Below are 57,671 nucleotides of genomic sequence, written 5' to 3' on the forward strand. Positions count from 1 at the left end.
AATACTTTGTGTATGAATTAGTTGGCTAATTTTATACTATTTACTGAATGTTCCGTGATTTGTTCCGATATGATTTTATGTATTGATGTTGTTACGGGATTGATTGGTGATAGGTAGTGTGACGTGTTTTTTATTCATTGATTTCGGTCCATTTTAAAATGGCTTTTACTGGATAATGGTCAGAATATTTCACTTTATCGATATGTGTAGAAAGGGGTTGTAGTCCTTTTCCGTAAAGAATATGATCTATTCTGAACCAGAAGCCGTTGGCATGATAGGTAATTCCCGGCCCTAATCCGGTAGAAACGTACGAATCTTTTAGTTTCCCTCTGATTTTTCGATACGCATAAGATTGCGGGGTATCATTGAAGTCGCCGCATACAATGATGTTTGAGTCGGTTTTATGGATGATTCGTGCTATACTGTCGGCTTGTAGTGCCCGTTTGCGAAAAGCTGCCCCCATTTTTGTCATCAAGCGATCTTTAAATTCCGGAAACAGTTCTGTATCATCTATATGTTTCATCATATATGCGTAAAGCTCCCGGTCATTCGAAGTGAATTTGTTAGACTCCAGGTGATTATTTATCAAAGTCAAGATGCGTCCGTTAATTTTTATTTTATAAATGCATGATCCGTTGTAAGAACTGTCATATTTTATGTCTGTTATTTCTTGGAAAGGATATTTCGAGTAACAGGCAATTCCGGATTGTGAATAAGGCGTCTTATTTCCGGGTGTAAAATGTTTATATGGGTATTCCGAGAGGGCAGAATTAATTTGGTCTAAAGAAATCTGATTTTTGGAATTACCGAATGAGAATTCTTGCATGCAAATAATGTCGGCTTTTGTGTTCTGTATATAAGAGATAATCGAATTGGGAGAATCATCTGTATGTGGCGTATAGTTGTCGAAGTTATGTACGTTGTATGTCAATAATGTCAGTTTTTCCCCCTCTGTAACAGCTGCGTCCGATTCGATATGTATAGGGATATAATTCCATAGACTGTTCCAGCAGGCGATTAAAGCGATGATGGAGATTAAGGCGGAATGATGTCTTTGGATAGTCCAGAATAAAATAAATATAATGTTTGCTACCAATAATACGGGAAACGCCAATCCTAAATAAGAGGCGAAAATCATTTTATCCGGAGGAATAATATATGCATAGGCCGAAGCGACTAATGCTATGGCAAACAAAAAATTGATAAAAGATCCTACAGTCAAATAAGTAGCACGTAACCAGCCCATTCTGAACGTTTTATTTTTTGCTTGCATCGAATAGTTTTTTCTTTTCTTCGGTTGTCAGAGCACTGTATCCCGAACGTTTTATTTTATCGAGGATAGCATCGATATCTTCTGTCTCTTTTTGCTTACGGGTACGGTATTCCATATCGCTTTCGGGACGCCTGTATTTTATTTTAATTTTCGGACGGGGCTTAAACAGGACAACGATTTTGTCGATTAATGTATTAATGAATCTTGTTATGTCTTTTCCTTGTTTCCATCGATATGCGAAAATAAATCCGAGCATAGCTCCTCCGAGGTGAGCGATGTGTCCTCCTGCATTTTGGGATGTAATGCTGATCGCATCTAATAATACGGTAATTAATGCGATGTATTTCAATGAAACTGCTCCGAAAAAAAGCAATGATATTTTGAAGTCGGGAGCATAAACGGCTGTTGCAATGACAATGGCCAGAACTGCAGCCGAAGAACCCAATAAGACTCCATAAGTAGAAGAGAACCATGGAATCAGATTATATGCCAGCAGATATAGCCCTGCTCCGGAGAGTCCTCCCAATATGTAAAGTCCTCCCATTTGTTTTTCACTGAAGAAGTGCAGAAATAGCTGTCCGAACCAATATAGCCAAAGCATATTGAATAGGATGTGCAGCAAGTCGTATTGCAGAAACATGTAAGACACGAGCGTCCACGGACGCCATGCCAATATTGATAGGTTTGACGGAAGCTGTAAATAAGATAGCAGCGGATTTATATCTGTACCGGACAACGTTAAAACAACCCCTGTAAGGCGTACGATCAAAAATACTGCTATATTTATGAATATTAATTTTATAAGAAGTGATCCGGTATGATACTTTATTGCCAGATCTTTAAAAATATTGCCCATTTCCAATACCTTTTTTACGCCAATATTTTATAACAATATATCCGAATAACATTCCTCCAAGGTGGGCGAAGTGGGCAATATTGTCTCCGCTGAAATTGCTGATTCCGAAGAATAGTTCCACTGCACCGTAAAAGATGACAAAATATTTTGCCTTTATCGGAATAGGAATGAACATGATATATAGAGGGAGATTGGGAAATAACATTCCGAATGCCAGAAGAATTCCGAATACCGCACCCGAAGCTCCGATAGTGATTATTCCGTTTAGTATCATTCGGGTTTGTTCCCAGCCATAAGCAGAAACGGCCTGTGCAATTTCATTGTGCAGGCTGATGTACCATGTAAGTTCCTGTACGAGACCCGCTCCGAATCCTGTAATCATGTAGTAGGTGAGGAAACGTTTGCTACCCCATACCATTTCAAGAGTACGTCCGAACATGAATACCGAGAACATGTTGAAAAATACATGTCCTATCGATCCCGGATCGTGCATAAACATGTAAGTAACTAATTGCACGGCATTAAAATCTTTTGCTGTGAGATAATGTAGCCCTAAATATTCGACCAAGTTAATCCCGAATTTAGGCAAAACGATTGTTGCCAACCAAACCAAAAAGTTTATGATAATAAGGTTCTTAGTTACCGGAGGAAGTGCGCTGAAAAAATTTTGTCGTCCTTGAAACATAGAATTTTTTTATAATCGATTTTACTTGTAAGCTGCAAAAATAGAGATTATTTCCTGTTTTTTGTGTCCTAAAAGCTCCTGATTATATTTTTAATCGGATTATTTTACTTTTTTTATTTCTATTCTTTGTTATTTTGTTTTTAAATAATATATTTGCGTGACTATCAAACGGCTTTTGTCGTATAGTAAACCTATTAAAATACAGCTTTATGAACAAATCAGAATTAATTAACGCTATTGCTGAAGAAGCAGGCTTGGCTAAGACCGATGCGAAGAAAGCATTGGAAGCATTTATTTCTACAGTATCTAACGAATTGGCTAAAGGCGAAAAGATCGCTCTTATTGGATTCGGAACGTTCTCAATCAATGAAAAAGGTGAAAGAACAGGTATCAATCCTGCTACAAAACAGCAAATTACTATTCCTGCCAAGAAAGTGGTTAAGTTTAAAGCCGGTGCTGAATTGGCAGATAAAGTAAAATAATATTTTACTTCGAACTTAAAAAAAGAAGGGACTATCCGAAAATAAGGATTGTCCCTTTTTTGTGTTTTATCGTATGCCTGTTCATCGCAATAAAAGCATAGAATACGGTTTAAATTTTGTCTGATTCCTTGTTCAAAGGATATTGCTTCGAATGTTTTTGTGTGGTAAAATCATTAAGCATCCTATTTAAAGTATTATCTTTGTACCCGTTAAAGAATTCGATAGAAAAAAACGGATATAAATATGAAGATTGAGAATAAGATTGCCGAAGCTGTCATTTCTGCGCTGAAGGCTTTGTACGGGATCGAGCCGGAAATGTCGGCGATACAATTACAAAAAACGAAGAAAGAATTTGAAGGGCATTTGACTCTTGTCGTTTTTCCGTTTTTAAAGGCTTCTCATAAAAATCCTGAAGCGACTGCTACGGAAATCGGTGAATATCTGATTAAAAACGAACCGGCTGTCGCATCATTTAATGTGATTAAAGGGTTCTTGAACTTGGTGATTGATTCTACATGCTGGATAGAACAATTGAATGAAATAGCTTCTGATGCCCGGTATGGAATAAAAGAGCCGGAGCGGGACGCTCAATTGGTAATGATAGAATATTCTTCTCCTAATACAAATAAACCGTTACATTTGGGGCATGTACGTAATAATTTATTGGGTTACAGCATTTCTGAAATCTTGAAGGCAAACGGAAATAAAGTCGTGAAGACCAATATCGTAAATGATCGGGGGATTCATATTTGTAAATCGATGCTTGCCTGGGAAAAGTGGGGAAACGGTGTCACTCCCGAATCTTCCGGTAAAAAAGGAGATCATTTGATCGGAGATTTTTATGTGCTTTTTGATAAGCATTATAAGCAGGAAGTTGCCGAATTACAGGAAAAAGGAATGACGAAAGAAGAGGCTGAGGCTTCTTCCCCGCTTATGGCAGAAGCTCGGGAAATGCTTCGTAAGTGGGAAGCCGGAGATGAGCAGGTGCGTTCGGTATGGCGTATGATGAATGATTGGGTATATGCCGGATTTGATGAGACTTATCGGAAGATGGGCGTGGATTTTGATAAAATCTATTATGAATCGCAAACTTATCTGGAGGGAAAGGAAAAAGTTCTTGAAGGTTTGGAGAAAGGAATTATGTATCGGAAAGAGGATGGTTCGGTATGGGCTGATCTGACGGCTGAAGGACTTGATCATAAATTGCTTTTACGTGCCGACGGAACTTCTGTTTATATGACTCAGGATATAGGTACGGCCAAGCTCCGTTTTCAGGATTATCCCATCGATAAAATGGTATATGTTGTGGGGAATGAGCAGAATTATCATTTTCAGGTACTTTCTATTCTATTGGATAAGCTCGGTTTTAGCTGGGGTAAAGATCTTGTCCATTTTTCTTATGGAATGGTCGAATTGCCTGAAGGTAAGATGAAGTCGCGTGAAGGTACGGTCGTCGATGCCGATGATCTGATTGAAGAGATGGTGAATACAGCACGTGAGACTTCTTCAGAATTGGGTAAATTGGATGACTGTACGCCGGAGGAAGCAGATGCTATTTCGAATATGGTGGGTCTTGGAGCTCTTAAATATTTTATTTTGAAAGTCGATCCCCGTAAAAATATGACGTTTAATCCGAAAGAGTCTATCGACTTTAACGGAAATACAGGGCCGTTTATTCAATATACACATGCTCGTATATGTTCGGTACTGCGTAAGGCTGCCGAGTCGGGTATCGTTTTGCCGGAGACTGCAAATGAGAAAGTCGTCCTTTCTGATAAAGAAATATCCTTAATTCAGAATTTATCGGAATTTCCGGCTGTCGTTTCAGAGGCTGGCAGTCAGTTCAGCCCGGCTATTATAGCTAATTATATTTATGATCTCGTAAAAGAGTATAACCAATTCTATCATGATTTCTCAATCTTACGGGAAGAGAATACCGAGATTCGAGATTTCCGGCTTATTCTTTCCAGAAATGTAGCTAAAGTTATAAAAACCGGCATGAGTTTGTTAGGAATAAATGTTCCTGATCGTATGTAGAGAAATGAAGAAATAGAAGTGCCCCCTAAAAGTTTGACAAAAAGCTTTTAGGGGGCATTTCATATTGGTACGAACCGGTTCGGTTTATTTTTGAGGGTCTTGCTCACCTGTATTCGAGACTGTCATTCTATATTCCTTTGGGGTTGCGTGATATAGTTTTGCAAATTCCCGATAAAAATGAGCTTTATTTTTGAATCCGCAATCGGCCATGATTTCTTGTACGGTTTTGGATGTAGTTCTCAGCCGTTTCTCAGCTTCCTGCAAGCGAAAGCTACGTATAAAGTCAGCAGGAGTCTTATCTGTCAGTTTTTTTATCTTGCGGTATAGTTGCACTCTGCTTATTGCCAGATCTTGAGATAAAGAGTCTTGATTATAGGTCTCATTATCTAAATTTTGTGATAGATATTCGAAGGCCTTGTTCATGAATTCTTTATCTTGTTTGTCTATTAATTTCCCGTTGAATTGTTCGGCGTATGCAAGAGGAGATTCCATATAGTGTTTTACTATTTCTTTATTTCCGAGCATACGTTCTACTGCAGCTTGCAGATGAGCAGGATGAAAAGGCTTTCCTAAATACATGTCTGCTCCGTATTCAAGTCCCTGAATCTGACTTTCGACCGACATTTTGGATGATAATAGTATGACCGGGATGTGTTTGGTTGTAATGTCGTTTTTTATTTTTTGTAAAAATGTGAGTCCGTCCATAACCGGCATTAAAACGTCGCAAATAATGAGATCGGGCAGAAACTTGTTTATCTTGTCTAAAGCATCTTGTCCGTTTTCGGCTTCTATTACGGAATATGAATTTAGAGTTTCGATAATAAATTGCCTTATTTCTTCTTGGTCATCGATAACGAGGATGTTTTTTGTTTTCTTTTCAGATACATCGGAAGAAATCGAATATTGTTGTTGATGACTTTTTTCCTGAGTTTTTTTATCGACTTTATTGTCGGGCGAAATTGTTACGGTGAAAGTCGTATATTCATTTATTTTGCTATCTACGACGATATTTCCGTTCAGAAGCTTGACCAAATCTTGACACATGGCTAAGCCTATGCCATTACGGGTGTATATTCCCTTAGATAATTGATTCTCGAAATTATCGAGAACTTTGAACCTATTAAATATCAGAGGAATATGCTGGGCGTCTATTCCTGTACCGCTGTTGGTGCAAGAAAAACAGAGTTCATTCTTGGCGTTAACGAACAGTTTGATTTCTATTTTTCCGTTTTTTGGAGTATATTTAAATGCATTGGACATAAGATTGAAAATAACTTTCTCTAAAGCATCTCTGTCAACGATCCATGCCGGAATATCGGGACGAATGTCTAATTGGATGTTTATCCTTTTCTGGTCGGCGATATCAAGGAAATTGTCCAAAGTATATTTAATCAGTTCAGGAATATCTATCGGTTCGAAATGCAGAGTTAAATGTCCGGTTTCTGCTTTACGGAATTCCATTAGTTGTTGTATCTGATTTCGCATTCGTTCTGCATTCTTTTTGATTACGCTTAGGTAGTTCCGGTTCTTTTCACTTAGATCGGGAGTACTCATCATTTTTTCGCAAGGACCGTAAATTAGGGTTATAGAGTTCGAAAATTCATGAGCGATATTGGTGAAGAAACGAAGTTTTGCCTGATGAATTTCTTCTTTTTTTTGTGTTTCCAGTTTCTCCAATTCAAGATTGTGTTGCATTTTCAATCGATATTTCTGAAATCGGAAAATGAAATATGCCAATAATAGGATAAGAATCAGATAAACTGTATATGCATATCCGGATTTGTACCATGGCGGTGTAATTTTGAACGGAAATGAGAAGCAGTCCCTGTTCCACTGATTATCGCTATTTGTATAAGCAACGTTCAATTTGTAGTTTCCGGGAGATAGATTTGACAGGATGATGTTCCGGTTATTGCCAATATAGATCCAATTTGCCGGTTTCTCTCCATCTCGGGTTACTTTATAAGCCATCTCGCATTTGCTGTTCGTTATATAGTCTAAGATAGAAAAATGAAAACTCAGTGAATTTTGTTTATAACTGATAGGATGATCATTCTTTAAATTAAGTGGTTGATCGATATTGTCTATTTTAAATGAATTTAAATATAGTGGCGGATTATAATTGCTCATTCCGATTTGGTCGGGGTGAAATACACTGAACCCGTTTACTCCTCCGAAATAGAGTTCTTGTCCTTCCGAAAATGAAAGGTATGCTCCGTCGGAGAATTCGTTATCCTGTAACCCTTCGTTATAAAAATAGTGTACGAATTGTTCTTGTTCGGGATTCATTCTGGAAATGCCTTTGTTCGTACTGATCCATATATGATGGGTGCGGTCTTCTAAAATTCCGTGTATGTTACTATTTGCCAGTCCTTCTTTTTCTGTATATCGTTTGATCCGAACTTTTCCGTTTTCTTCCGTTAACAGGTTTAAACCGGCAGTCGTTCCCGCCCAAATTCTTTTTTTATTGTCTATATATAAGCATATTACGTCATTGCTGCTTATTGTGTTTATATCTGATTTATCGTTTTTATACGCAGTAAAATATTCCCTTTTTATGTTCATGCGATTTATCCCGCCTCCCCGCGTTGCAATCCAGAGGATAGAATCTCCCTCTATTGCGAGTGAGTATATGACGTTATTATTGATGCTGTTGTTGCTTTGAGAGTTATATTTATAGTGTTTGTAATTTTTTATCTCGTATTCTCCTTTTGGGGTGCGGAAAATCGTCATTTTGAACAGTCCGTTACCGCTTGTCCCTACCCATAAAGTTGAATCATCGGCTTGCAGTAATGCGTAAACGGAGCAAATTTGCCGTATATTGAATATTCTGTTCGATTTCAGACTTTTTATTTTTTTCTCTTGAAAAGAATAGTAATTTAAACCTTTATTGTCCGTTCCTATCCAGAAATCTTGATTCGGACCTTGCGCTAAGGAGAATACCGAGTTGTTTATGAGACCGTCGTCTGTTGTAAATTTACGGGCTTGTTGTAAAGTAGCCCCTAAATACGTAATGGAGATGACACCTCCGCCTTTCGTTCCTATCCAAAGTTTGTTTTCTGCATCTTTGTATATTGCCCTGACTGCGTAATTTCCGAGTTCGGGAATATTATTGCTTGTAAAAGTGTTGAAATAGTTTTGTGGGGGAAGAATACGGTAAATGCCTTGTGAATCAGTACCTACCCATAATATATCTTGTGTACCGGAATAGACTGATAAAACCGGAATACCACTTAATAGGATCGATTCTGTCTTGGTGTGTTTGTTATATTGAATTAATCCGGTATTTGTTGCAAACAGTATATTGCCCTCGTTTTCAAGGACTTCGTTCAATTCTCCATAAGGTTTTGATCCCCAATCAGAGAATTTTTCGGTTTGTATTGAGTAGTATCCTAATGTGTAATTTTCGTATTGAAACCATATTTTTTCTTTTTTGTCGTAGCAAAGATGCAAAAAGTCTGCAGGAGGAGTTATTTTTTGTTTCTCGGTAATTTTATCGGATTTGATTTTCAGACGGAAGATTTCATTTTTGTCATTTACAATCCATAGATTGTCTGAAGAATCGAAAAAAAGTTGTATTATATTGTTTTTGTCGATCTCGGGGATTGGGAACGGTTCAAAGTCTTCTGATTTCGTGTTGAATTTATATATACCGGACTTGTAAGAAGCGGCTAATATCAATCCTTCTGAATTGCGAGTTGCGAGAAAAGAGTGTTCTCTAAATGTCTCTTTATCTTTATATCCCAAATAATAAGGTTGGAATTTTTTTGTGGCGATGTTAAATCTGTTTATTCCGTAATCTGTCGTTATCCAAAGAATGTTTTTATTTTCTTCAAAAATTTGGCGTATTACAGGGTTTGTTATACTTGAAGAATCTTGACGGTTAGAACGATAATTTTCGAATTCAGCGCCGTTATATACATTTAGTCCATCCCATGTTCCTACCCAGATGAGTCCGTTTGAATCTTGAAAGATCGTTGTTATGGAACTGTTGGACAGGCCGTCGTTATTGCTTAGGCGAAGTATTCGAGATTCGTTTGCATATAGAATTTGTGTAAAGAAAACGATATATGCGATATTGAGTATTTTACGAAGCATGGGAATGTGATGTTATTTTGACGTTGTTGAATAAGAACATTTATATTGATTCATGTATAATATGCTTATGTAAAAGAACTTATAAGATTATATCTTAATAACGAAATGAAAGTAATAATATTCTCGGAGAATAGACGTGATAAAAAATCTTTTTTGTGTTTTCATGGCTTTATTTTAGATTTTATATATCCAGTATTTTGTGTTTTTTGAGACTGATTGTATCGATGAATTGCCGTATCGGTTTACCTGTTTTATTTGAAATGCAATTTCAGCTTTTTAGTGGAGACGAGAGTATCTTATTGTTTCAAAAAAGTATACAAACGTGACATATTTAAGAAAAAATCTATGTAGATACCTTTTTGAAATAATAAGATACCGGTAACGAGATACACCCATTTACATTTGCTTGTGAGTTCAGGTCGTTTGATAAGCCTGAAAAACACGAACGATGAAAATTTCATCACACTAAATATAATAAATTATGGATATAGCAAAGAGAAATCCTCAGAATCCGATTATGCGACCTAGCGATCTGAAGCCGGGAATTGAAGGTATGGAAATAGTATGTTTGTTGAATCCCGGGGTTTTCCGATATAATAATAAGATATGGCTGTTGCTTCGTGTTGCAGAGCGTCCTAAGCAAATCGAGAATAAAATCAGTTTCCCGATTTATAATAAAGACGGGAAAATAGAGATTCTCTCATTCGATAAGAATGATCCGTCTCTTGATGCTTCTGACCCGAGAGTAATCGGTTATCAGGGAAAGAATTATCTGACGACTCTCTCTTATCTTCGGTTTGTATGTAGTGAAGACGGAGTTCATTTTCATGAAGATCCTTCGTTCCCGCCTCTTTTCGGACGTGGCGACCTGGAAGCATTCGGAATCGAAGACTGTCGTGTTGCTACCATGGAAGATGGCTTCTTCTTGACTTTTACCGAAGTTTCTTCTGTTGCTGTCGGAGTCGGGTTGATCGAAACAAAAGATTTTAATAATTACATTCATCATGGTATGATTTTCCCTCCGCATAATAAAGATTGTGCTTTGTTCGAGGAAAAAATTAATGGAAAGTATTATGCTTTTCATCGTCCGAGTAGTCCGGAATTAGGAGGGAATTATATTTGGCTGGCCGAATCTCCGGACAGAAAACATTGGGGAAACCATAAATGTGTCGCTACCACACGTGAAGGGAAATGGGATTCTGCACGTGTAGGAGCCGGTGCTCCTCCTATCCGTACAGAAAGAGGTTGGCTCGAGATCTATCACGGTGCAACACATGACCATCGCTATTGTCTGGGAGCATTGCTTCTCGATCTGAATGATCCTTCAAAAGTCATTTCCCGTAGTGAAGAACCTATTATGGAACCTATTGCAGATTATGAACAAACCGGTTTTTTCGGGAATGTCGTTTTTACGAACGGACATTATGTTGATGGTGATACGGTTCATCTTTACTATGGAGCGAGTGATGAGGTAATTTGTGCTGCGACTTTGTCTGTAAAAGAAATATTGAATACTTTGAAATAAGAAGGATATTATGTTCGGAAAACTGACAAAAGAATACGAGGTATTCAAATCCGTACCTCATAATATGCAGGTCCTTCTCGGCACGAACATGCTTTATGCTCTTGTTCTGCCGATTGTAGAAATCTTTGTGGGTGCCTATATTATGAGGAATACTAATAGTCCGGCATACGTAGCTCTTTATCAATTGGCTATGTATGTGGGTATTGTATGTACATCGGTCGTAAACGGATTTTTGCTTAAGCATTTTAAGGTGAATATTTTGTATTGTATAGGCATACTGCTTAGCGGTATATCTATGGTGGGGATGATGGCGATTCATAGTTTGGGAATAACAGAATTGTCTGTAGCAGGATTTGTTATGGGGGCAGCTTCGGGATTTTTTTGGACAAATCGTTATCTGTTAGCTCTTAACTCGACTAAGGATGATAATCGGAATTATTTTTTCGGACTTGAGTCTTTTGCTTTTACAATCGCATCTATTATTGTCCCGTTAGGGGTAGGGGCACTTATAGCCGGTCTTTCAGGCCGTCATTTATTGGGAATCGACATCGATATAAATCTTTCTTATCGGATTGTGACCTTTTTGGCTATGGGTATTACAGTGATTGCTTGTTTTGTCTTATCTCGAGGGAACTTTGAAAATCCGACCCAGAAAACGTTTCTCTATTTCCGTTTTCATCCGCTATGGTACAAACTACTCTCTTGGGCAGCTTTGAAAGGCCTTGTTCAGGGATTTTTGGTAACAGCACCGGCCATTTTAGTGTTAAAACTTGTTGGAGAGGAAGGCTCTTTAGGTTTGATTCAGAGTATTAGCGGCGGTATTACTGCTATACTTGTTTATGTATTGGGCCGGGTTACAAAACCTAAGCACCGGAATATCGTATTCGGTACGGGATTGTTTATCTTTTTGATCGGTACGCTTTTTAACGGCATTCTTTTTTCTTCGACCGGTGTTATTATCTTTGTCCTTTGTAAGGTCGTTTTTCAACCGTTGCATGATTTAGCCTATTTCCCGATTATGATGAGAGTGATTGATGTTGTTTCAAAAAAAGAGCAACGCAATGAATATGCCTATATATTGAGCCATGAGTTCGGCTTGTTTGTCGGGAGGGCTTCAGGACTGATAATCTTTTTGTTTCTTGCTTTCGGAGTATCAGAAGATTTTGCGCTTAAGTATGCGCTTATTATCGTCGCATTGTTGCAATTATTGGCACTACCCTTAGGAAATCATATTATCAAACAATCAAATTTGCTGGAAAATGAAAATAAATAAATTTTTTCCTGCCTTATTCTTTGGAATTTTATTTGTATTTCCGGCATGTCGGGAAACAAATTTCGGAGATCCGGTAAAACAGGTTTCGATTAGTCGTATCGATCAGATGCCTAATCTCCCAGAGCCATATAAGATTCTGGACTGGAGAAAAAAAGCTCTTGATTTTGATGCTTATGTATTTAATTTCGATACACGCATTTGTGGAAATCCGGTTATTTGGCTTGACAGCGCTCAACGGAATATTCCTCAGACGACATTCGGACTTTATACGGCAGTGAATGATTCACGTCAAGGGCCGAAAAATAATAACGGAGAGTTTCATGAAAGTTTAAACTCTTTGGCTGCGTTGCTCGGTGGAGGATTGGTCGGAATAGACAAAACTTCTCAGAATGGGTATAATTATGTTAAAATGGTACAGAACTATTTTAATTCGGATAACGGATGGAATATCGTAATGAACAATACTTGCCCGGAAGTTGCGTTATTAGGAGGCGGATATGGTCGAGATTGGTGGTACGATGTCTTTCCGAATGTTCTTTATTATGCCGTGTGCGATGTCTTTCCGGGAGTCTCCGGAGCTGATTCGATCCAACATGTTATTGCGGAGCAGTTTTGTAAGGCCGATTCTGTGCTAAATGGGAATTATGATTATTCTTATTTTGATTATTCCCAAATGAAAGGGATGGTTAATAATATCCCGCTTCAGCAGGATGCCGCAGGAGGTCATGCTTATGTGCTGTATGCCGCCTATAAAAAGTTCGGAGATCCGCGCTATTTGCAGCATGCCAAGTCTGCATTAGAAGCATTACTCTCCCAGAAGGAGAGTCGGTTTTATGAAATTCTTTTACCTATGTCGGCTATTGTTGCTTCTCGGTTGAATGCAGAAGAGGGAACGCAATATGATGTAAAGAAAATACTGGACTGGACATTTGACGGATGTCAGAATCCTAATGGAAGATATGGTTGGGGTGTGATGGCCGGTCGCTGGGGAGATTATGATGTTTCGGGACTTCAAGGCAGTATTTTGGATGGAGGAGGATATGCCTTTTTTATGAATAGTGTAAAATTGACGTGGCCGTTAGTACCGATGGTCAAGTATGAACCTCAGTTTGCTACGGCTATCGGAAAATGGATGTTGAACAATGTAAATGCCTGCCGACTTTTTTATCCGGGAGAAATCGATGATGAACATCAGTGGTTACTGGAGATGAAGGGTCTTACTGATAATAATATTGCTTATGAAGGATTGAGGAAAACAGATTGTTACGGTAAAGAATCTTTGAAAGGTATCGAACCTGTCGCTTTAGGAGACGGGCCTAATTGGACTCCCGCTAATCCGGCGGAAAGCATGTTCAGCTTGTATAGTACCTCTCCGGTCGGTATTTTGGGAGCAATGGTTTCTGAAACTTCGGAATCCGGAATTTTACGCATAAATTGTAATACTACCGATTTTTATTCAGAACGTCCTTATCCTGTGTATCTCTATTACAATCCGCATGCTGGGAATAAAGTTATCGGTTATTATAGTGAGGAAAAAGTCGACCTGTTTGATATAGTTACCAAAAAGTACATAGCTCGTGGGAAGAGTGGATCTTTTGAGATCGAGTTACCGGCATTGAATGCCAGTGTAATTGTAGAGTTGCCTTCGGGGATGAAATTACGGTCGGTTGACGGTCGCATTGTTACCAAAGATAATCATGTCATTAGTTATAAATAATATACGTTAACATAAATCATAAAGCACAAGATGAAAAGAATTTTCTTATTGATGAGTTTATTTGCCTTTGTTTGTCTGGCAAATGCTCAGACCCAAAGCACGATTACCGGTAAGGTAAAGGATGCAGCTACGGGAGAATTTTTGATGGGTGTGAATGTTCGTGTGGACGGTACGACAACAGGAACGTCTACTGGCCTTGACGGAGATTATTCGATTAAGGTATCGGACAATGCAACTTTGATATTTTCATATATGGGGTATGAAACTCAGAAAATAAAACTTAACGGGCAGAAAGTTTTAAATGTAGCTTTGGGTGAAAAAACCGAATTGATGGATGAAGTTGTCGTAGTCGGTTACACTTCTATGAAAAGACGGGATGTATTAGGAGCTGTTTCTAAAATAGACAGTAAATCGATTAATGCACTTCCGGTTTCTTCGACAGCACAGGCTTTGCAAGGACGTATTGCAGGAGTACAGGTCTCGAATGCTACGGGAGCACCCGGAGCTGGGGTTTCAGTCCGAGTACGTGGTGTCGGGTCTATCAGTTCGAGTAATGATCCGTTGTATATTGTTGACGGTATTCCGGTTGAGGATGCATTAAATAGTATTTCTCCGGGAGATATTGAAAATATCTCGGTATTGAAAGATGCTTCTTCTGCTGCGATTTACGGTTCTCGTGCAAATAACGGAGTCGTGTTGATTACAACAAAAACCGGTAAAAAAGGAAAAGCTCAGATTACTTATCACGGACAATTCGGATTTCAAACACATGCCAACTTGATCGAGATGGCGAATACAGCGGAATATATCGACATTTATAATCAAGCGGTAGATGCCGACAATGCCGGATCTTCGATAAAACGGACACGCCTTGCCGGAGATTATTTGAATGGGCTGGCGGATGTGGATCATGTTGCGTCTATTTTCCAGACAGCGCCGATATATTCTCAGGAACTGAGCGTCAGCGGGGGAAATGACAAGACTAATTATATGATCTCCGGGACTTATTTTAATCAGGAAGGGATTATCAGAAACAGCGGTTATAACCGGGCGACTTTACGGGCGAATATTAATTCGGATGTGAAGAATTGGTTGAAGGTAGGATTTAATATGAGCGGTTCGTTAGGGAATACTCGTTCTGTATCAAGTTCCGGTGACGGGTACGGAAATAGCGAAGGAGGTAGTGTTGTCCGTTATGCCATGTTCAGGAATCCTGCTATTCCGATAAAAGACGGAGCGGGTCAATATATCGACAAGCCGAGCACTTATTTTGGTAATTCTATTTATGATACATTTTTCGGAGACGGGTATAATCCGGTTGCTTTAGCGGAAAATACCGACCGTAAAAAAACAGAAGAAGGTCTGTTCTCGAGAATTTATGCAACGTTCAAACTTCCTTTTAACTTGAGTTGGACAAATAATTTCGGTATTGACTATAAAAATTATAAATATAAAGTTTATAATGCTTCGTGGGGAGATGATAACCGCATCAATAATCCGAACAGTGTTACAGTAGATCATAGTCGGAATCTGGGATGGACATTTAATACTTTATTAAATTGGAATAAGACTTTTAATGAAGTTCATAATTTGTCTGTAATGGCCGGTTTCGAGGCTATAAGAAGTACCGGCGAGTCGATGAGTAATTCAGATCAAGATTTTCCGGTATGGAATAAGGATGTCCTTTATATCGGGGGAGGTACGGGAGAAAAAGTCAGTAAAGAATCGGAATATTCTTCTACTTTAGCCTCTTTCTTCGGACAGGCAAGTTATGATTATCGTTCGCGTTACTATGTTTCGGGAACGATTCGTAGAGACGGTTCTTCAAAGTTTGTGGGAGATAATCGTTGGGGTACTTTTTACTCTGCTTCTGCCGGATGGAATATCGAACAAGAAGCTTTTATGCAGGATGTAACGGTTATTAATAAGTTGAAACTTCGTGCGGGGTACGGATCTATCGGTAATCAAAATATCGGTAACTATGCTTATTCGGATATTTATTCGTCTAATTATAATTATCCTTTCGGAGGTACGTCTGTCAGCGGTTATGCTCAGACAAAACTCGGGAATCCGAATTTGAAATGGGAAACCAGTAACCAGTTCAATGTGGGACTTGATTTGGAATTGTTGAAGGGGTCTTTTGCTTTTTCGGTGGATTTTTATAATAAAATCACCAAAGATATGTTGGTGCAAGCTCCGTTGCCTCCTTCGATCGGGGATGCAGAGCCCTATTGGATCAATAACGGAAAAGTCTTGAACCGTGGAGTCGATCTTGAGTTTATGTATCGCAAAGATTATAAAGACGGAGGTTTTGATGTAACGTTGAATGCCGGATTCCTTAAGAACGAAGTGCTTGCGTTAAATGCTCCTATTGTCGGCGGTCGTGTAGATAATGGAATTTATGCTACGAAGACAGAAGTCGGTTATCCGATCGGGTCGTTTTTTATGTATGAGATGGATGGTATATTCCAAAATGAGGCAGAGATTCTGACTTCAGCTTATCAAGGGGCTAATATAAAACCCGGAGATGTAAAATTTGTCGATCAGGATAATAACGGTACTATCGATGAGAATGACCGGGTGCATGTGGGTAGTGCTATTCCTAAAATGACAATGGGACTTACGTTGAACGGATATTGGAAAGGTTTCGATTTGAATATTTTCTTTCAGGGGGCTTTCGGACAAAAGATATATAATCAGATATTGACGGATTCTGAAGGTTTTTATCGTGGTTTTAATGTTACTAAACGGTATTATGATAATCATTGGACCGGCGAGGGCTCTACAAATGAATATCCTCGTGCTTCATGGAGTGCGAAATCGAATAATGCCAGAGTTTCTACCCGTTTTCTGGAAGACGGTTCTTATATGCGTTTGAAGAATATTCAATTAGGGTACACTTTCAAAACCAATCATTGGGGGATAGACCGGCTGCGGCTTTACCTGTCGGCAACTAATCTGTTTACTATTACCAAGTACAGCGGATTCGATCCCGAAATGACTGTTAGTGCAAACTCTACCAGCGAAGGCGACCGGGCTGCCGGTATCGACTGGGGTACTTATCCTGCAGCCCGGACTTATACATTTGGAGTGAATTTAACCTTCTAAAACATGACACAGATGAAAAATATAATTATAGCGGCATTGGCAGTATGTACTTTTTCTGCCTGTGACGATTTTCTGGATGAGAAGTTAAAAGGAGATTTTAACTCTGATAATATTTTCTCGAATGCTACACAAGCCGAATTGGCTGTAAATGGTGTTTATAATGCGGCTACTTATTGCATAGATTTGTGGAAATTCGGAGATGTCGCATCTGATGACGCGGTAAAGGGTGGCAGCGATGGAGATCAGGCTGATCTTTCTTATATAGATGATTTTTCGGCAAATGCCGATAATGGTGTTCTTTCTGAATTTTGGCAGTCATCGTACGAAGTAATATCCCGTGCCAATAATGTAATTGCTTATGTCCCGAATATCGATATGGATGCGACTTTACGAGATCGATATGTTGCTGAGGCTAAATTTTTCAGAGCATTTGTATATTTCCATTTGGTGAATATTTATGGAGAAGTGCCGTTGAAGTTGCTTCCTCAAATCGATGATGCGTCTATTCATGTGGGGTTGAGTTCCGTATCTGCGATTTATAGTCAGATCGAAAAAGACCTTCGAGATGCATCAATTTTGCCGGTCTCTTATTCGACTTCGGATGCAGGACGGGTGACTCGGGGCGCAGCGTACGGATTATTGGCTAAAGCCCAACTTTATCAAAAAAAATATAGTGATGTTTTAACCACTATTCAATTGATCGAAAATTTGGATATTTATGATCTGGAACGTCCTTATTCCAATTTGTTCAAGTTAGGAGGTGAAGATAGCAAAGAGGTTCTGTTCGCTATTCGTTTTTTGAGCGGTCAGAATCCCGGATTGGGAAATTCTCTTAATCAGTGGTTAGCTCCGCAAAATGAATCGGGCTATTATTTCGATGCTCCGACCCAGAGTTATGTAGATGCGTTTGACGAAAAGCAAGTGAACGGAGAAGATGATCTTCGTTTGGACGCTTCGATCGGAAGAGATGGAAAGGATTGGTTTAATGGTGATGTTTTCAGTTCTTCATGGTCTCCTGCAACAGGTTATCTTGTAAAAAAACATAATCAGCCGTTGGATGAGGTCGGCAAAGGGACAAAAGGTGATGGAGGGTTGTCCTATATTTATTTGAGATATGCCGATATATTGCTCATGAAGGCCGAAGCTTTGAATGAAACACACCATCCTGATCTTGCGAAAATAGAGGTGGATAAGGTGCGTGATAGGGCCGGTCTGGCTGGGGTAAGTACAGTTACGGAATCGGCGATGCGTGAAGTAATCCGGAAAGAACGTCGTAAAGAGTTAGGTTTTGAATTTCACCGTTTTTTCGATTTGATGCGTTGGGGAAAAGATGTGGCGGAAGCGGCTTTGGGCTCTTCATTTAAATGGCAAGAACCTCGTTTTTATTTCCCGATTCCACAATCTGAAAAAGATGCAAATCTTGGGATAAAGTAACATAATCATAATATCCATTAATAACACAATTAAAATTTAAACGAACATGAGAAAATTTTTAAATTTCAGAATGATCGCTATCTTGATGGTAGCCTGTTTGACAACGCTTTTTTTGCCTTCTTGTGGAAATGACGATGAAGATAAGGACTCTACTCCTCTGGACTTGACAGAGATCAATGCATTGCTGAGCGAATGTGAATCTTTATTGAGTAGCGCGACTACGGATGATTATCCTGAAGCTGCCATTACTACATTTCAATCGAAAGTAAATGCAATTAAGAGTGCTGTAGCCGGAGATCTGACGCAAACGACGTTGAATAATCTGCTTGTTCAGTTGAAAGAAGCGAAAACTACTTTTGAACAAAGTGCGTATGACGCAATTCCTTTGGATAATTTATTAGCAGAATGGAGCTTTGATGAGGGAGAAGGTACAAGCCTTGTTTCTACCGGTGTGCAAGCATGGGTTGCTAAGATGAAAACCGGACCGAGTGAGATTTTCGGAACGAATACTCAAGTTCCTTCATTTGTTGACGGGGTTAAGGGAAAAGCCTTGAGTTTTGATAATGGAGCATGTCTTGAAGTTGACGATTTCAGTGAAACATCATTGCTCAGCAATACGCTCTCTATCTCGGTATGGATAAATCCGAAAGAAAGCAGAGCCGGAAATTATATCCTTTCTATGAATTACTGGGAAAACTGGAAATTGAATCTTCAGAATGAAGGTAAACCTTTCTTTACTGTTGCTACGACTGTTGCAGGTGTCGATGCAGATAATGAACATGTAGAGTCATTCCCGATAAATACGTGGACTCATTTGGTAGTTTCTATGGATTTGAATGCTCATACTTTATCTTTCTATGTAAACGGAGAGTTGACAAAAACTTGGGATGCCAGCGGAAAACCGGGTTTGGCAGGATCTCAGAAATCTGCTTATCTTCCTGCCTCAGGAGAAAAACTGCCGTTCTTGATCGGTTGCGCTACGACTTATGCCGAAGCTTCGACATGGGATTGGGTTACATTACCTATCGAACCTTCAGGATGGGATTATTTTGCCGGTTCTTTGGATGAGTTGAAGATTTATAATATCGCTCTTACCGAAGGTCAGGTTTCGAAATTGTATAATGACGAGAAAAAATAAGAATCATTGTTGATTTAGCCTAATCCCGGAGGGGACATCGGAAACGGACATAAGGTCTTCTTCTGTGTCTCCTCCTTTTATATTTATCTGACACACACGAAATATGATGAAAAAGGTATTTTACTTATTCTTTAGCTTGTTCTTTTATCCGAACATCGGCATATTTTGTTTTGCCGATCAGATTCCCGTTTCGAGAATCGAGAAGATGCCGAATCTACCGTCTCCTTATCAGATGAGGGATTGGAAATCGGTTGCAAAGGCTTATGATAAATTTGTTTTCGACAAAAATAAAACCGGTAGTTATTTACCTCTGATTGAGATTAAATCGCAAGGGAATAATTATCCCGGCTCTAAGCAGATACGTTTGGATACTTATGTCGGATCAAATAGTCATGGCAGTCAGGCAGAGGCGATTAACATATTGCCGGCTATTGTAGGCGCATCTTTGGTCGGTGTCGACAAATCTTCTGATAACGGAGAGAATTATGTATCTTATGCTAAAGATTTTTTTAACAAGAAAAATGAACAGAATGTTTATTTGAACGGATATTCTGCGACATCGGGAAAAGATTGGTGGTATGATCTCATGCCTAATGTATATTTTTATCAGCTTTATTCTCTTTATCCGGATGCCGATGCTGATTTTGAAACTCAATTTACTGAAGTTGCAGATCGTTGGTTAGAGGCTGTTTATAAATTGGGTGGTAGCTTGCAACCTTGGACTGTTCCGGATATGAATCACCGGGCATTTAATTTAGTTACCGGAAAGCCTTTGACAAGCGGTGCAAAAGAGCCTGAATCCGCCGGGACAATAGCCTGGTTGCTTTATCAGGCCTATACCCAGACTGGAGATAAGAAATATTTTGAGGGAGCACAGCTTGCACTTGAATTTTTGTGTGCGTTCGGAGAGAATCCTTCTTATGAGTTGCAGTTGCCTTATGGAACGTTGATTGCTGCGAGAATGAATGCAGAGCAGGATTGTTCTTATAATATAGACCGATTGATTAATTGGTGTTTCGATTGGGGGCGTACTCGCGGTTGGGGCGCTATTGTCGGTACATGGGGAGGATATGATGTCTCGGGACTTATCGGTGAAGCGAATGATAACGGAGATGATTATGCTTTTGTTATGAACGGTTTTCAGCAGGCGGCAGCTTTAGCTCCTGTTGCGAAATATGATAAACGTTATGCGCGTGCAATCGGGAAGTGGTTGTTGAATATCGCGAATGCAAGTCGCCTATTTTATAATAATGTACTCCCGGAAGATCATCAAGAACCGCAAAGTTATGCATGGTCTTCTGTTTATGATACCGAAAGTTGTATTCCTTATGAATCGATGAAAGAGGTTTGGAATAATAAATCTCCTTATGTGATGGGGGATGCTACCGGAGGTGGCTGGGCTGCTACGAATATATCTTTGTATAGCGGTTCTAGTGTCGGATATTTGGCGGCATTGATCGAGAAAACCAATGTCGAAGGTATCCTCCGGATCGATGTTAATAAAACCGATTTTTTCGGAAATGCGGTTTTCCCGGTTTATTTGTATTATAATCCTTATTCTGAGGATAAGACGGTAGAGTTGGAATTACCGTCAGGAGAATATGATTTGTATGATGCCATATCCGAGCGGAATGTGGTTTCTCGAATTTCGGGGACAGCTTCTTTTTCTGTTCCATCGGATGGGGTTTGCTTGTTGACTGTTATACCTTCCGGTACGGAACAAACAGTTTCCGGACATCGTTTGTTGGCAGGTAACCAAGTTATAGATTTTTATTATGGTTATGATTATTCTCGAAATTTAAGGCTAAAAGCAATAGTGGCAGATCAGGAAGTGACTGTACCGGGTAATACCGTTAAATTGAATGTGTATGCGGATAATATTCCGTTGGGAGCTTCTGTCGTATATCAATGGAGTGTAAATGGCGAACCTATTCAAAGTGAATGGACGGGATCTTATTTAAATTGGAATGTACCTTCGACTCTCGGCCTTTATACGATAAAGGCTGTCGGAAGTGCTCGTAATCAAACCATATCGGGAGAGGTAACTGTCGAGGTGTTGGAGAGTATGTATGATAAACCTTCATTGACAAGTATTGAAACAAGTTCGTCTATGCCTTTGTCTCCGGGAGAAACGATAGATGTTACTTCGGTATTGGCGGAGGAAACGCCGGGACTTACGGTTTCTTGGGAGTGCGACGGCGGTGATATAGAAAACCTTTCAGATTTTTCCAGTCGTTGGACATTACCTTCTGTCCCCGGAGTATATACGATAAGTTGCACTGCGAAAAATCGGTTCGGGGAGGATATGAAATCATTGGAAGTTTTGGTTAAGGAAGAAAAATCGGCAGTAAAGACACCTTTGATTTACTATCCTCTAAACGGTGACTGTTCTAACGCTGCAAGTCTCGGAATTTATGATGCAATACCTGAAGGTGGCTCGTTTGTTACGGATGTGTTGGGTCGTGAATCTTCGGCATATTCTCTGTCCTCGTCTTCATATTTATATACGGAAAATGATGAAGCCCTCGGGGTACAGGATAAAGTGACGATCGGTTTTTGGGTTTCTCCGGAAAATACGCCCGGGAGGGAACAATTTCTTGTTTCTCACGGTAGTTGGGAAGAACGCTATAAAATTTCACTTTCTCCCGATATGACCTTGAGGTGGACGGTAAATACTTCTGACGGGACGAAAGATCTGGATTATAAGATTCCTTTGGATCTGAATAAATTTTATCATATTACTGCCGTATATACGGGGTATTCTATGGAGTTGTATGTAAATGGGGAATTTTATTCGTTTATGAAACATTCCGGAAATATCGGAACTACGGATAAGGATATTACTTATGGTAGAAAAGATCGTACCGATACAGAATATACTTTTGCGGGAATATTGGATGAGATTCGTATTTATAATGATGAATTATCTCTGTCCGAGATAAGGGAACTTCCTGAGACTTGGGAACTATTACCATCATCGGTTGAGAATACTATTTCGGATTTGCAAATACAGATTTTGAAAGGCAGAGGAGTATTGCGTATCGATACTGGCGGAAGAATATTAAAAAATTTGGAGGTATTCAATATACAAGGTATGTCATTCCCATGCAAATGGCAAAAGGAGAGTGAATATTCTTATAGTATTTCGACAGAAAATTTGTCTTCAGGCATATATGTATTGAGATTGACAGATAAATCGGGAAAAAACTACAGATACAAGATTATTTTGTAAAAAAAGGAGCATTCCTTCACAGGAACGCTCCTTTCATATTATGTAGTGTGTGTTTGTGTTAGCTATTTTATTTCCCAGTTATCACTGCGGAAAGAGGATGCCGGAAGTCCGTAAACATCGAAAAGAGAGCCTACTACGAAATTTTTATAAGCGTAGCGGACTGCAACGGGATTAGGGACTTGCGGGCTGCTGACTCCTAAACGTCCGCTCTTGGCTTCGATAACCGCTTTTGCCGGGTAGAATATTTTATCCTCTCCGGCGATTTCGAAATCGGGCAGTTCAGTTTCGAGAGGAGCGACCCCTTTGGGGGCATTACTGAAATTGACATAAATCTTATTCCCTTTTATTTCGATAGATTTATATATAGGACCGGAATATCCGAAATTGTTTTTATTATAGGTCTTTGCTAAGGCCCAGTAAGCCAGTCTGTTTCCTACTTTTTCTTTTTCTGCCGGATGGATTTTGGTTTTTTCTCCTATATCTAAAGTTACAGCCATTCCCGAATTCGGAATTTCATTCATATTCCGGAGTTGAACTTCTCGTAATTTTGCAGAAGATGTTTTATCGACACCGTCATATTGGAACGGGGCTATTTGTACATAATAGAACGGGAAGTCTCCTAAGCCCCATTTTTGACGTAAGTCTTTTACAAATGCCGGCATTAAACGTCCGTATAGCTCTTCTTGTCCTCTATTGCTTTCACCTTGATACCAGATCATTCCTTTTATCGTATAGTTGATAACGGGAGAGATCATTGCGTTATACAATACTCCGGGCAACACTTGTTTAGGACCTACAGGTTTGTCATTAGTCAGATGAGAAATATCGACCTCGTCCTTGAATGGGGTGAGAGCTTCAATACTCATCCACGGTTCTACTTTCGATCCACCCCAATTCGAGATTATCAGTCCTATGGGGACATCGAGAACTTCATTTAAGTATTTTGCAAAGAAATAAGCCGTAGCACTGGCTCTGGCAACTCCTTCAGGTGTATGTTCTTCCCATCGGGTTTCACAATCGGATTGCGGAGTTTTTGCCGTAATACGGGGAATATTGCAGAACCGGATCGGAACTTCTTTTTTTGCTTTAATAAGAATATCCTGAATATTATTTACCGGTTGTCGGTCGAACCCTTGTACCGGCATTTCCATATTGGATTGTCCCGAACAAAACCATACTTCTCCGATGAGAATATTTTTTAATGTTGTTTTTTCTCCGTCATTAAATGTGATTTCGTAAGGGCCTCCGGCTACCGGAGTCGTTATTTGCTGTATCCATTTCCCGTCTTTCCCTGTCGTTGTGGAATAAGATCTTTTTGCCCAGGACGGCTTTATGTTTACTATGCTTCCGGGTTTCGCTTCTCCCCATAACTTGACTTGGGACTGTTGTTGCAACACCATATTGTCTGCTAAGACACCCGGTAGTTTTACTTTAGCGAAGAGTGTGGTTGAAATAAAAGCTAAAAAGGCGATAACCGCTATTTTTTTCATTTCTGTTATGTGTTATGTTTAGAAAAAAGTTAACGTGAACAAAGTAAAAGGAAGATCCTTAATATATACATTAAAATCTCCTTAAAAACAAACTAAAAAAATAGTAATATTCGTTTTTAATAACTTTATTCTTGAAAAAAGTACCGGAAGTTTATTTTATTGGGGAGTAAGATATAAAATGTTGCTTAAAATGAAATGACCCCTAAAAAGTCAAATGAAGAACTTTTCAGGAGTCATTTCGAGAATTTGTTTTGAAACTTTTTGGATCAGCAGATCTTTTAAGAAGCGAGGGGGTTATTTTACCCGAAGATTCTTAACTGTACATTTATTATTTCGTACGACACGCACTATTACTTGTGAGTCGGGAGTAACATTAATCCTATTTTCACCGTTTGTCAGTATCGTTTTGGCTAATAATGCCCCGTAAGGGGAGTAAATTTCGGCAATTCCGCCATCGGATACGATCACGACTTCTGCTGTTCCTCCTGCTATGACGACGTCATTATCGGTTTCGGCCGGACTGTCGATTGAAGAATTGATATCAGAATAATCGCTCCAGTTCAGATTATTGTCACGGTAACGGATTTTTGCTTTATAATTTCCTGTGGGAAGTTTTGCCGTGAAAGTGCTGAGATCGATTCCTTCGTTTAAATCGACTGGCAGGTATGATTTTTCTAAATCTATTTTCCCGTCGGTTTCAAAGTATCCGGTAACGCCGAATATATTTTCCCGGTGGATAATCGTGTCGATTACCATTTCCTGATTTGCCGTGTTGATTATTTGATATTCTGCGGACATCATATCCGTAGCAGGTGACGCTTCAAGAGAAAATATTCCGTCTGTAGCATTGTATTCTTGCTTGATCATTGTCGGCGTTGTCGGTACGGATGCATCGCATTTTGCACTCCATTGATCGATTATTTCCGCCGGATCATATTTGCGAATATACGTTGTTGATGAAGCCCCGTTGACCGGTCGGCGTTGAGAGACTCCGTAGTATGTCGTTTGATATGATTTTTCGACAGGATCTACTTCGGTAATAGCAAATCCGATGAACTCCGAATTCCGGTGTATTTCGGGATAATCTATGTTTGTGCTGTATTTCCCGAAATAGTCAGGATAAGAACCTCCGTTACCGTTCAGGAAAAGGGTTATACTTTTTCCGTTTTTGAGCTCAAGGATACCTCTTTCTACAGAATGAGTATGCCCGTACATATACATTTTTATTTTTGTAGAGTTTTCAAATACCGGGAACAGCCGTTCGGCTATTTCTTCACGGGTTGCAGTATTATCGGGTGCTGACCACATTTCATATCTGTGTCCGTGATGTCCAAAAATGAAGACCATGTCTATCGTGTTATCGCTTTCTGCAGTTGTCAGCTTATCTTTTAGCCATTTCAATTGTGCCTCGGTGTTCGTTTGATAAGTCTGATTGCTGTTATCTGTCGGACAAAGATACTGCCGGTTGGTATTCAGATAAATGTATAGGGCGTTTCCTATTTGTTGAGCATAATATTTCCCTTTTGCATCTCCTTCGGCATCGCTCAAATCGGTGAAATCCATGAAATCATAGAAATACGAATGTTCTGAGTCGTTTTTCTCAAAATCGTGATTACCTGCAGCGATATTCATGGGAAGAGCATTCGTAAGTTCTTTGTTCGGAGTAAAGAGCGATTCTACAAATTCATTTTCATATTGTCCGTAATTATAGATAATATCTCCGGTACATGTAATGAAATCGAAATGGTTTTGTAAATCTTCTCCGAATTCCTGTTTTAAGAATTTCAATGCAGCCTCCCGTACCGGTGTTACAGAGCTGGCTTCATGAGAGTCTCCGAATGAGAGGAAACGGATTTTCCGGCTTACGTTTTTATCCGGAAGTGTACGGAATTTGTAAACTTCAGAAATATTATCACCGATCCGGCAACGGTATTGGTATTCGGTATCAGGAGATAAGCCGGTCAGCCGAACGCCGGACCATTTCAAACTTCCTACGGATTTTGTCGTACCTGTTGCCGTGAGATTCAGATCGGTAGTCCCGTATTCTACGGTGGGTACTCCCTCTTCTCCATCGGCACTTCGCCAGTTGATCAAGATACTTTCGGTTGTTTTGCTTTGCAAATACGGCTCTGGTTGAAATATAATCACATCCGGAACGACACCTTTAAAACTTATATCGTCAAGATAATAAGTGACGGCTTCGTTTTGTACCGATCCCCCTGATGCACAATTGGGACGAATGCTTATACGGCAAGTAGATAGGTCGGTTGTTTTAATATCTGACATATCGACTTTTATTTCGTAACGAGTCCATTCGGTTGCGGTTGTTTGTGATGATGTGAGAATATCTTTTGTATTGTTGTTTATAGAAAAATCTACCCGGAAAGGGATTCCTGCTTTTGACGCTTTCATCCACATGACAAAAGTATATTCTGCTGAAGCAAGGTTTTGGACCTCTTGGGCAAGAAAGAACCGGTATCGCGCATCTATGTTTGTCAAATCGATTTTCAATGCTTGACTTCCTCCATGAATTTCTTCGGTCGTAATAGTTCCTGTTCCAGTAGAACTGCCTTTAATGACAAGCCCCCAAGTGTTCACTAAATTAGATCCCCACGGATCTGTTCCCATAACAATACTTGAATTAGGATCTCCGATTTCGAAATCTCCATTGGTGATGAACTCTTTTTGCTCTCCTTCATCGGGTTTTTCTTCTTCAGAGGAGGCCGATGTGAAGCTGATGTCATCGATATAGTAAGTAACGGCTTCGTTTTTTACCGATCCACTTGAGGTACAATTGGGTCGGATGCGTATACGGAGGGTAGAAAGATCTTCTGATGTTTTATCCGAGAGATCGACTTTTATTTCATAATGAGTCCATTCGGCTGCAGTCGTTTGTGCAGATTTAACGACATCTATATTGTCATCGTCAATAGAAAAATCTACTCTGAACGGTATATCCGCTTTTGATGCTTTCATCCATAAGGCGAACGTATATTCTCCCGGAGTAAGATTTTGAAGCTCTTGAGTGAGGAAGAAATGATAACGTGCAGAGATATTGGTCAATTCTACTTTTAGTGCTTGATTTCCATCATGAACATCTTCGGTCGTGACGGTCCCTGTTCCTGTAGACTTGTCTTTAATGACAAGAGCCCATTTCCCAACAAAGTCGCCCCATTTGTCAGTTCCTGTAACGATACTCGTGTTGGGCTCTCCGGTTTCGAAGTTTCCGTTAATAATAAAGTCTTTTACATTCCCCTCTTCCGGTTCGGTACCTTTTTCATACAGGCGAACATCATCGATAAGTATAGAAGATTCAAGAGATTTGTTATTTTCGTCATACTCTGTTCTGTTTCCGAATACGACTCCTGATTTTTGAAAATCGCCGTCGCTGTAATGTGTATCGGAGGCTTGGTGTTGCGTCGGGTCTATTGTAACGGTGTATTCTTCCCAGTTTGAGGATAGTGTTACCCAGTTACTGCCAGATACTTCATAACCTCCGCCTACAGACATCCCCGCGAAGACCGGATAGTTTCCGACTAAATTTTTTGCTTTAAATTTTAGAACATACTGTTTGGTACGATCTATTGTGACATATTGAATAGCGGTATTGTTGTCCCATGTGTCCAGTTTGGTCGTTGTACTGCCGGCAGAGATACTCAGATTCAGCGCTTTTTCACCTTCTGCATAATCATCGGTAACTATTTTTCCGTGATTGTATCCGCTATTTGCCGATTTACGATACCAAGAACCTGGTACGACTGTTTCCGCCTCCATTACCGGATTATTGGTTTCCGTATTGCTGCCTAATTTGCCTAAGGCTGAAATTCGGGGCAGTTCACCGGTCGATTTGTTGTTTGCATAATCGTAGGTTTTTGTGTTTTCGAATCCTCCGTCTTGTAATAAGTTTTGCGCAGACGCAGGTAACAGTGTAGTGAGCAGGAATATTCCTGCGAGGAGAGATTTTTTCATTGTTATTGTGTTTTGGTTTTGGATTCAAGTAATTTTGAATGACCAAAGTAATATAATATTCTCCTCGCAATCAGGAATGTATCAGCTCAATATGTCCTGTAATTTATTTTATGGAACTATTCTCATATTTTTGAAACACTTCTGTAATATTATTTTCTATAACATATTCCGTCACATACAGCAATAAGTCGGCCGTTTTCGGTAGAGATATTCGCTTTATAGTGACAGATCGTTTTATGCAACAAAATCTCTTGGGCTTCTGCGATCAGGGTTTCTCCGATCGTGGCGCTTTCAAGAAATCGAATGTCTGACTGTATAGAGAAAGCCAGACGGCCGTTAGCGTTGGCGGCGGCGGCAATTGTCAGATCCGCTAAAGTAAACAGTGCTCCTCCCTGAACGACGTTTCCTGCATTCAGATGGTGTTCGTTTATTTTTAGTTTGGCTTTTGCATACCCGGGACGAACCTCAGAAAGTGTGATCCCTGCTTCTGTTGCGAAACGGTCGTTTTTAAAAAATTCGATATAATCCATAATATTTTCTTTTATAGATATAGAAAAGGAGCTTTCCGCCATATTATTTATGCAGAAAACTCCCTATGTTTTTGTAATGATTACTATTTATTTAATTTCCATTCAGCACCGTCTTTGGTGTCTTTGATTTCAAATCCGATTTCAGAGAGTTTATTGCGGATAAAGTCTGCTGTTTGCCAATCTTTATGATTCTTTGCTTCTTGGCGTACATCAAGCAATAGATCGACAGCTTTTTCGTAAGCTTCGTTAGAAGCATTGCCCGTTGTGCTATTTTCTACTTTTAATCCTAATATATCGAACATGAATGTTTGAAATATCTCTTTTAGTTCCTCTAAATCGGTTTCATTTATAGAGGCTTTGCCGGAAAGGATTGTGTTGATAATGCGAACAGCATCGAATAAATATGAGATGACGATCGGGGAGCTCAAGTCATCGTTCATTGCTTCGTAACATTTTTCCCGAAGATTTTTAATATCTACGGTAGAGTCTGTTCCTGGAATGATCTTATTGAGATTTTCCCAGCCTTCACTAAGCCGTTGATATGCTTTTTCTGCGGCGATGAGGGCATCGTTGCTGAAATCAAGCGTACTGCGGTAATGTGCTTGCAAGATAAAGAACCGTATCGTCATAGGACTGAATGGTTGAGATAACAGTTTATGATCTCCGGTGAAGAATTGGTCTAATGTAATGAAATTACCTAAGGATTTCCCCATTTTCTGTCCGTTGATCGTAATCATGTTGTTATGCATCCAATAATGTACGGTCTCTTTTCCTTGTGCCGCTACAGACTGAGCGATTTCGCATTCGTGATGTGGAAAGAGCAGATCCATGCCTCCTCCGTGAATGTCGAATTCCTCTCCTAAATATTTTGTTCCCATTGCAGAACATTCGAGATGCCAGCCGGGAAAACCGTCACTCCATGGAGAAGGCCACCGCATGATATGTTCGGGTGAGGCTTTTTTCCAAAGAGCGAAATCGACGCTGTTGCGTTTTTCTTGCTGTCCGTCAAGAGCCCGTGTCGTATTGAGCAGTTCATCGATATTGCGTCCGGAGAGTTTTCCGTAGTGATAGTCTTTATTATACTTTTCGACATCGAAGTAAACCGATCCGTCGCTAATGTATGCGTATCCTGCATCCAATATTTTTTTTATATATTCGATTTGTTCTATAATATGACCTGAAGCATGGGGCTCTATGCTGGGAGGAAGAACATTCAAGGCTTCCATTGCTTTGTGGTATCGGTTGAGGTAGTATTGCACTACTTCCATTGGCTCTAATTGCTCGAGCCGCGCTTTTTTTGCAATTTTATCTTCTCCTTCGTCCGCATCGTTTTCGAGGTGTCCTACGTCTGTAATGTTGCGTACATAACGGACTTTATATCCGAGATGTTTCAGATAACGGAAAAGCAGATCGAACGTAATTGCCGGACGAGCATGCCCGAGATGTCCGTCCCCGTAAACCGTAGGTCCGCAGACATACATACCTACATACGGAGAATTGAGCGGAATAAATAGTTCTTTTTTTCTGCTGAGCGTGTTGTAAATATTGAGTTTATGTTCCATGTTTTTATTTAATTACACATTACAAAGGTAATGATTTGATAGAAATTAGGACAATCGGGGTGCGGATTTCGTTCTATTATTTATCTTTTTGCTGAGTTCCCGAAAGATTTACAAAATATTTGTTCCGGTTTTATTTCCCAAATGCAGATATTATTCACTGCCGGGGCATTATATTTGAATTCTCGATTGGTATAATGTCGCATTATAATGTTTAGACAGCGGATTTTTTCATCGTAATCGGTTATAAATTTGACTTTTCCTTCGCATACGATACTCTCGGCAGCCATGCTGTAACTACAAGCTACTTCAGGGTGTTGGAATACTAATTTGGTATTTCCGTGGAGAGATAGACTTATTCGGTTATCATTACGAATGAGTTTCGTTTTTTTTCCTTCAGGTCCTGAGTGTAAATAAAAAATTCCGTTTTCATACCCGAAATTCATCGGGATAATATATGGAGCACCCTCAGGATTGTTTATTCCTATAAAGCAGGTTTGTGCACTTTTGATAATTTCTTCTATTTTTTCGAAGTCATTGATAGTGTATGTTTTCATAATTCGAGGGAAACTTTTATTTTAAATGATTAAAAATCTTCTAAAATCTGTTTAATTTGTCTCGGATAGAAATTTATACGGGCTCTAAGCTTCACCTCCGGGGGTCATGAACGGAGGAATATTGTTTTCCGGTTCGGTAATCCGGATATTGCCGAATTGCTTCTCATATTTTATAATATTCTCTTGTAATGCGAACATCAGTCGCTTTGCGTGTTCGGGAGTAAGTACAATTCGTGATTTTACAGGGGCTTTAGGAATTCCCGGCATGATGCGGATAAAATCGACCACAAATTCAGAAGAAGAGTGGGAGATAACGGCGAGATTAGAGTATATACCTTCTGCAACTTCGGCACTGAGTTCTATTTGTAATTGGTTCTTTTCGTTCATAATGTTTGTGTATTAAATATAAAATATTGTTGTTTTAGATTACTCACGTTTGCATTGACTTTTATGGCTTTTGCTTCCGGAATCTTGTCTTGTATTTTTTGCAGAGAAAAGGCGGCATAACCTTTGCTTAAATAGCCCGGATTATCGCTGTCTGCTTTGTGCCGTAATTCAAGAAAAATCGTATCCGGCGAAACTTGGTTTTCTTGAATATAAAATAAAGCGAACTGGTGTTTGTCATTATTTTGTTCTATTTTATAGCGGAGGTTTAAATATCCGCCTCCGGGCCAAAGCGAGATGATATATATCGGGTCATTACCGAATGATTCGGTTTGTTCTTTTTGTGAAACGAACGTTATATCCCCTTCTGGAATGAAGGTCATCGATTGTATCTTTGCCGATAGTTCTGTTTGAGAAATTTGTTCTCCGGGTATATATCTCAATAGGATTCTTTTTCCGGTAACGAGATATTTGTTATCTGCGTCGTTTGCTGTTTCGGAGAGCAAGATGATCCCGTCATCTCTAAGAAACCGTATTCCTTCTTCTGGAGACAAGACTGTTACGAAATCCATTCGAAAATTTCCATAATCGTATCGGACATCGTCATTACAGGCGCTGAGAATTACAATTATTAAAAATAGTATAAATTGAAATGATTGTTTCATAAGACTTCGTTTATGTTCTCTTCCGGAGTAATTATCTGGCCGTCTTTCATGTGTATTACCCGATCTGTGATTAGGGCTAAAGATTCGTCGTGCGTAACAATAACAAATGTTTGTCCCATTTCGTTTCTCAGGTCAAAGAAGAGTTTGTGTAACTCTTCTTTATTTTGGGTGTCGAGACTGCCTGACGGTTCGTCTGCTAAAATAACATCCGGTTGGTTTATTAATGCACGGGCAACAGCCACTCTTTGTTTTTCTCCTCCGGATAATTGAGCAGGTTTGTGTTCCATCCTATCCGATAGGTTTAAATAGTCCAGTATCTCTTTTGCACGTTTACGGGCGACCGAAGATTTTTCTTTTCGGATTAATGCCGGAATCATAACATTTTCGATGGCTGTAAATTCCGGGAGTAATTGGTGAAACTGAAATACAAAACCGATGTGATTATTTCGGAAAACGGACAACTCTTTCTTTTTTAATTTCCCGGTCTGCACTTCTCCGATGTGTATTTCTCCCGAGTCGGGTTTATCCAGAGTTCCTATGATTTGCAATAGTGTTGTTTTACCTGCTCCGCTCGGGCCTACGATAGAAACGATCTCACCTTTGCCGATATGGGCATTGATCCCTTTCAATACTTCGAGAGATCCGTAACTTTTATGTATATTTATAATATCGATCATTTTTGTGAAAGTTTGCGTATGACATAGGCAGCTAAATAACATCCGAAGATTGCCGGCAGGTAAGAAATTGTCCCGACTGTCGATTTTTTGTTTCGCTCTTCATCTGTTCGTATGATCGCATTGCGGTCGGGTTGTTCCGAAGAGAACACGACTTTGATACCTTTGCTTATGCCTGCATCTTTTAACCTTTTCCTTACAGCTTTGGCTAAAGCGCAATGGTATGTTTCCGAAATATCTGCGTATGCAATGCGTGTAGGATCGATGCGACCGCCTGCACCCATAGAAGATATGACCTTTATTTTTCGTTTCAGGCAACCTGTCAATAGTGCGATTTTGGGGCTGATAGTATCGATTGCGTCGATTACATAATCATATTTTGCTTCATCGAGTAGTATTTCGGTTTGGACTTCGTCCATATATAACTGCTTTATATGTATGTTGAGTCGGGGATTGATATCCAATAGTCGCTGTGCGAGAATTTGGGTTTTGGGTTTGCCGACCGTGCTATGCATTGCAATTAACTGGCGGTTGATATTCGTCGGGTTTACGTTATCTCCGTCGATGATGGTAATCTCTTGAACTCCGGCTCTACAGATCATCTCGGCGGCATACGCACCGACTCCTCCTACACCGACGATAAGAACGTGGGAATTTTGTAGTGCGGATAGTGTGTCTTTTCCTAAAAGCTGTTCGGTTCGAGATAGCCATTCTTCCATGTGTTCTCTATTTTAATCTTACGAAGATACATTTTTTTTCTGATGTATAAATAGGGGAACAGGGAATATTTAGACAGATAGAATGAGTTGGAATCTGGAACGGTTGAAAACGTTTTTTTTAGTTAAAATGATTATTGATATAGTTTTTTTAGTTATTGCTTGTATTTTATAGTTATTCCGAAGTTGCGTGACAGCGCTTTTTATATTTTGTTAAAGAGAAAAACGGCTTTCGGTTTCTATATTTGTACAGTCAAATTTTAATATTATATGATGATGAAAAAAGGTTTAGTATTAGCTTTTATGGCCGTATCGATGATGATCGGTGGTAATGCGATTGCACAAAATAAAAAAGAATGTCCTAAGTCAAAAACCGAATGTCCGCAGAGAAAGGGAGATTGCCCAAACAAAAATTGTCCAAAGGAAAAATGCGACAATCCGAAACCTTGCTGCGAAAAAAACAGAGATTGTCCTAATAGAAAATAAAACCGTATTGGTATAAGAAAGAAACAGGCTGCCTTATTTCAGGCAGCCTGTTGTGTTTATGCTTGGGATTTGATGTATTCGTCCATTGCGGTTGCTGCTCGCCGTCCGTCTCCCATTGCCAGAATTACGGTTGCTCCTCCCCGAACGATATCTCCTCCTGCAAAAAGATCGGGAATGTCGGATTGCATAGTTTCCTGATTTACGACAATCGTACCCCATTTACTGACTTCCAATCCTTTTATAGAATTTGGGATAAGAGGGTTAGGAGATACCCCTACACTGACAACGACTTCATCTATATCGATGAGGTCGGTTGCTCCGGGAATAGGAACGGGACTTCTTCTTCCGGAAGCATCCGGTTCTCCTAATTCCATTTTTTGAAGACGCATTTGTTTGACATGTCCGGTTTGGTCTCCGATATATTCTATGGGATTATGGAGGGTCAAAAATTCGACGCCTTCTTGTTTGGCATGTTTTATTTCTTCTATACGAGCCGGCATCTCCTCTTCAGAACGTCGATAGACGATCATTGCTCGATCTGCCCCTAACCGACGTGCCGTGCGGACGGAATCCATCGCAGTATTTCCTCCGCCTATAATAGCGACTCGTTTACCTTTTATGACCGGAGTGTCCGAATCGGAACTGGCGGCATCCATGAGATTGACACGAGTTAGGTATTCATTGCTGGACATCACACCTATGAGATTTTCTCCCGGTATGTTCATGAAACGGGGCAATCCCGCACCGCTGGCTACGAATATGCCTTTAAATCCCATTTCATGCAGGTCTTCATAAGTCAGAGTTTTTCCGATGATACAGTCGGCCATGAATTCCACACCCATTTTACGAAGGTTGTCGATTTCGACATCGACGATTTTATTCGGTAATCGGAATTCGGGAATTCCGTATTTTAATACTCCTCCGATTTCGTGGAGTGCTTCGAATACGGTCACAGAATATCCTTTTTTTATCATATCTCCGGCAAAAGAAAGTCCGGCAGGTCCTGATCCGACTACTGCAATTTTAATACCGTTTCGTGAAGTTATCTCGGGAATGGACATTTGCCCGCTTTCTCGTTCATAATCTGCAGCAAATCGTTCGAGATATCCTATTGCAACAGCCTCTTTGTGGAGTTTTTGCGTGTAAAAACATTTAGATTCACATTGTTTTTCTTGTGGGCATACCCGACCGCATACGGCAGGTAATGCACTGGTTTCTTTCAGAGTTTTTGCGGCTTCGAGAAATTCTCCTCGTTCGATATTTTTGATGAATTTCGGGATGTTGATTCCTACCGGACAGCCTGTAATGCATAAAGGATCTGGACAGTCGAGGCATCTGCAAGCTTCTGTAAGAGCTTGTTCCTTCGTAAGACCTTGGTTTACTTCTTCGGTGTTGGTGATTCGGTAAGCCGGGTCGAGTTCGTTCATGTGTACCCGGGGAATATCGATACGATCTTTGTTTTTTTTGTTCCGACGTAATTCTTCCCGCCAGCTTTCAGCTCTTTGAGCTGCCATATATTCTTTATTGTTCATAGTTTCAATATTATTCTATTCCTTTGTAAGAAGAAAGTCGCATCATCATTTCGTCAAAATCTACTTGGTGTGCGTCAAATTCAGGCCCGTCAACACAGACAAATTTTGTTTTGCCTCCCACTGTTATCCGGCATGCTCCACACATACCTGTCCCATCGACCATGATCGTGTTTAGAGAGGCTACCGTCGGTATATCGTATTTTTTTGTCAATAGAGAAACGAACTTCATCATGATTGCCGGTCCTATAGTTACACAGAGATCGACCTTTTCACGATTGATAATCTCTTCTACTCCGTTTGTTATCAATCCTTTTTTCCCATAAGAACCGTCATCGGTCATGATTACGACTTCATCCGAATTGGCTCTCATCTGTTCTTCCAAAATAATGAGTTCTTTTGTCCTTGCCGCTAAAACCGTAATGACTTTGTTTCCGGCTTTTTTAAAAGCTTCTACAATGGGGAGTAAGGGGGCGACTCCGACACCTCCGCCACAGCATATAACTGTTCCTACTTTTTCAATGTGTGTAGCTTGTCCCAAAGGTCCGACTACATCCGTAATATAGTCGCCTTCTTTCAACGCACATAGTTTTTGGGAAGAGCGGCCTACTGCTTGTACTACTAATGTGATAGTACCTTTGGCGACATCGGCGGATGCAATGGTTAACGGGATGCGTTCTCCTTTTTCTCCGACTCTCACGATTACAAAATGTCCGGCTTTTCGGGCTTTGGCTATAAGAGGAGCTTCAACAACAAGTTTTACTACTTTTTCTGAAAAATGCTCTTTGCTGATGATTTTGTTCATTGGTCGTATTTAATGATGAATTTGATCGTATTGAAATATGTGTTGATAATTACATGTACAAATTTAGGGTAAATTTCTCTTTTCTAATAATAAGAGCCTACCTAAATTTTCCGATAAGAAATATATATTCAGACTTTTTGAATCTCTTTTTGATCTTTTTATTTGTCGGATAATCCTCATGCTCAAAAAATCTTAAAACAGATCCTGAACAGAGTTTAATCGGATTTTAGAACCTGCTTAAATTTTATTTGAGTAAAGTTTGAAAGTTTCTTTTAAGGATATTTTTCTGTTTTTATGAGGAAAATAACGGACTATCTGACGAGTGAAAACAGGAAAAAACAGGAGAAAACCGTAAAGATGGCTTGATGGTATTTTTTATTGTAAAATTTGTTGTTTCTAATCTTGTTATCATAAAGAAATTGCCCATCGGACAGTAACTCCTATCGACATGAGATGTACGGGAGAAGAGAGTAGAGCTTTAGGACTTTTCCCGTTTTGACGAGAGCTTTCCCAGATTGGATTCCCGGTTATTGTACCGTCTTCGGAATATTGAAGGAACGGTTTTTCGTTTGCAGTGTCATAGATTTTTCGGACGCCATATTCTCCGTAAATACCTGCATATATGTTCTGGTGTGCTCCGAGATGCCATTTCCATCCTATTTCTGCAAATGGAGAAAGCGAGTATTTTAACTTTAAGTCCGATTTGTTCCGGGCTGCCGGATAGTTTCCGAATCCATGATTCGTAAGGTCTGTGTATTCTATATCTTCATAGGGGAAATACGCCGAAGTTTTTAATGCGGAATATCGATTATTGCGGGTTGCTGTTATTGGTATCCCTATTTTTATACCGGCTTTTGCGTATATTCCCGAATGGTTGTCGGATTGTAACTGGAAAAATATGGGAATATTCAGATAGAGGGCTTTTTGCTCTTCTCGAAAATTGGTATAGGTAAATCTGAAATCGAATGTATTTTGTTCAGAACTTCCGTCCGGTATTGAATTGGAAAGTACGGTATAATTATCAGAGTATCGGTCAATGTTGACTTTTGATCGGTATAGAGATAATTCGGTACCTGTACCGATTCCCCAGAGATCGGTTATCTTTAATAAATAACCGAGATTGAGAGATGCTCCTCCTTGAGGTTTGAATTTCCCTTCAGATACAGAATAATGTAATGCCGATATTCCGCCTGATATTCCGACCGAAATTTCATTACGCCCCGGTTGTGCCGACGAGGTTATGAAAATAAAGCAGAAGATCATGGCAAGATATGTTTTTCTCATGGGATACATATTACTTTTATTTCTCGGGATATGCCTTCCTGTGTTGTTATTTTAACGATATAGCTTCCGGGAGTGTCGGATAGTGTAAATTTTACCGAGTTGCCGATTGCCGAAAAGGTTTTGGTTTTTCCGGAAAGATCGGTGATTGTTATTTCGACTTTATTATTTTCTTTTTGCGAATCGATATATAATTTGATTTTTTCTCCTGCTTTTATCGGATTTGGATAGAGACGTATTTCGTCACCTGTGATTTGTATTTGTTTTTCACAGCTTGAGAGAGAAACGCCTTCGTCCGTAGTTACCAAAATGTGGTATTTGTCAGAACTTTGATGGTCGTCGGGTAATTTGATATAGGGTATTCCTGAACTTAAATAGTGATTATTCCGATACCAGACAAAGTCGGTAAAATGTAATCCGTTATTGTTTTCCGGATTATTGATAACGGAAAGGACATCATTCCATCGTAATAAAAGTATGTTGTTTGGTAATTTAAACAAATTGACAGAAAATTCTTGCGTGTTTTCTTTGCTTTCTGAAATTATGGTTACCGGCTGATTGAATTTGCCTCCTTCCTCGACATTTATTTCTGCTGTTCCGGATATTCGGTCTCCCATTATTATCGTAGCTCCGGGATGGGCTTCGATCTCGATCCGGGCCGAGTTTATATCGCAATCGAGAGGTATATTTAAAGTATTTTCTTGAGAAATTTCTACATCTTCACCGTTGACTTTCAACGAACGTATTCGTGCTTCGAAACTTTCTGTTTTCAGAAAAAAAGTTTCGAGATCACTCAGGGCACTGACTCCATCGGGATAGATCGCTTCAATGGTATAGGTATAGTTGTTGCCTTGGGATAATTCTTTGTCTGTTATTATCGTGTCGGTCGTTAATTCCGGAGTGATATTCGTGCCATCTCTGTATATACGAAAGTCGGGACGGTTAAACCGGATAGGAATAGAAGAACATGTTTTCGTATTTGTTTTTTGTAATAGTGCAGACCGGGGTACGGTTTGCCATTGTATTTGCGAATTTTCATCTGAGTTTTTATTCTTGACAGACCGTTTTTTTATTTCTTGTTGAGGAGGGACAACATTGCTTTGCTTTAGGGAAGAGATTCCGACTTGCAAGAAAAAGTTGTGGTCTTTATCGCTGTGTTGAGTCAGGGTTTTCCAGTTTTGCCCATCGGTAGAGTATATGTTCCCCTTTTGTGTTATAGGAACAGCGTTGTCTGTCGCAGCCGGACTATTCGTATATGATTCTGCGTATATAGAAACGGTCAAAGCTGCATCTTTTTTGATAGTGACCGGCTTGAGCAGTTTTACTTCTATTATTTGATCTTTATCTGTCGGATCGATTTTTTGCTGGTAGGAGAAGTTCCCTTGATCGATATGAAGACTGTAAGTTGCTCCTTCAACTGAAAGGAATGTGACGGATTCCAGTGTGTACCCGTCTATTTCTTGTAAGTCGTCGGTAGTCCAGCGTTGTCCGAAATAGAATGGTATTTGCTGATTGTCTTTATCTCTTAATTGCATTCTGTAAAAGTCGGTTGCATTTCCCCAAAATATTTTTTGTCGGGATATCGGCATTTGCCACTCTATTTGCAGTTCGGTTTCGTCAGTTCGTTTTATTGAAATATTTTTTGGAGGAAGTATGTCATATACATATATAGTTGCCGTATTTCCTGGGTCGGAAGCTTTGTTGTCTGCATATATTGCAGTGACGTCATAGTGATGTATGCCTACAGGCAATGCTGTTTCTGAGAAACTTGTCGAGGTCGTTGTACCTATTTCGGTACTGTTTCGGTATATCTTGTAGCGGACAGGTTGCTCGTCTCCTTTGGGTGCTTCCCAATTTACGATAGACCTTTTTTCTTCAGATGACCATTTGGCAGAGACTTGTTCGGGTACTGCTTTAGGAGGGAATGCGTAACGTCCGTCAAGGTACTCGACTCCCGATCCGATAGGATCTAGATATTTGTCGATTCTTTGATCATCGGCTGTTCCGCATTGATCCCAGAAAAGAGCTAATTTCCCGAATAGATTCCGTCCTTCTTTACGGTCGGTACAATTTGCATTTCCTCCGGTCAGAAATCCTGTTATGCGTTTGTTCTGATCGAATAACGGAGCGCCGGATGATCCGCCTTCTGTCACACCATGTCCGTTGGCAGTACTCTTGAATATAACGTTCCAGTGTCCGTCCTGCAACCCTTGCGTCGATCCGGATTTCCAAGTGTCCGATACTGCCGGTTGGTCATAAGTCGATATTTTTTTTACATCGCCTTGCGGGTGATGTATGCAGACTCCCGATTGAGGAGCTATATTCCGGCGATCCCATCCGTTATAGTATGCGTTCAGATTGTCTGGTATTTTCCCTTTTAATAATAGCAACGCTCCGTCAACACCATTTTCCAAAGGAACTCCGGCAATGTATGTGCATCCGATCATCGATACCGGAGATGTGGGGGTATTGCTCCCGCATGTCGTATTTTCATATCGGAAAAAGAATTGGGCCTGAGACAGATCGGACGCAGAGGCTTGTTCTTTAGATGAAAGCAGGCAGTGGAATGCTGTCAATAAATAAGGTTTGAGGTCTTCTTTTGTATTGTTAAGGATAGACCCGGTACATAAGAAACTGCTGGTACCTATCGGTATAATCATTTTGACGACACCGTTCTTATGATCTTGCCATTGTTCCCCTTCTTCACAGTTGATGTCAACCATACAGCTGCCAGATAGACTTTCATTGTAAGAGTCTTTAATGCTTAAATAGTTGTACCCGTATCCTATTTCTTCGATTTCGATTTCCGGATTTTGAGGGAATTCATCACTCTTAGGGGCAACATATTCGAGGATTATATCGTCTCCGGCAACGAATTCGGTTGCAAACTTCCCTTTTCCGGGGTGAGTTTTGTGTGTATAAGCTCCCAATATATGAGTATGTGCAGAGTTATATATGAATAGCTTGCTTCCGATCGGGAGATTGAATTTTTTATAATAAAGAGAGATTGCCTTGGCTTTATTTGCCATGATCCGGAGTTGCCAGATGCGTTCTCCTCCCGGAAGAGTACTCCATGCTCCGGAATTTTCAGGAGAAAAAGAGGCCGGGAGCAATACTGCCACACGAGGAGGTAAGAATTCCTCTTTCATGCGTTCATCATCTGCCTTTAGATCATCGAGTGAAAAAGGGATATATATGTTTTTGATTCCATTTTTTTTGTTTTGAAGGCTTCTTGTCTTTTGGGATGCAGGATACATGAAACTGGGCGGAGTACCTCCCTCGCTTATTTGTGCGTATGAAGAAAAAACGGTTGCAGAAAATAGGATGATTGTGACCCATAAAAAATATAATGTTTTATGGGTCGACAGGGTATAATATTTCTTGTTTTGCGACATCTGTTATTTATCCTTTTTCTGGTTACGATGCCCCCATCGTTTCTTTTTCTTCAGTAGATTTTCAAAGAAAAGCCTTAATCCGATAAAACGGGTATAGTCTCGTTGTACGTCCATCGCTCGAGGATCGCTGAAAAAAGAGAGTTGACTTTCTTTCCCGAATTGTTCGGGATAGAGGACGACTATGTTATTTCCGGCAAAATATTTGGATAAAAATGACGGAAGTTTGTCGAATTCTGTATTATAGGATACGGAAGTATGTCTTGCACTTACAATGATGAACAAATCGTCTTGCAAGACGATTCCGGTTAACATAAGAATATCTTCCCAACTATCCAATATCTCGAATTCATTTCGGATGTTGTATTTTCCTTTACGGAGTATGGCTTTTAATTGTATTATGGTATTGGGATGAGCATAGAATATCGCCCGGCATCCGATTTGTTTTGCCATATTGGCCACTCTGTCAACCCATTTGACGAATCCGGTTTCAAATTCTGCTTTTTCAGGAACGGCTATGACAATGCGTGTTACCGTATTGACCGGAATGGTGCATTTGGTGATCGCAACCATTTTGTTTGTTCCTTTTAGTAAACTTTCGGTTTTTGTTCCGAAAAAACTATCTACGATGTTGGCTTTGTGATGCAATCCGATAACTATTTCCGAGATATTTTTTTCTTTCATTGTGTGAATGATACCACTTGCGATATTCATATCGTACCGAGCTATGGTTTCCATTTCGACATCTGCAGATGAAGCTATCTTGGCTGCTTTTTGCAAAGCATTTTTGGCATTGAATCCGTTGTCTTGCGATTTGTCATCGGTGACATTTATTGCATATAAAGGTGTTTTCTTTTTCGGATTTTTCAATAGTATTGCCAAATTTACAAGGTTTTCTATTGTATCGGGATTTGCTATCGGAATCAGAATACGTTCTTCTCCCGTATCTATTTTGTCTTTGAGATAGTCGTCTTGTTGTTGCTTAGTTACAAGTTCACGTGCGGCTTTTTCGGTCACGAAAGAACTGATAGTACATGTTACGAGAATCATGATGACCGTTCCGTTCAACACATTAGAATTGAATATTCCGAGGTCATATCCGATAAGTACGGCGGCTAAGGTTGCTGCTGCTTGTGCATTACTGAGTCCGAAAATCATATTTCGGTCAACTTTCGGAAGTTTAAATGTTTTTTGAGTAAACCATGCTGCTATCCATTTGGATGCCGTAGCAACGATTGACATATTGATTGCTACGATGATGGCCTCTGTACTGCTGAACACACCGTGCAAATTGATCAACATTCCGACTCCGATGAGGAAATAGGGAATAAAAAGTGCATTTCCTACAAATTCGATCCGGTTCATTAGAGGAGAAACAGCCGGGATAAACCGATTGAGGACGACACCGGCAAAAAATGCTCCGATAATTGCTTCGAGTCCGGCAAGTTGTGCCATGAATGATGCAGAGAACACTAAGGCTAATACAAAAATATATTGGGATACGTTGTCGTCGTATTTTTTGAAAAACCATCGGGTGATGCGAGGAAAGGAATATATGACAATCGTGCAGAAAATCGTTATCGATATTAAGAGGCGAATCCAGAATATCTCATTGATTTCGCCTTGTTGCATTCCTGCAATTACGGCAAGGATGATAAGCGCTCCTAATACGGTAATGATAGTGCCGGCAATGGTTGTTGTGACAGATGTGGCCCGTGATATGCCATAACGACTTACTATCGGATAGGCTACCAAGGTGTGAGAGGCATACATGCTTGCCAGCAAGATAGAGGTTTCCAGATTGAAGTGTAGGGTATAATAGCTGATTGTCGTCCCTAATATCATCGGGATAAAAAAAGTATATAGTCCGAATACGATACCTTGCGTTTTGTTTTTCTTGAAATCGTTAATATCCATCTCAAGGCCGGCTAAAAACATCAGGTAAAGAAGACCTACATTTCCGAATATCTGGAAACTGCTGTCTCGTTCGAGTAATCCGAATCCATGAGGTCCAATAATCATCCCGGCAATGATCAGTCCGATGATGTGAGGAATCCGGAATCGGTTAAGGAGTAATGGAGCAAAGAGAATGATAGTTAATACGATAAAGAATATCAGTACCGGATTTGTAAATGGTAGGGCTGGTATTATATTTTCTATGTTCATACTAACTTTTTGTTTGTTGTGAGAAAATACTTTGTGATTTCTCAAAGATTGTCCGAAAAAAAATCAGACAGGCTAAAATTCTTTACAAAAGTACAAAAAAGAGGATTAAAAATGAAAAGATATTAGAAATTGTAAATATGAGGATCGATTTATTGTAGATTTTCTTCTTTTTATATGGATAATCGTGCAAAATGTTTTAATTTTGCAGCATGAACGTGTATTATTGTTATTGAAATATAAAAAAATACCGAACAAAAGAAACTGTATTTAATAGGTTATAAATAAACAAAGAAATGAAAGTAGCTATTGTTGGTGCAAGCGGTGCGGTAGGCCAGGAGTTTCTCCGTGTATTGGATGAAAGAAATTTCCCGATAGATGAATTGTTGTTGTTCGGCTCTTCTCGTAGTGCCGGATCTGAATATGTTTTCCGGAATAAAAAAATTGTAGTGAAGGAGCTGAAGCATAATGACGATTTTAAAGGCGTGGACATTGCTTTTACTTCTGCCGGTGCAGGAACATCAAAAGAGTTTGAATCGACGATTACGAAATATGGAGCTGTGATGATCGATAACTCGAGCGCTTTTCGTATGGATGACGATGTGCCTTTGGTCGTTCCGGAGGTGAATGGCCCGGATGCAAAAATTCGTCCTCGAGGAGTGATTGCCAATCCAAATTGTACGACAATTCAGATGGTTGTAGCATTGAAAGCTATCGAAGATTTGTCTCATATAAAGGCCGTACACGTAGCTACATATCAGGCTGCCAGCGGTGCTGGGGCATCGGCAATGGCAGAGTTGGTCCATCAATATGAAGAGTTGATGAAGGGAGATAAACCGACGATAGAGAAATTTTATTATCAGTTAGCATATAACGTAATTCCTCAGGTAGATGTGTTTACCGATACATTGTATACGAAGGAGGAGATGAAAATGTACAACGAGACGCGGAAAATTATGCATTCTGATGTGAAAGTGAGTGCTATGTGCGTACGTGTTCCAGTTATGCGTGCTCATTCAGAGTCTATTTGGGTAGAAACCGAGCGTCCTATTTCGGTTGCTGAGGCACGTGAGGCATTTTCTAAAGCGGAGGGCGTTGTTTTGATGGATGATCTTGCAAACAAGATATATCCTATGCCGCTCGATATTGCCGGGAAAGATCCAGTGTATGTCGGTCGTGTGCGTGAGGATCTTGCTAATCCGAACGGGTTGACATTTTGGACTGTGAGTGATCAGATAAAGAAAGGTGCTGCACTGAACGCTGTACAGATTGCCGAGTATTTGATCCGTGAAAAAGCTCTTTGATAAGAAACAGATTAGTCATAACATAACAATTAACTGATACGAGGCGACCCATCATATATGAGTCGCCTCGTATTGTTTGGAAGCTGTTTTCTATCGGTAAAGAGACTTTTGCCGGATTGCCGTTCTTTTTGAAAATTTATTTCGGATAGTTCTTTTGAGTATGTTTTGTCGTTTTTATGAGGATGATAGAGGCTATCTGACGAGTGAAAAACGAGAAAACAGATCGGGAGAAAACGTAAAAATGACCTGATAATATTTTCTGTATCGGAAAATTGAGTCGGGCTTTTAATTTATTGGAAAAGAAATATTATCTTTCGGTCTGTTTTCGGTTCTTTTCCTTCTTTTTCGCTTCATTGTTTGAGAAGACTTCGGTGTTTGCAACCTATGAAACCGAATATTCTTAGAAAAAGAAACCAGAAGATTTTCTCAGAATAAATTAAAAAACAGTTTCTAAAAACCTGACTTATGGAAAAAGGAAATTATCCTACCGATTTGGATAGTCTTTTTAGAATAATAGATGAAGAGATTTATTGTTCGGAGGATTCCAAAAAACCTTTGATCGGTATAACTACATATACGAAAGAGGGGGCTTCTTGTGTCGCTAATCTTTATGTAAATTCGGTTATTCAGGCCGGTGGCAGCCCGGTACTTATTCCATTGTGTGATGATATTGCCTTGTTGTCGGGAATTGTAGCCCGTTTAGACGGGTTGCTGCTAACAGGAGGAGGGGATATTTCACCTTTGTTTTTGAATGAAGAGCCGCATCCTAAACTTCAAGATGTGGATTTATCCCGGGATTGTTGGGAGATTGCAGTGTTACGTATGGCTTCTTTGAGGCAAATTCCGATTTTTGGAATTTGTAGAGGACATCAGTTGATTAATGCTGTGTTCGGAGGGAAAAATTATCAGGATATTCCGAGCCAACATTTAGGTGAGATCATTCAACATTCCCAGAAACAGCCTCGCGAATTTGTATCGCATACGGTTACCGTAAAGTCGGATACTTTGTTGGCTTCATTGATCGGTGAGGGACGTATAGCTGTAAATTCTATTCATCATCAAGGGGTGAGGGAGGTTGCTCCGGGATTTATCGAGAGCGCAGTTGCGCCCGATGGTGTCAATGAAGGCATGGAGTCTAAAACGGCGTCGATTTTTAGTGTGCAGTGGCATCCTGAAGGTTTGGTGTGTGCCGGCAATAAGAAGATGCTGAATTTGTTTGTTCATTTGGTTAAAGAAGCGGAAATATATGCTCGAGCGAAAAATTTTCATCTTCGACATGTCTCATTAGATTCTCATTGTGATACTCCCATGTTTTTCCCTGAAAAGATAGATATCGGGGTTAGGGATACTCGTCTGAAGGTCGATTTGCCTAAGATGAGGGACGGGCAGATCGATGCGGAATGTATGGTGGCTTATTTGCCTCAAAGAGAACGGGATGATATTGCTCATGAAGCTGCTACCCGGAGGGCTGATGCTATATTGAATGAATTGAAACGTCAGATATCCGTACATCGGGATAAAGTCGGACAGGCATTTTCAAGAAAAGATCTTATCGAGTTGAAACATGCTGGGAAGAAGGCTGTTTTTTTAGGGATTGAAAATGGGTATGCTATCGGAAAAGATTTTTCTAATTTGTCTCGTTTCAGGGACATGGGAGTCGTATATATGACTCTGTGTCATAATGGGAATAACGACATTTGCGATTCTGCCAGCGGTGAGCCTGAGCATAATGGATTGAGTGATTTCGGGAAAAGTGTGGTGCGAGAGATGAATCGAATAGGAATGATGGTGGATCTTTCTCATGCTTCGGAAAAATCTTTTTATGATGCGTTGGAAGTGAGTTCAGCTCCGATTATAGCATCGCATTCATCATGCCGTGCCATTTGTGACCATCGGCGAAATTTGACCGATGAGCAGATCGTTGCTTTAGCCCGCCACGGAGGTGTTGTCCAGATTTGTTTGTATTTGAATTTTCTTACTTCAAAGGAGAATGCTGATGTAAAATGTATCGTAGAGCATATCAATCATGTTGTAAAACTGGTGGGTGTGGATTATGTCGGCATTGGCTCTGATTTTGACGGAGGAGGGGGAATTCCGGGATGCGATGCCGCAAATGAGTTGATAAATATTACTAAAGAATTGATTCGGCAGGGATATTCGGAGAACGATCTTGCAAAAATATGGGGAGGTAACTTTTTGCGTGTGATGGATCAGGTGCAACGGGTTTGTTGATCTTACCCCTTAAAAAGTGTAAACAAACGGGTCGTTTTACTGTATTCGTAGAAAAATCCTGTATCTTTACAAGGTTTTCTTGCTTATGAAAGACGGTGACTGTTCTAAAAAGAAATAAGATGTCTATAAATATGTTTAACCGAAAACGAATGTTCGTCCCTCTTCTTTGTGTAGCGGGGCTATTGTTGTTTCAATTGGTTTCTTGTAAAAATAAAACTGTTTCGTCATCTGTTCAAGAGAGTGCCCCTGTTGTCGATGTCCCTGTTTTTAATGCAGATAGTGCGTATGCATATATGCAAAAGCAAGTAGATTTCGGGTATCGAATACCCAATACTCCGGAACATTTGGCTACGGCTTCTTATCTGGCTTCGGAATTAAACCGTCATGGTGCGGAGGTACAGGTGCAGGATGCAGATGTGGTTGCTTTTGACGGGACTGTATTGCATGCGAAGAACATAATAGGAATCTTTAGTCCTGAGAAAACGGACCGAATATTGCTATTTGCACATTGGGATAGTCGTCCTTTTGCCGATAATGATCCGGATGAGGCGAACCATCGGAAGCCTGTTTTGGGGGCTAACGATGGAGCCAGTGGTGTGGGTGCTTTGCTTGAAATTGCCCGGCAGATCGGAATGAAGTCTCCTCAAGTGGGTGTAGATATTATCTTTTTCGATGCAGAAGATTATGGTCAACCCTATTTTTCGACTCATTCTGAAGTGCAGGATTCTTGGGCATTGGGTACTCAATATTGGGTGCGTCGCCCGCATCGTCCCGGTTATCGGGCACGTTTCGGAATTTTGTTGGATATGGTAGGCGGAGAAAATGCTGTTTTTGCTCGTGAAAAAGCTTCATTACAGTATGCTCCGGGGATTGTTGATAAAGTTTGGAAGAAAGCACAGTCTTTAGGTTATGGGAAATATTTTTCCGATAATGAGGGGGGATACATTATCGATGATCATGTATATGTCAATAAAATGGGCATTCCGAGTATCAATATAATACAGTATGATGCATCTTCTGATTCGGGATTTAATCCGCAGTGGCATACGGTACACGATACGATGGATCATATCGATAAGGAGACTTTAAAGGCTGTCGGACAGACTGTATTGGCAGTTATATATAATGAGTAAATTAATGAACGGGATATGAAAACTATAAATGAGTTACAGGATGAAATTGTAGAAGAGTTCTCGGCTTTTGACGATTGGATGGATAAATATGCTTTGTTGATCGACTTGGGCAACTCTTTGAAACCTTTGGATGAAAAATATAAAACCGAGAATAATCTGATTGAAGGATGCCAGAGCCGCGTGTGGCTACAAGCTGATTATAAAGATGGAAAGGTCTTTTTTCAGGGGGAAAGCGATGCTGTGATTGTGAAAGGTCTGGTTTCGTTGCTTATAAATGTTCTTTCGGGTCATACACCGGATGAAATATTGAATTCGGAATTGTATTTTATCGAGAAAATCGGTTTGAAGGAGCATTTGTCTCCGACCCGTTCAAACGGACTGTTGTCGATGGTGAAGCAGATGCATCTTTATGCGTTAGCTTTTAAAGTCAAGAATGAGAAATAACTACTTAAATAATTATTTAACTATAAATCTTACATTATGTTTAAAAAACACCCTAAAGGATTAATTGCCGCGGCTCTTGCCAATATGGGAGAACGTTTTGGCTTTTATATTATGATGGCAATTCTGACGTTGTTTATTTCTGCAAAGTTCGGATTGTCTGAGACTACGACCGGATATATTTATTCTGCGTTTTATGCTTCGATCTATATACTTGCATTGGTGGGAGGAGTGATTGCCGATAAGACAAAGAATTTTAAGGGAACGATTCTTGCCGGTTTGATTATGATGGCTATTGGCTACCTTATTATTGCTATTCCTACCCCGACTCCTGTTCCGAGTTTAGGGCTTTATCTGGCTCTTACATGTTTCGGATTATTGGTAATTGCTTTTGGAAATGGTCTGTTTAAAGGAAATTTGCAAGCATTGGTCGGTCAGATGTATGATAATCCGAAATATTCGAGTTTACGTGATTCGGGATTCCAGATTTTCTATATGTTTATCAATATCGGGGGATTTTTTGCTCCGTGGATTGCAATCGGAGTGAGAAACTGGTGGCTGAAAGTAAACCATTTTGATTATGATGCATCGTTACCCGAGCTTTGTCATCAGTATTTAGAGCAAGGAAGCAGTATGCCTGCACAGGCTATGGATAATCTGAGCACTTTAGCTAATAACGTTTGCCTGGATGGTACGCAGGTAACAGATATGAATGTATTTGTGAACAGTTATTTGGATGTGTTTAACCGGGGATTTCAGTATGCTTTTATGGCAGCAATCGTGGCTATGTTGATATCTTTGGTTATTTATGTGGTAAATAAGAACCGTTTCCCAGATCCGGCTAAAAAAGAGAATAGCAATGCCGATACAGTTTCTGCGGTGAGCAGAGAAGATATAAAAATGAGTGCCACAGAAATAAAGCAACGTATTTATGCTCTGTTTGCTGTGTTCGGTGTGGTTATATTCTTTTGGTTGTCTTTTCATCAGAATGGATATTCGTTGACGTATTTTGCCCGGGATTATGTGGACTTGAGCGTAATAAATATTAATTTAGGGTTTACTCAGATTAAGGGAGCGGAAATATTTCAATGTGTGAATCCGTTTTTTGTTGTAGCGCTTACTCCATTGATCATGTGGTTTTTCGGGATGTTGAAGGCAAAAGGGAAAGAACCTTCTACTCCGATGAAGATCGCTATCGGTATGGGTATAGCGGCATTGGCGTATGTCTTTTTGATGGTATTCTCTTTGACTTTGCCGGCAAAGGATGCTTTAAGTTCGATGACTACTGCAGAAATTGACGCAATTCGGGTGACTCCATGGATTATGATCGGTTTGTATTTTATTCTTACCGTGGCAGAGTTGTTTATTTCTCCGCTAGGATTATCTTTCGTATCGAAAGTAGCACCTCCCCATTTGCAGGGATTGATGCAGGGTTGTTGGCTTGCTGCGACAGCAGTAGGTAACTCCTTATTGTTCATCGGAGGTATTTTATATACTACTGTGCCGATTTGGGCTTGTTGGCTGGTGTTTGTCGGTGCGACTGCCGCATCGATGATTGTGATGCTTTCTATGGTGAAGTGGTTGGAACGTGTAGCTAATTAACAGATGTAATAATGTGATTAACGATTGAGTATTGTGGTATTTCTTAAGAGATACTCTTTACTCAATCGTTTTTATTGGGGTCGGTATGAGAACTTCCAGAAAGTTATGGATAGGGAAATCGGCGGGAGAGGTAATACAAGGAGAAAACAGCTTTGATATTATCCGGTATTTTTTGTCTTTTGCCGTACTGGTCGGTCATTTTAGGGTGATTACCGGAATTCCGTATTATTTCCCGATGAGTTCTGTGGATGCGGTACATGGATTTTTTATTTTAAGCGGTTTTCTCGTTTTTTATAGTTATATGCGTAATCCCGATATCCGTCATTATACAGAGAGACGGACTCGTCGGATATTGCCTCCCTATGTTTTTATTGTGACTTTGTGCTGGATGGGGGGAGTCCTGGTCTCTACTCTTCCTGTGGGAGAATATTTGTTCTCGGCTCAGTTATGGAAATATATTGCGGCAAATTATTCTTTTCTTAATTTTATTGAGCCTGCTTTGCCCGGCTGTTTTCAGGGTGAAGCCGTAAACGGTTCTCTATGGACGATGAAGGTGGAAATTCTGTTATATATAACAGTGCCGATAGTATATTATTTGATGAAAAAGTATCGGCCTTTTCCTGTTTTTATTGTCATATTTATATTTTCTACATTATATAATGAATTATTTTATTACTTGAATGAGAAAACGGGGAATGAAATATTCGGAATTTTGAAAAGACAGGTAGGCGGGCAACTCCTTTATTTTTATTCCGGAACATTGGTTTTGCTGTGTTTTGATTATTTCCGTAGATATATTAAGTTTTTATTTCCGGTCGCGGTATTGGTGTGCTATTTTAGATATGATGTGCCTTTATTAATATATGTCGAGCCATTAGCTTTTGCTGTGGTGCTTATCGGGTGTGCGTATTATATAAAATGGTTTGTTTTTATGCGTAAATTCGGAAATGTAGCATACGGAATCTATTTGTTTCATTTTCCGGTTATCCAGTTCTCTATTTGGTTGGGTATTAATGAAAAAAGTCATATTCTTTGTTTTGCTTTTTGCGTTGTGGGTACGTTGCTTCTTTCTGTTTTATCGTGGCTTTTGCTGGAAAAACCGATTCTTTCCAATAGAGTATTTTCTTCTAAATAGCTTTGTGTTTCTAAGAGCCTGTCTAAGCTTTGCTCGGGTTTAGAACAGTTCGAGTTGCCGTTCGAGAAGCTGGAAGGTCATTCGGTGATAAGGTGTAGTCCCGAATTTTCGGATCGCAGTTCGATGAGCTTTAGTGGGATAACCTTTGTTTTTGTCCCAATTATATTGTGGATATTGTTCGTGAATAGCATTCATATAATCGTCCCGATATGTTTTTGCTAACACGGATGCTGCTGCGATCGATAGAAAACGTCCGTCTCCTTTTATTTCACAACTATGCGGAATATTTTGGTACGGTTTGAATCGGTTGCCGTCGATTAGAAGATACTCGGGGCGTACTGATAATTGTTCGATGGCACGATGCATTGCAAGGAAAGATGCGTTCAGAATATTTATTTTGTCAATTTCTTCCGGTGATACGCAACCTACAGCCCAAGCGATAGCTTCTTTTTCTATTAAAGGTCGGAGTTCATATCGTTGTTTTTCGGTCAGTTTCTTTGAGTCGTTTAATGTCTCGCATGTGAAATCGGATGGTAAAATGACCGCTGCTGCATATACGGCACCGGCCAGACAACCGCGGCCGGCTTCATCGCATCCGGCTTCAACAACATTTTTATTTTTGTATTGTAGTAGCATTATCTGTTTATATTATTATTTCGATATTGAGTTTGATAAACCATTGTCCATTTTCTTTCTCGACAAATCCGAATTTATGTGTTTTGCTATCTCCCATAGATAGTTTTGCGTTTTGATAAAGATATTTGTCAAATTCAGCTCGTTTTGTTGAGTCGAGTAGTTCTATTCCTCCGCATGTGTCGATTATGGCAAATGTCCGAGTGTGTCCGTATCCTCGATAGCGTTTTGTCGATCGTAAACCTGTGGCTAAAGCATATAAAAATTGTTGTACTTTGTATTCGTAAAAATTGTTTTTGTAAATTAACTCCTCTTTTATTTTATAAGGGTTAGTATTTTTTATTTCGGTTATTATTTCAGGAATTGCGGACAATCCGGTTGTGTAAAATAACCGTGTTATTTCTGCAAGTAATTTTGGGAAATGCAGGTCTATCATGCATAAATTTTCTAAAAAGAATTTATTTTCAGTTGTTGTATATTTTAACTTCCCTCCCAGTCTATAAATCTCTGTAAGTCGTTGTTGCACTTCTTGAGCTCCGTCAATTCTGTTGATACGATTACTTTCAGGGTTGGAGAATTTAACATTCTGGATGTCGTATTTCAGATTGTTTGCCCGGTTGGCAGGCAATATGTTCCATTTAGATTTTATACAAACAGTAATTTCTTGGCGTTGAGCGATCTCTTTTTCCGGATCGAAATAAATGACAGAAAAATCGCTTTTATCATCTGCTGTGCTTTGAAACCATGTATAATGAAGAGTTTCGAGAATAGGATCACAGTTTGAAACGGAATAGTCGCTTTCTTTTGGTGTCTGTAAAGTTGAAAGAATTTCTGTAGCAGCATTTTTACATTTTATACGAGGCATTCTTTGAGTCTCTTCACCCCGTCTGACTAAGACTTCTGTCGGTGTCAGTTGATATGTTATTTTTCCGCATTCGTCGTTTCTTATAAGTTTTGAAACCGGATAGAAAGAGTATTCGTTTTGAAAATTATCTTTGTAAAAATAAATATTTCCTTCATTGATTATATGTAGTAAGGCATACGCTTTAGCCCATTCTGTTTGGTTTCCTATAAGCTGCATAAAGATAAAATTTGGAGTGTTCATGAACAAAAATACAAGATATTTTGTTTATCTTATACTTCGTGAGAGAAAAATGAAGGTTTGCCGATCGAAAAATTGATTCGATGAGGTTTGGTTGATTTTATGTAATTTGTTGTGTTGTTATTTAGTTTGATTTAAAGTTGGAAGATGGAGGACGATTCTGTAGTGGGATTGTCCTCTTTTCTTTAAATGTACAGATTTTTTTCTCGTTATTTTTATTTTTGAGTTTTTGATGTGCATTAGAAAGAGTGTGAAGTTGCGAGAATTTTATTCTCTTTTTATTTGGTTTCTAATGATTTAGTGGTTATCTTTGCATCGTTTTTGATGGTAAAATAGGCCGGTGCACTTATGTAACTATTTGATAGGCAGGGTGTAATGGCTATTTTGGCGTCTTTTACGTAGAAATAAAAAATTGCGATTTATAAATTTAAAGATTAAAAAAAGTTCTAAGAAATGCCTACAATTCAGCAATTAGTAAGAAAAGGACGGGTTGTTTTGGAAGACAAAAGTAAATCTCCTGCATTGGATTCATGTCCTCAAAGACGTGGGGTTTGTGTCAGGGTTTATACTACGACTCCCAAGAAGCCTAACTCTGCAATGCGTAAAGTAGCAAGGGTGCGTTTGACAAATGGTAAAGAGGTTAACTCTTATATTCCGGGAGAAGGACACAATTTGCAAGAACACTCTATCGTATTGGTACGGGGTGGTCGTGTGAAAGACCTTCCGGGTGTGCGTTATCACATTGTTCGCGGTACTTTGGATACTGCAGGTGTTGGTGGCCGTACGCAACGCCGCTCAAAATACGGTGCTAAGAGACCGAAACCGGGTGCTCCTGCAGCAAAAGGTAAAAAGTAATTTTGTCGAGGGACAAAGAAGAGAATTTAAAATTAGTGTAAAACGCTAGTTTGAGTTTATTGGATAGGCTGATTAGGTTGAGTAAATAAAGCCGGCGGGCTTTGTTGAAGATGTGATAAGCAACCAAAAACAAGAACAACAATTTTTTGTAAAAATGAGAAAAGCAAAACCAAAGAAACGGGTCGTTCTTCCTGATCCGGTCTTCAGTGATGTTAAGGTTACGAAGTTTGTTAACCATTTAATGTATGATGGCAAGAAAAATGTTGCCTATACGATTTTCTATACTGCTTTGGAAAATGTAAAGACGAAATTGTCTGATGACGAAAAATCGGCTCTTGAAATTTGGAAAAAAGCATTGGAAAATATTACTCCTCAAGTAGAGGTGAAATCTCGCCGTGTGGGTGGTGCTACATTTCAAGTTCCTACGGAAATCCGCCCCGATCGTAAAGAATCTATTTCAATGAAAAATTTAATACAGTATGCCCGTAAAAGAGGCGGTAAGACGATGGCAGACAAGTTGGCTGCAGAAATCGTTGACGCTTATAATGAACAGGGCGGAGCTTTCAAACGGAAAGAAGATATGCACAAAATGGCCGAGGCTAACCGTGCATTTGCTCACTTTAGATTTTAATTGAAAATAAACAAGGAATACAACGATGGCAAAAGCTGATGAATTATTGAAATATACCAGAAATATTGGTATTATGGCACATATCGATGCCGGAAAGACTACGACTTCTGAACGTATTCTTTTCTATACCGGATTGACTCATAAAATCGGTGAGGTACATGACGGGGCAGCGACAATGGACTGGATGGAGCAGGAGCAGGAACGAGGTATTACGATTACCTCTGCTGCGACTACTACATGGTGGAATTATGCTGGAGATAAATTTAAGATAAACCTGATCGATACTCCGGGGCACGTGGATTTTACCGCAGAGGTAGAACGTTCGCTTCGTATATTGGATGGAGCTGTTGCTGCATTTTGTGCTGTAGGTGGTGTTGAGCCTCAGTCTGAAACAGTATGGCGTCAGGCTGATAAATATAATGTTCCGCGTATCGGTTATGTGAATAAAATGGACCGCTCAGGGGCAAACTTCTTTGAAGTAGTGCGTCAATTGAAAGATGTGCTCGGTGCAAACCCTTGCCCGATTGTTATTCCTATTGGAGCGGAAGAAACATTCAAGGGATTGATCGACCTGATCACTATGAAGGCTATTTATTGGCATGATGAGACGATGGGGGCGGATTTCAGCATTGAAGAAATTCCGGCAAGTTTAAAAGAAGAGGCTGAAGAATGGCGTGAAAAGATGCTTGAGAAGGCTGCGGAATGTGATGATGCATTGATGGAAAAATTCTTTGATGATCCTACTACGATTACGGAAGACGAAATACGTGCTGCTATCCGTAAAGGTACTTTGGCAATGCAAATCGTTCCGATGCTTTGTGGGTCTTCTTTCAAGAATAAAGGAGTTCAAACTTTGTTGAATGCCGTTTGTGCTTATTTGCCGAGTCCTGTAGATACGCCGGCTATCATTGGTCATGATCCTAATGATCCGGATAAAGAAATTTCAAGAAAACCGTCTTCAGAAGAACCGATGGCTGCTTTGGCGTTCAAAATAGCTGTCGATCCGTATGTGGGACGTCTTTGTTTCTTCCGTGTTTATTCTGGAGAAATCCCGGCCGGATCGTATGTGTTGAATACTCGTTCGGGTAAAAAAGAACGTGTATCTCGTTTGTTCCAGATGCATTCTAATAAACAAAATCCTAAGGACGTTATCGGTTGTGGTGATATCGGCGCCGGCGTTGGTTTTAAAGATATCCGTACCGGTGATACTCTATGTGCAGAAGATGCTCCGATTGTTCTTGAATCTATGGATTTCCCTGATCCGGTTATCGGTATTGCTGTTGAGCCTAAGACTCAAAAGGATATGGATAAACTTAGTCTCGGTTTGCAGAAATTGGCAGAAGAGGATCCAACCTTTACTGTTAAGTCTGATGAGGAAACAGGCCAGACGGTTATTAGTGGTATGGGTGAACTTCATCTTGATATTATCATTGATCGTCTGAAACGTGAATTCAAAGTTGAGTGTAATCAAGGTCGTCCTCAGGTATCCTATAAAGAAGCTATTACTCAACCGGTTGAGCTTCGCGAAGTTTATAAAAAGCAAACGGGTGGACGTGGTAAATTTGCTGATATTATCGTTCGTGTTGAACCTGCAGATCCTGATTTTGAAGGAAGTTTGCAGTTTGTCGATGAAGTGAAAGGTGGTAATATCCCCAAAGAATTCATCCCTTCTATCCAGAAAGGTTTTACTACGGCAATGAGAAATGGTGTATTGGCCGGATATCCGCTGGATCAGTTGAAGGTTACTGTAATCGACGGATCTTTCCATCCTGTCGATTCTGACCAGTTATCATTCGAGGTTTGTGCTATTCAAGCGTTTAAAAAAGCGTGTGAAAAAGCAAAACCCGTGTTGCTCGAGCCGATTATGAAGATCGAAGTTGTGACTCCGGAAGAAAGCATGGGTGATGTGATCTCTGACTTGAACAAGCGTCGTGGTCAGGTAGAGGGAATGGAATCAAGCCGTTCAGGTGCTCGTATCGTGAAAGCGAAAGCTCCTTTGGCAGAAATGTTCGGATATGTGACTTCTTTACGTACGATTACCTCAGGACGTGCAACATCTACTATGACGTTCTCTCATTATGCAGAGGTCAGCACAGCAATTGCAAAACAAGTATTGACTGAAGCTCAAGGACGCGTAGATTTATTATAAGATAATAAAAAAAGTAGCAGGTTAGCGAATGACTCTTAACCTGCTGCTTAATATGTTTTTAATTTTTCAAATCAATAAAACACGAATGAGTCAAAAAATTAGAATTAAATTGAAATCTTATGATCATAACTTGGTCGATAAATCGGCTGAGAAGATCGTAAAGACTGTGAAAGCAAGCGGGGCCGTTGTAAGCGGGCCTATACCTTTGCCTACACACAAACGTATTTTCACTGTAAACCGTTCGACTTTTGTCAATAAAAAGTCGAGAGAGCAGTTTGAATTGTCTTCTTACAAAAGACTGATCGATATTTACAGTTCTACTGCAAAGACTGTAGATGCATTGATGAAATTGGAATTGCCGAGCGGTGTAGAAGTAGAAATTAAAGTGTAATTTTTTAATTAAAGAGAAATGCCAGGATTATTAGGAAAAAAAATCGGAATGACATCCGTTTTCAGTGCTGATGGAAAAAATGTTCCATGCACTGTTATCGAAGTGGGTCCTTGTGTAGTTACTCAGATTAAAACTGTTGAAGTTGACGGTTATGAAGCTGTTCAGGTAGGTTTTGAAGATAAGAAAGAAAAACATACCAATAAACCAGAAATGGGACACTTCAAAAAGGCCGGAGTAACCCCCAAGAGACACTTGGCCGAGTTCAAGGGTTTTGAGACAGAGTACAAATTGGGAGATGTTATTTCTATCGATTTGTTCGCAGAAGATGATTTTGTCGATGTAGTCGGAACTTCGAAAGGAAAAGGTTACCAAGGTGTTGTAAAACGTCATGGTTTTGGAGGTGTTGGCCAAACAACTCATGGTCAGCATAACCGTTTGCGTGCTCCGGGTTCTATCGGTGCATGTTCTTATCCTGCCCGTGTGTTCAAAGGAACTCGTATGGCTGGTCAAACAGGTAATGAGAGAGTAACTGTACAAAACCTGCAAGTGTTAAAGGTAATACCAGAACATAATCTTTTGATGATCAAGGGTTCTGTACCGGGATGTAAAGGTTCAATCGTAATAATAGAAAAGTAATGGAACTGAGCGTATATAACATAAAAGGTGAAGATACAGGAAAAAAGGTTACGTTGAACGATGCTGTCTTCGGCATTGACGTTAACGAACATGCCATATACCTGGATGTGAAGCAGTTCATGGCTAATAAACGTCAGGGAACTCATAAATCTAAAGAGAGAAGCGAAATCTCGGGAAGTACCCGTAAATTGAAAAAACAAAAAGGTACTGGTGGTGCTCGTTCTGGAGATATCAATTCTCCGGTAATGGTAGGTGGTGCCCGTGTTTTCGGTCCGAAACCGAGAGATTATAGTTTCAAATTGAATAAAAAAGTGAAGGCTTTGGCTCGTAAATCGGCTTTGTCGTTGAAAGCTCAAGACAATGCTATTG

42 protein-coding genes (1 of these 42 running past the window's edge) are annotated in these 57,671 nt (G+C 39.8%); 22 read left to right on the forward strand and 20 right to left on the reverse strand.

Annotation, left to right across the window (positions count from 1 at the left end; translation table 11 throughout):
- Positions 1–130: 130 nt before the first annotated feature.
- From AC0UMU_RS03725 to AC0UMU_RS03735, 3 genes are read right to left on the reverse strand one after another with little or no spacing between them, the layout of a single operon-like run.
- Positions 131–1,273, reverse strand: a complete 1,143-nt coding sequence (locus AC0UMU_RS03725) for an endonuclease/exonuclease/phosphatase family protein (RefSeq protein WP_278715207.1) — start codon at positions 1,271–1,273, stop codon at positions 131–133.
- The gene (locus AC0UMU_RS03730) at positions 1,257–2,129 is read right to left on the reverse strand and encodes a rhomboid family protein (protein WP_009318457.1); all 873 of its coding nucleotides are present in this window, start codon (positions 2,127–2,129) and stop codon (positions 1,257–1,259) included. The genes AC0UMU_RS03725 and AC0UMU_RS03730 overlap by 17 nt, the downstream gene beginning before the upstream one ends.
- Entirely contained in the window at positions 2,113–2,814 is a 702-nt protein-coding gene (locus tag AC0UMU_RS03735; protein WP_009318458.1) for a rhomboid family intramembrane serine protease, read from the reverse strand. The genes AC0UMU_RS03730 and AC0UMU_RS03735 overlap by 17 nt, the downstream gene beginning before the upstream one ends.
- A gap of 209 nt (positions 2,815–3,023) precedes the next feature.
- Between AC0UMU_RS03735 and AC0UMU_RS03740 the strand changes: the two genes are divergently transcribed.
- Both AC0UMU_RS03740 and argS read left to right on the forward strand, forming a co-directional pair.
- Entirely contained in the window at positions 3,024–3,296 is a 273-nt protein-coding gene (locus AC0UMU_RS03740) for an HU family DNA-binding protein (protein ID WP_009318459.1), read from the forward strand.
- A 243-nt stretch (positions 3,297–3,539) separates the two neighbouring features.
- A complete protein-coding gene (gene argS / locus AC0UMU_RS03745) occupies positions 3,540–5,333 on the forward strand; it encodes an arginine--tRNA ligase (RefSeq protein ID WP_278715211.1) in 1,794 nt (597 codons plus the stop codon).
- Positions 5,334–5,417: 84 nt separating this feature from the next.
- On the opposite strand, the gene AC0UMU_RS03750 is transcribed toward argS, so the two are convergent.
- A complete protein-coding gene (locus tag AC0UMU_RS03750) occupies positions 5,418–9,431 on the reverse strand; it encodes a hybrid sensor histidine kinase/response regulator transcription factor (protein ID WP_288640942.1) in 4,014 nt (1,337 codons plus the stop codon).
- A 481-nt stretch (positions 9,432–9,912) separates the two neighbouring features.
- On the opposite strand from AC0UMU_RS03750, the gene AC0UMU_RS03755 reads away from it, so the two are divergent.
- From AC0UMU_RS03755 to AC0UMU_RS03785, 7 genes are all read left to right on the forward strand, one after another.
- A complete protein-coding gene (locus AC0UMU_RS03755) occupies positions 9,913–10,956 on the forward strand; it encodes a glycoside hydrolase family 130 protein (protein WP_009318463.1) in 1,044 nt (347 codons plus the stop codon).
- Positions 10,957–10,966: 10 nt separating this feature from the next.
- Positions 10,967–12,229: an MFS transporter gene (locus AC0UMU_RS03760; protein ID WP_009318464.1), complete on the forward strand. Its 1,263-nt coding sequence runs from the start codon at positions 10,967–10,969 to the stop codon at positions 12,227–12,229.
- A gap of 106 nt (positions 12,230–12,335) precedes the next feature.
- Entirely contained in the window at positions 12,336–13,946 is a 1,611-nt protein-coding gene (locus tag AC0UMU_RS03765; RefSeq protein WP_473979871.1) for a hypothetical protein, read from the forward strand.
- 30 nt (positions 13,947–13,976) lie between these two features.
- The gene (locus AC0UMU_RS03770; RefSeq protein WP_122303668.1) at positions 13,977–17,054 is read left to right on the forward strand and encodes a SusC/RagA family TonB-linked outer membrane protein; all 3,078 of its coding nucleotides are present in this window, start codon (positions 13,977–13,979) and stop codon (positions 17,052–17,054) included.
- A 12-nt stretch (positions 17,055–17,066) separates the two neighbouring features.
- The gene (locus AC0UMU_RS03775; RefSeq protein ID WP_278715215.1) at positions 17,067–18,488 is read left to right on the forward strand and encodes a RagB/SusD family nutrient uptake outer membrane protein; all 1,422 of its coding nucleotides are present in this window, start codon (positions 17,067–17,069) and stop codon (positions 18,486–18,488) included.
- Between the two features lie 46 nt (positions 18,489–18,534).
- Positions 18,535–19,626, forward strand: coding sequence for a LamG domain-containing protein (locus AC0UMU_RS03780; RefSeq protein WP_009318468.1), 1,092 nt, complete (start codon positions 18,535–18,537; stop codon positions 19,624–19,626).
- Between the two features lie 103 nt (positions 19,627–19,729).
- Entirely contained in the window at positions 19,730–22,858 is a 3,129-nt protein-coding gene (locus AC0UMU_RS03785; RefSeq protein ID WP_278715218.1) for a LamG-like jellyroll fold domain-containing protein, read from the forward strand.
- Positions 22,859–22,920: 62 nt separating this feature from the next.
- Here the strand turns inward: AC0UMU_RS03785 and AC0UMU_RS03790 are convergent, their stop codons facing one another.
- From AC0UMU_RS03790 to AC0UMU_RS03830, 9 genes are all read right to left on the reverse strand, one after another.
- Positions 22,921–24,348 (reverse strand): sialate O-acetylesterase, encoded by a 1,428-nt coding sequence (locus tag AC0UMU_RS03790; RefSeq protein WP_022600199.1) that lies wholly within the window; start codon positions 24,346–24,348, stop codon positions 22,921–22,923.
- A 294-nt stretch (positions 24,349–24,642) separates the two neighbouring features.
- Positions 24,643–28,317, reverse strand: coding sequence for a purple acid phosphatase family protein (locus AC0UMU_RS03795; RefSeq protein ID WP_278715220.1), 3,675 nt, complete (start codon positions 28,315–28,317; stop codon positions 24,643–24,645).
- Between the two features lie 149 nt (positions 28,318–28,466).
- A complete protein-coding gene (locus AC0UMU_RS03800; RefSeq protein ID WP_278715221.1) occupies positions 28,467–28,847 on the reverse strand; it encodes a PaaI family thioesterase in 381 nt (126 codons plus the stop codon).
- Positions 28,848–28,930: 83 nt separating this feature from the next.
- On the reverse strand, positions 28,931–30,409 hold the full coding sequence (gene cysS, locus AC0UMU_RS03805; RefSeq protein WP_009318475.1) for a cysteine--tRNA ligase: 1,479 nt from the start codon (positions 30,407–30,409) through the stop codon (positions 28,931–28,933).
- Positions 30,410–30,489: 80 nt separating this feature from the next.
- The gene (locus AC0UMU_RS03810; RefSeq protein ID WP_278715222.1) at positions 30,490–30,963 is read right to left on the reverse strand and encodes a pyridoxamine 5'-phosphate oxidase family protein; all 474 of its coding nucleotides are present in this window, start codon (positions 30,961–30,963) and stop codon (positions 30,490–30,492) included.
- Positions 30,964–31,047: 84 nt separating this feature from the next.
- Entirely contained in the window at positions 31,048–31,353 is a 306-nt protein-coding gene (locus tag AC0UMU_RS03815; RefSeq protein WP_031258205.1) for a DUF3467 domain-containing protein, read from the reverse strand.
- Positions 31,347–32,012, reverse strand: coding sequence for a NigD1/NigD2 family lipoprotein (locus tag AC0UMU_RS03820; protein WP_278715225.1), 666 nt, complete (start codon positions 32,010–32,012; stop codon positions 31,347–31,349). The genes AC0UMU_RS03815 and AC0UMU_RS03820 overlap by 7 nt, the downstream gene beginning before the upstream one ends.
- Positions 32,009–32,689, reverse strand: a complete 681-nt coding sequence (locus tag AC0UMU_RS03825) for an ABC transporter ATP-binding protein (protein WP_022600211.1) — start codon at positions 32,687–32,689, stop codon at positions 32,009–32,011. Before AC0UMU_RS03825 ends, AC0UMU_RS03820 begins: the two co-directional genes overlap by 4 nt.
- Positions 32,686–33,405 (reverse strand): tRNA threonylcarbamoyladenosine dehydratase, encoded by a 720-nt coding sequence (locus tag AC0UMU_RS03830; RefSeq protein WP_009318480.1) that lies wholly within the window; start codon positions 33,403–33,405, stop codon positions 32,686–32,688. The genes AC0UMU_RS03825 and AC0UMU_RS03830 overlap by 4 nt, the downstream gene beginning before the upstream one ends.
- Positions 33,406–33,672: 267 nt before the next feature.
- Between AC0UMU_RS03830 and AC0UMU_RS03835 the strand changes: the two genes are divergently transcribed.
- Entirely contained in the window at positions 33,673–33,888 is a 216-nt protein-coding gene (locus AC0UMU_RS03835) for a hypothetical protein (RefSeq protein WP_022600213.1), read from the forward strand.
- A 56-nt stretch (positions 33,889–33,944) separates the two neighbouring features.
- Here the strand turns inward: AC0UMU_RS03835 and gltA are convergent, their stop codons facing one another.
- The 5 genes from gltA to AC0UMU_RS03860 all read right to left on the reverse strand — a co-directional run bounded on the left by gltA (position 33,945) and on the right by AC0UMU_RS03860 (position 43,061).
- Positions 33,945–35,420 (reverse strand): NADPH-dependent glutamate synthase, encoded by a 1,476-nt coding sequence (gltA, locus tag AC0UMU_RS03840; RefSeq protein ID WP_278715227.1) that lies wholly within the window; start codon positions 35,418–35,420, stop codon positions 33,945–33,947.
- 10 nt (positions 35,421–35,430) lie between these two features.
- Positions 35,431–36,222 carry a sulfide/dihydroorotate dehydrogenase-like FAD/NAD-binding protein gene (locus AC0UMU_RS03845; RefSeq protein WP_022600216.1) on the reverse strand — a complete coding sequence of 264 codons (792 nt, stop codon included), beginning with the start codon at positions 36,220–36,222 and terminating at the stop codon, positions 35,431–35,433.
- Between the two features lie 408 nt (positions 36,223–36,630).
- Positions 36,631–37,506: an outer membrane beta-barrel protein gene (locus AC0UMU_RS03850; protein ID WP_278715229.1), complete on the reverse strand. Its 876-nt coding sequence runs from the start codon at positions 37,504–37,506 to the stop codon at positions 36,631–36,633.
- Positions 37,503–40,898, reverse strand: a complete 3,396-nt coding sequence (locus AC0UMU_RS03855) for a T9SS type A sorting domain-containing protein (RefSeq protein ID WP_278715230.1) — start codon at positions 40,896–40,898, stop codon at positions 37,503–37,505. Before AC0UMU_RS03855 ends, AC0UMU_RS03850 begins: the two co-directional genes overlap by 4 nt.
- Before the next feature lie 3 nt (positions 40,899–40,901).
- Positions 40,902–43,061: a cation:proton antiporter gene (locus tag AC0UMU_RS03860; RefSeq protein WP_278715232.1), complete on the reverse strand. Its 2,160-nt coding sequence runs from the start codon at positions 43,059–43,061 to the stop codon at positions 40,902–40,904.
- A gap of 293 nt (positions 43,062–43,354) precedes the next feature.
- On the opposite strand from AC0UMU_RS03860, the gene AC0UMU_RS03865 reads away from it, so the two are divergent.
- The 6 genes from AC0UMU_RS03865 to AC0UMU_RS03890 all read left to right on the forward strand — a co-directional run bounded on the left by AC0UMU_RS03865 (position 43,355) and on the right by AC0UMU_RS03890 (position 50,905).
- Entirely contained in the window at positions 43,355–44,362 is a 1,008-nt protein-coding gene (locus tag AC0UMU_RS03865; protein ID WP_122338034.1) for an aspartate-semialdehyde dehydrogenase, read from the forward strand.
- Positions 44,363–44,827: 465 nt separating this feature from the next.
- Positions 44,828–46,594 (forward strand): gamma-glutamyl-gamma-aminobutyrate hydrolase family protein, encoded by a 1,767-nt coding sequence (locus AC0UMU_RS03870; RefSeq protein ID WP_278715233.1) that lies wholly within the window; start codon positions 44,828–44,830, stop codon positions 46,592–46,594.
- 119 nt (positions 46,595–46,713) lie between these two features.
- Positions 46,714–47,727 carry a M28 family peptidase gene (locus AC0UMU_RS03875; RefSeq protein ID WP_423767132.1) on the forward strand — a complete coding sequence of 338 codons (1,014 nt, stop codon included), beginning with the start codon at positions 46,714–46,716 and terminating at the stop codon, positions 47,725–47,727.
- Positions 47,728–47,742: 15 nt separating this feature from the next.
- Complete coding sequence (locus tag AC0UMU_RS03880) at positions 47,743–48,171, forward strand: SufE family protein (protein WP_009318490.1); 429 nt, start codon at positions 47,743–47,745, stop codon at positions 48,169–48,171.
- Between the two features lie 36 nt (positions 48,172–48,207).
- Positions 48,208–49,770 carry a peptide MFS transporter gene (locus AC0UMU_RS03885; protein WP_278715236.1) on the forward strand — a complete coding sequence of 521 codons (1,563 nt, stop codon included), beginning with the start codon at positions 48,208–48,210 and terminating at the stop codon, positions 49,768–49,770.
- 85 nt (positions 49,771–49,855) lie between these two features.
- A complete protein-coding gene (locus tag AC0UMU_RS03890) occupies positions 49,856–50,905 on the forward strand; it encodes an acyltransferase family protein (RefSeq protein WP_278715238.1) in 1,050 nt (349 codons plus the stop codon).
- Positions 50,906–50,944: 39 nt separating this feature from the next.
- On the opposite strand, the gene AC0UMU_RS03895 is transcribed toward AC0UMU_RS03890, so the two are convergent.
- Both AC0UMU_RS03895 and AC0UMU_RS03900 read right to left on the reverse strand, forming a co-directional pair.
- A complete protein-coding gene (locus AC0UMU_RS03895; protein WP_278715240.1) occupies positions 50,945–51,541 on the reverse strand; it encodes a ribonuclease HII in 597 nt (198 codons plus the stop codon).
- Between the two features lie 7 nt (positions 51,542–51,548).
- A complete protein-coding gene (locus AC0UMU_RS03900) occupies positions 51,549–52,619 on the reverse strand; it encodes an HpaII family restriction endonuclease (protein WP_278715242.1) in 1,071 nt (356 codons plus the stop codon).
- A gap of 474 nt (positions 52,620–53,093) precedes the next feature.
- Between AC0UMU_RS03900 and rpsL the strand changes: the two genes are divergently transcribed.
- The 6 genes from rpsL to rplD all read left to right on the forward strand — a co-directional run.
- Complete coding sequence (rpsL, locus tag AC0UMU_RS03905; RefSeq protein ID WP_009318495.1) at positions 53,094–53,495, forward strand: 30S ribosomal protein S12; 402 nt, start codon at positions 53,094–53,096, stop codon at positions 53,493–53,495.
- Between the two features lie 154 nt (positions 53,496–53,649).
- Positions 53,650–54,126 (forward strand): 30S ribosomal protein S7, encoded by a 477-nt coding sequence (gene rpsG, locus AC0UMU_RS03910; protein WP_009318496.1) that lies wholly within the window; start codon positions 53,650–53,652, stop codon positions 54,124–54,126.
- Positions 54,127–54,151: 25 nt separating this feature from the next.
- The gene (fusA, locus tag AC0UMU_RS03915) at positions 54,152–56,275 is read left to right on the forward strand and encodes an elongation factor G (protein WP_009318497.1); all 2,124 of its coding nucleotides are present in this window, start codon (positions 54,152–54,154) and stop codon (positions 56,273–56,275) included.
- An 85-nt stretch (positions 56,276–56,360) separates the two neighbouring features.
- Positions 56,361–56,666, forward strand: a complete 306-nt coding sequence (rpsJ, locus tag AC0UMU_RS03920; protein WP_021929244.1) for a 30S ribosomal protein S10 — start codon at positions 56,361–56,363, stop codon at positions 56,664–56,666.
- A gap of 18 nt (positions 56,667–56,684) precedes the next feature.
- Positions 56,685–57,302: a 50S ribosomal protein L3 gene (gene rplC, locus AC0UMU_RS03925; protein WP_009318499.1), complete on the forward strand. Its 618-nt coding sequence runs from the start codon at positions 56,685–56,687 to the stop codon at positions 57,300–57,302.
- A protein-coding gene (gene rplD / locus AC0UMU_RS03930; RefSeq protein ID WP_473979870.1) for a 50S ribosomal protein L4 crosses the window boundary here: on the forward strand, positions 57,302–57,671 show its 5' portion. The gene runs 251 nt beyond the window's last position; only the first 370 of its 621 coding nucleotides appear in the window; the start codon lies at positions 57,302–57,304; the stop codon falls past the right edge of the window. The genes rplC and rplD overlap by 1 nt, the downstream gene beginning before the upstream one ends.

The organism is Coprobacter fastidiosus, from assembly GCF_982245605.1.

Excerpts from the sequence above, each read along its gene's own strand:
- AC0UMU_RS03725 (WP_278715207.1), bottom strand. The coding sequence starts at position 1,273 with ATGCAAGCAAAAAATAAAACGTTCAGAATGGGCTGGTTACGTGCTACT.
- AC0UMU_RS03730 (WP_009318457.1), bottom strand. The coding sequence starts at position 2,129 with ATGGGCAATATTTTTAAAGATCTGGCAATAAAGTATCATACCGGATCA.
- AC0UMU_RS03735 (WP_009318458.1), bottom strand. The coding sequence starts at position 2,814 with ATGTTTCAAGGACGACAAAATTTTTTCAGCGCACTTCCTCCGGTAACT.
- AC0UMU_RS03740 (WP_009318459.1), top strand. The coding sequence starts at position 3,024 with ATGAACAAATCAGAATTAATTAACGCTATTGCTGAAGAAGCAGGCTTG.
- argS (WP_278715211.1), top strand. The coding sequence starts at position 3,540 with ATGAAGATTGAGAATAAGATTGCCGAAGCTGTCATTTCTGCGCTGAAG.
- AC0UMU_RS03750 (WP_288640942.1), bottom strand. The coding sequence starts at position 9,431 with ATGCTTCGTAAAATACTCAATATCGCATATATCGTTTTCTTTACACAA.
- AC0UMU_RS03755 (WP_009318463.1), top strand. The coding sequence starts at position 9,913 with ATGGATATAGCAAAGAGAAATCCTCAGAATCCGATTATGCGACCTAGC.
- AC0UMU_RS03760 (WP_009318464.1), top strand. The coding sequence starts at position 10,967 with ATGTTCGGAAAACTGACAAAAGAATACGAGGTATTCAAATCCGTACCT.
- AC0UMU_RS03765 (WP_473979871.1), top strand. The coding sequence starts at position 12,336 with ATGCCTAATCTCCCAGAGCCATATAAGATTCTGGACTGGAGAAAAAAA.
- AC0UMU_RS03770 (WP_122303668.1), top strand. The coding sequence starts at position 13,977 with ATGAAAAGAATTTTCTTATTGATGAGTTTATTTGCCTTTGTTTGTCTG.
- AC0UMU_RS03775 (WP_278715215.1), top strand. The coding sequence starts at position 17,067 with ATGAAAAATATAATTATAGCGGCATTGGCAGTATGTACTTTTTCTGCC.
- AC0UMU_RS03780 (WP_009318468.1), top strand. The coding sequence starts at position 18,535 with ATGAGAAAATTTTTAAATTTCAGAATGATCGCTATCTTGATGGTAGCC.
- AC0UMU_RS03785 (WP_278715218.1), top strand. The coding sequence starts at position 19,730 with ATGATGAAAAAGGTATTTTACTTATTCTTTAGCTTGTTCTTTTATCCG.
- AC0UMU_RS03790 (WP_022600199.1), bottom strand. The coding sequence starts at position 24,348 with ATGAAAAAAATAGCGGTTATCGCCTTTTTAGCTTTTATTTCAACCACA.
- AC0UMU_RS03795 (WP_278715220.1), bottom strand. The coding sequence starts at position 28,317 with ATGAAAAAATCTCTCCTCGCAGGAATATTCCTGCTCACTACACTGTTA.
- AC0UMU_RS03800 (WP_278715221.1), bottom strand. The coding sequence starts at position 28,847 with ATGGATTATATCGAATTTTTTAAAAACGACCGTTTCGCAACAGAAGCA.
- cysS (WP_009318475.1), bottom strand. The coding sequence starts at position 30,409 with ATGGAACATAAACTCAATATTTACAACACGCTCAGCAGAAAAAAAGAA.
- AC0UMU_RS03810 (WP_278715222.1), bottom strand. The coding sequence starts at position 30,963 with ATGAAAACATACACTATCAATGACTTCGAAAAAATAGAAGAAATTATC.
- AC0UMU_RS03820 (WP_278715225.1), bottom strand. The coding sequence starts at position 32,012 with ATGAAACAATCATTTCAATTTATACTATTTTTAATAATTGTAATTCTC.
- AC0UMU_RS03825 (WP_022600211.1), bottom strand. The coding sequence starts at position 32,689 with ATGATCGATATTATAAATATACATAAAAGTTACGGATCTCTCGAAGTA.
- AC0UMU_RS03830 (WP_009318480.1), bottom strand. The coding sequence starts at position 33,405 with ATGGAAGAATGGCTATCTCGAACCGAACAGCTTTTAGGAAAAGACACA.
- AC0UMU_RS03835 (WP_022600213.1), top strand. The coding sequence starts at position 33,673 with ATGATGATGAAAAAAGGTTTAGTATTAGCTTTTATGGCCGTATCGATG.
- gltA (WP_278715227.1), bottom strand. The coding sequence starts at position 35,420 with ATGAACAATAAAGAATATATGGCAGCTCAAAGAGCTGAAAGCTGGCGG.
- AC0UMU_RS03845 (WP_022600216.1), bottom strand. The coding sequence starts at position 36,222 with ATGAACAAAATCATCAGCAAAGAGCATTTTTCAGAAAAAGTAGTAAAA.
- AC0UMU_RS03850 (WP_278715229.1), bottom strand. The coding sequence starts at position 37,506 with ATGAGAAAAACATATCTTGCCATGATCTTCTGCTTTATTTTCATAACC.
- AC0UMU_RS03855 (WP_278715230.1), bottom strand. The coding sequence starts at position 40,898 with ATGTCGCAAAACAAGAAATATTATACCCTGTCGACCCATAAAACATTA.
- AC0UMU_RS03860 (WP_278715232.1), bottom strand. The coding sequence starts at position 43,061 with ATGAACATAGAAAATATAATACCAGCCCTACCATTTACAAATCCGGTA.
- AC0UMU_RS03865 (WP_122338034.1), top strand. The coding sequence starts at position 43,355 with ATGAAAGTAGCTATTGTTGGTGCAAGCGGTGCGGTAGGCCAGGAGTTT.
- AC0UMU_RS03870 (WP_278715233.1), top strand. The coding sequence starts at position 44,828 with ATGGAAAAAGGAAATTATCCTACCGATTTGGATAGTCTTTTTAGAATA.
- AC0UMU_RS03875 (WP_423767132.1), top strand. The coding sequence starts at position 46,714 with ATGTCTATAAATATGTTTAACCGAAAACGAATGTTCGTCCCTCTTCTT.
- AC0UMU_RS03880 (WP_009318490.1), top strand. The coding sequence starts at position 47,743 with ATGAAAACTATAAATGAGTTACAGGATGAAATTGTAGAAGAGTTCTCG.
- AC0UMU_RS03885 (WP_278715236.1), top strand. The coding sequence starts at position 48,208 with ATGTTTAAAAAACACCCTAAAGGATTAATTGCCGCGGCTCTTGCCAAT.
- AC0UMU_RS03890 (WP_278715238.1), top strand. The coding sequence starts at position 49,856 with ATGAGAACTTCCAGAAAGTTATGGATAGGGAAATCGGCGGGAGAGGTA.
- AC0UMU_RS03895 (WP_278715240.1), bottom strand. The coding sequence starts at position 51,541 with ATGCTACTACAATACAAAAATAAAAATGTTGTTGAAGCCGGATGCGAT.
- AC0UMU_RS03900 (WP_278715242.1), bottom strand. The coding sequence starts at position 52,619 with ATGCAGCTTATAGGAAACCAAACAGAATGGGCTAAAGCGTATGCCTTA.
- rpsL (WP_009318495.1), top strand. The coding sequence starts at position 53,094 with ATGCCTACAATTCAGCAATTAGTAAGAAAAGGACGGGTTGTTTTGGAA.
- rpsG (WP_009318496.1), top strand. The coding sequence starts at position 53,650 with ATGAGAAAAGCAAAACCAAAGAAACGGGTCGTTCTTCCTGATCCGGTC.
- fusA (WP_009318497.1), top strand. The coding sequence starts at position 54,152 with ATGGCAAAAGCTGATGAATTATTGAAATATACCAGAAATATTGGTATT.
- rpsJ (WP_021929244.1), top strand. The coding sequence starts at position 56,361 with ATGAGTCAAAAAATTAGAATTAAATTGAAATCTTATGATCATAACTTG.
- rplC (WP_009318499.1), top strand. The coding sequence starts at position 56,685 with ATGCCAGGATTATTAGGAAAAAAAATCGGAATGACATCCGTTTTCAGT.